Raw genomic sequence first — 57,671 nt, forward strand, 5'->3', positions numbered from 1 at the left:
TGTTTAATGGTGGTATGCCGTGGTGGCCTACGGATGAATATAAGCATTTGTTTGAAGAACAGCAGGAAGATAGGTTTGACTCTGATGTGTGGGAAGGGCTTATTTACGATTGGTTGCTTAAGAATATGCGGGGTGATTACTCGTTGGCCGATATTATGACTGAGGTGCTTGCTATGGATCCACATGCTATGCGACCACCTGAACAAAAGCGGGTAGGCCAGATTATGCATAGGCTTGGCTTTACTAAAAAGAAGAAACGAGTTGATGGTAAGCGCCCTGCGTTTTATGTGCCGCCTGAGGGGTTTTGGAATGTTAAATAGGTTTTTTACTATGACCATGACCAGTAAAGGTGACCGCTGGAAGGCGCGTGGTTGTTGGAGTGGTCATGGTGGTCACGGTGGTCACGGTGTTTTCGCGCACACATACGCGCGCGGGTGCGAGCGGACACGCGTATTTTGTACTTTCTGTTTATATGTTTGTTCTTGTGTATGTAAAAACACTATGACCACCATGACCAGTATGACCAATAGAGTAAATACAAGGGTTCTAGCGGTCACGGTAGGTGGTCACGGTAAAAATAAGGGTGACCAACGCGGTTTTAATTTGTTATTAGGCTTTGACGAGGAATGATGATGCAGTTAGTTACGACGATTGATGATTTGCTTAATGAATGGGGTGTGTGGTCTCAGGCTGGTTTGGGGCTTACGCTGAGCTCTGCATCGAATGATGGTGTAGTGGCGTTAATTGATGATGATATGGGTTTGTTGATTGACCAAGCTGTGGCAATGCTGGGGTTGTATGCTCCAAAAACGAAAGTGGTGGTTATGATGAGTTACCGTTCTCAGTTGAGTACTAGGCAAATAGCTAAGAATTTAGATATTGGTGAAACCAAAGCTAGACAGCTGCTGTTAAGTGGTTCGGCTTGGCTTGAGGGCCATTTGCTGGCTAAGGGCGTAATAATTAAACAGGCAGCTTAATTTATTTTGGAGGTTTTATGTTTTCATCATTCAAAAATAATAGTTTTTCTAAGGCACAGCTAGAAACTGTAAATATTGATATAGATGGAGTGGTTAGTCTTAATTTAAAAAATGACTTAGTTAAGGCTAAAATCAAAGAGCAAGTTTTTAAACTAAAGAAATTAAACGATATTATGAATGGTATGAAATAAAAGTTGCAATCGGGCGCCCAATAACTATACTAACTCAGGTAAGCTTAGCAAAGCTGCATCATAAAGCCCGAGGTTAACACCTTGGGCTTTTTTGTGTCTGCTGATTTATCCTTACATCCTGTTGTTGTAACCCGCTTAGGTTTTGCCTTAGCGGGTTTTTTACGTTTGAGGCCTTAAATGAAGATTAATAAACTATTAGCCGCTGGTGTTACGGGCGTTCTTGCCTTAACGGGTGTAATGGTTGCTGAATTTGAGGGTGAAGTAAGAACAGGCTATGTGGACCCTGTTGGTGTGGTTACTGCTTGCTTTGGCCATACTCAAACAGCTGAGCTTGGTAAGACTTACACTGAAAAAGAATGTTTAAACCTGTTTGCTATGGACTTAGGTGATCATAATGAGCAGTTATTGAGAGCGGTGAATATTTCGCTTACTACCAGTGAGCATGCGGCATATATGTCGTTTCACTATAACGTGGGCGCTGGGAACTTCCGTAGTAGTACGCTGCTTAAATACTTAAATAACGGTGAGAGTGTTAAGGCATGTAATGAATTACAACGCTGGGTTTATGCTGATGGCCGTAAGTTACCAGGCTTGGTTAAGCGCCGAGAGTTGGAACGACAGCTATGTTTGAGTGAGTTAACTGATGCTTAGTTTAAATAAGATTGTTTTTGCAGGCTTAGCAACGATGCTGGGCATTACTGTTGTTAAGTATATGGCTGTTGAGTCTGACTTAACACAAGCACTTGATAATAATAAACAGATTAAAGCATCAGTTCAAAGTTATAAAAACCATGCAGAGCATTTAACTAATAGCTTGGCTGATGCTGATAAGCGAAATAAGCAGCTACTTAAAGAGCGTGATTTACTGGCTAAGCTGAGAGCTGATCACCAGCAACAACTTACTTCAATTAAAACTAAACTCCAATCTTCTACAGCGCAGCTTGATGCGTTAAGGCTTTCAACTAATGAAACAACTAAGACCTGGGCTAACGATTGTGTGCCTAGCACTGTTATCAGCATGTTCAAGTACGCAAGGGTTGGAGCCTGCAGTAAAGACAATAGTACAAACTAAATATGAGTTTGTGTTGATGCCTAATGATTTTATCAAGCCATGTAGTGTTAGTTCTCATGTTGTTGGTGATAATGCATCACATAGCCAGTACACGGCTTATTTAGAGTCTGTTATTGATACGTGCAATGAACAATTATTAAGAGCAAGAAGTTGGAACAATGCGAATAGAGATTAGTGATATAGCTACGCAGAAAGTTGTAAGTGCTACAACGTATAGTGCTAGCTTAGCCACTGCTGCAGGAGGAGTGTTTAGCTTGAATGAGTGGGCAATATTACTAGGGATTGTATTTGCAGCTCTTACGTTCTTAGCTAATTACTGGTTTCAGTACAAACGTAACGAGCGTGAAGCAAAGAAATATGAAGATGATAAGGAGTTCCATAGGGCTCGCATGAAAGAGTTGCTTTTGGAAGACTCCAAGCATCAGCAGAAGCGTTTTGATGAACTTCTTGAGATTGATGCTAACTATAGAAAAGAGCGTATCAATAAGATTCTGGAACAGCGCAGTGGCAACTAAGCCTGGTACTTGGTGCACTAAGTGCAAAGCTGTGCACAGAGGTGAACCATGCCCTAAACGTTTACCGTTTGGCCGTAAGCGTAACGGGGACAAACAATCAGGTAGAGGTGGCCGTGTGTGGCAGCGAACAAGAGAGTTTATATTTCATCGTGATAACTTCTTGTGTCAGATATGCAAAGCTAAAGGTGTTCTAACCTCTGTTGAGTTGCATGGCGCTTACCATGGTATATGTGATCACATTGTGCCGCTGAGTCAAGGTGGTGACGATAAGATAGATAACCTTCAGACCATATGCCAAGCATGTGATAAAGAAAAAACAGCACTTGAGTCACGTCAAAGTCTTAACCCGGGGGTAGGCAAAGTTTAGCGCTATCCCACGTACACCGCCCCCTCAATTAGATTTTTATGCGGGGCAGAAATGAAATGAAAAAACCCACTTATAGAGATTATTTGGTTAATTATGGCAGGTAGATACCCAGCAGTAGCAGAGGACACAACTAATAAAGTTGTTAAGTTCCCTAATGCTGCTGAAAACAAGGAAATTAGTGATAAAGACGCGAAGAAGATCGCGATCAAATCGCGTCCGCGTGGTATGTCAAAGGCTGAGCAGCAGGTATGGAATAACGATATGCCTGAATATGTAAAGATTAATCGCTTCAAGCCTCACTATGTTCGGTTTTTTAAAGAGTACTGCATTGTAATTGCGCGCATGGAAGCGGCTCTTGCGTACTTAGAAGAGCACGATTGGAAATATACAACGGAAGGTCGTAACGGTATTCAGCATAAAACTAGACCAGAGGCCAGCCAGTACAATGATGATTGGCGCAAACTTAATAGCTTGATAAATCAAATTGGCGGCAGCCCTGCGACCGACCAACGATTTAATAATTTACAGCCAGGCTTATTTGATGATGTGTATTAAGTGAGTTTGATAAATGCAAAACCGTAGTGATTACCCAACATTTCATCGTGATCATTTAGCTGACATTGAACAATATGCATCAGACGTACTCAGTGGTAAGCGCCCAGCTAATAAATATGAAGTCTTAGCCGTTGAGCGTGAAAGCCATGACTTAGCAAGGGCGGCTAGTAAAGATTTTCCATATTACTTTGACCCAGAATCAGCACTTAAAGTTATTTGGTTTTTAGAAACCTTTAGCCACGTAAAGGGAAAGTGGGCCAGAGCAAAAGGCCATGAGGGTTTGCTTAGCCTAAGTGGTTGGCAAAAATGGATTACAGCGCAAGTATATGGTTGGAAGCATGTAACTACTCACCGCCGTCGTTTTCGGACCGCATTTACATTGGTACCGCGCAAAAATGGTAAATCTACATGGGTTGCACCAATTGGTTTATATATGCTGGCTAACGATGGTGAGCCAGGTGCCGAAGTTTACTGTGGTGCTACTACACAAAAGCAAGCCAACGAAGTATTTCAGCCAGCTAAAAAAATGGCATTAAAACAACCCGTATTCAGACGCCGTTTTAATATTGAATTGTTTGCTCAGCAAATAGAAAAAACAAACGATGGCGGCAAGTTTGAACGCTTAATTGGTAATCCGGGTGATGGTGGTTCGCCTAGTTGTTATTTATGTGACGAATACCACGAACATGACGATGACGACCAACGCGATACGATGATCACCGGCATGGGCGCACGTGAGCAACCACTTGAATGGATAATATCAACAGCCGGTTCAAATTGGTTTGGGCCATGCGGACAATACCAAAAAGAATGCCAAGAAATACTGGAAGGTACCCGCACCGACGAAACCGTTTTTGCCATGATTTACACCATTGATAAAGATGACGACTGGCAAAGCGAGGAAGCTTTACGCAAAGCAAACCCTAACTTTGGTATATCGGTTGAAGAAGAGTTTTTATTAAATCAACTTTCAAAAGCTAGGCAGTCAGCCCGTAAGCAAAACGCATTTAAAACAAAACACTTAAATTTATGGGTAGGTGCACGCGAGTCCTGGTTAAATATTGAAGATTGGCTAGCTGCAGGTGATTTAACGCTAGATATAGAGCAATTTACAGGTGAAGAGTGCACCAAAGGCGTCGATCTTTCAGAGTCTGACGACTTAACCGCCGATGTAACCTGCTTCACACGGCCAGTAAACGGCAAATTACACTATTACTTTTTTGCTAAAACCTATGTAACAGAAGCAAAAGCAAACGAAATAGACATTTACCGAGACTGGGTTAACCAAGGGCACTTAATTGAATGTGAAGGTACCAGCATAGATTACGACGAAGTAGAGCGCGCTATCGAAACCGATAACGAAAACTATCAAGTAACCGGCTTATTTTACGACCCAGCAGGTGCAGCACCAATAGCACAGCGGGTACAAAACAGCACCGGTATAGAGCCCATTAAAGTATCACAAAATTACACCAACTTTTCGCCGGCCATGCGCGAGTTTGAAAACTTACTCAGGCAAGGCCGTATACACCACAATGGTGATCCAGTTCTTACTTGGTGCCTTGGCAATGTCATAGCCAAAGAAACCATGGACGGTAAATATATCCGCCCAGTAAAAGAACATAAAGACAACAAAATTGATACCGCAGTCGCTAAATTACTGGCCTTCATAGGTTCATGGCAACCTGAAGAAGACGACGGTTCTAACCAAGAGTTTTTGGAATTCTAATGTTTAAAATCCCGTTTTTAAGTCGTAACAGCAGCAAAAGTGCACCTGCAGTTAACAATACTGCAGAGCAAAACACAGCAATGCAGGATATAAATAGTTTATCTGATCTGTTTGGCGTTATGCCATCACTTGCAGGCCCCGCGGTTACGCCTAAAACATCAATGAAAGTGTCAATAGTATTTGCCTGTGTGCGCTTAATTGCCGGCGCAATAGCACAGATGCCCGTACATATTTTTGAACGCAGTGATAACGGCGATAAAAAACGTCTTGCTAACCACAATTTAGCCAGCCTTTTTAACCTACAGCCCACAGCAGTATGGAGCGCCGCTGCATTTTGGGAGTACATAGTGGCCAGCATGCTTTTGCATGGCGATGGTTACGCGGTGTTATTACGCGATCGCAACGGCGACATAGAAGAAATTTTACCCATTAGTCCCGTAGGCATGAACGTAGTAAATAACAACGGCCGGCTAAATTACTTTTTTACACTGGATGGCACCGCCCGCGGCTTTGACCAAGACGACATACTGCACTTTCCAGGCTTTGGCTTTAACGGCCTTAAATCTATGTCGGTTATTCAGTGGGGCGCGTTTAATAGTATTGGTTTAGAGCTTGCCATGGAGCAACACAGCGGCGAGTTCTTTAAGTCAGGTTCAACGCAACGTGTAGCCGTGGTAAAGCAAGGTAAGTGGGACGAAACACAAAAAGACTCATTCAGAAACGCATGGGTTAAAGCCTACGGCGGTGTAGAAAACGCAAAGTTTCCGCTGGTTCTTGATAACAGTACCGATGTAAAGCAACTTAGCGTATCAGCAAAAGATTCACAGCTGCTTGAATCGCGTGAATTTCAAATTACCGACATAGCCCGCGCATTTGGCCTACCTAGTTTTATGGTAAACCAAGAGCAAAAATCAACATCGTGGGGCTCAGGTATTGGCGAAATCGGTTTATCGTTCTTGCGTTTTACGCTTGGCCCACACCTAAACCGCTTTGAGCAAGAGATAAACCGCAAACTGTTTTTAAACAAACCCATGTTTGCCGAGTTTATAGCGGCAAATTTAATGCGCTTAACGCTTAAAGACAGAAACGAAGCATACCGCCAAGCCATTGGCGGCTCGCAGGGGCCCGGTTGGATGAGCATAGACGAAGTGCGCAAGCTCGAAAACTTACCCGAAATGGGTGGTCGCTACGCATTGCCATACGACCCTATTGCCAATAATCAACAAATGGAAAACGAATCATGAATAACAGCCGCAAACTAATGCAGTTAGTTAAAAATAACTGCCAAAACCGTGACCAAGTTGGTTATCAAGTAAAGCAGCAATCACCACTGGCCAATGCAGGTGAAAGCCGCCCCGCATTTTTAATTTACGATGTAATTGATCCATGGTGGGGCGTATCTGCCGAAATGATAAAACGCGACTTGCTCAACATTACTGATGCCACCGACATCGATGTGTATATTAATAGCCCAGGCGGTGACGTATTTGAAGCCACCGCCATTTACTCAAGCTTAAAAGCGCACCCAGCAAAAATTCATATTCACATCGATGGCATCGCAGCCAGTGCCGCAACACGCATTGCCTTAGCCGGCGATACTATCGAAATTGCTGATTCAGGTTTTTACATGATCCACTATGCCTGGACACTAGCACTGGGTAACGCACAAGAAATACGCGACACCGCCGACATGCTTGATAAAGTCGATAACACCATAGTAAACGACTACGAAAAGCGCACCGAAGCAGGCGAAGCACAAGTACGCACCTGGATGAAAAACGAAACCTGGTTCACCGCACAAGAAGCCCTAGAACATGGCTTTGTAGACAGCATTATGCAAGATACACCAAGCGAGCAAACCACCAATAAAGCGTGGGACTTAACGTCTTATCAAAACGCACCGAAACCACAACCACCGCAAGATAAATTTGTGCAGCGTGAACGGCTAGAACGATTTGCCAACATGCTGCTAACTACTGGCTAGCTCCGCTGGCAACACTATTTAAAGCACCTTAGGGTGCTTTTTTTGTACTTAAAATTGAGGAAATTAAATTATGTCTATCCAACAAAAGCGTGAGCAGCGAAAAGAGTTAGCTGTAACCCTAAACCAGTTAGTAACGGATCACCCAAAAGACGAAGCGTGGGGCGATGACAAGCAAAAAAAATACGACGACCTCGTTAATAAAATCGATGCACTTGATGGTGACCTAGACCGCCAACAAAAAGTACTCGACTTACAAGCAAAGTCAAAGCAAACCATTCAAGACCGTGCCGATAAAAACGGTATCTCTGCTGATGAAGCTGAGCACCAAATTCACCAAGAAAAAGCGGCCTATGCATCCTGGTTGCGTGGTGGCATGTCAGCACTTAATGAAGATCAACGCAGTGCAGTACAAGCACGTATTAACAGCCCTAAAAACGCTATGAGTACAGGCCAAGGCTCAGAAGGTGGCTATTTAACCGCTGACGAAATCGCACCCGGTATTTCACAAGCGCTTAAAGCGTACGGCGGTATGCGTGAGCTTGCAACCGTAGTGCCCACAGCAACCGGCTCTACTATTCCATGGCCTACTGCTAATGCAACGGCTGAGCAAGGTGAATGGTTAGCCGAAAATACAGAAGCTGGTGATGAAGACACCACCTTTGGTGTACGTAACATCGATACGCATATGGTCAGCTCTAAAGTCATTGCCGTGCCGTTCCAACTACTGCAAGACACGCAGTTCGACCTAGAAAGCTATATAAATGAGCAAATAGGCATGCGTATTGGCCGCACCTCAGAAGATGCGTTTATAAATGGGTCAGGCACCTCAATGCCGCACGGTATTTTAGCCGACACCACGGCAGGTAAAGTCGGGGGCTCTGGGCAAACATCTATTATCACCTTAGAAGACTTAATTGACCTAGAGCACAGCGTTGATCCGGCTTACCGTCGTAGTGCGCAATGTGGCTTTATGATGAACGACTCCACAATCAAAGTCGTTAAAAAGCTTAAAGACACACAAGGTCGGCCACTTTGGTTACCCGGTATGGAAGCCTCAGAGCCTAACACTATTTTAGGTAAACCGTACGCCACTAACCAACATATACCCACCATGGCGGCTAACGCTAAGTCGGTTTTATTTGGTGATTTTTCTAAATACATTGTACGCGATGTATCGCAAATGTTGTTCTTCCGCTTCACTGACAGCGCATACAGTCGCAAGGGCCAAGTTGGTTTCTTAGCGTTTATGCGTACCGGTGGCCGCTGCATCGATGTAGGTGGTGCTGTTAAGTACTACCAAAATGCAGCCGCTTAATTGATGCTCCTCTAGCCCCTTAACCGGGGCTTTTTTATTTAAGGAATATAACCATGGCAGCTAAAAAACTAATCACCGCACGTGTACTTGTTGCATGCGTCATTGCAGATCACCATTTTGAGCCAAATGCACTCGTAAAAGGCGATGCAGAATTACTAAAACCGTTAATAGACGTCGGCGAACTATCCGATGACAAAGCCGCTATTGATTACTGTAGTAAAGAGCTAGAAGTTGACACTGTTGATCTTAATGGCATCGATGAAGCCGTTGATAGCAACCCTGACGACACCGATAACAAAGAGTAGACAGAATGAAAATGCTCCGAAAGCTAATACAGGCCCCCAGTATTGAGCCATTCATCGTAGAAGAACTGGCAGCACATACCAATGCTGATGATGATCACCATGATTATTTGCAAAGCTTGGTGCCCAGAGCGCGTAAACGGTTTGAACAACGTAGTGGCCGGTTATTAGTAGAACAAACATGGCAATTTGCATTGCCAAAGTTTTGCAATGAAATTCACCTGCCTTTTGCGCCGCTTCGGAGCATTAATTCAATTAAATATATTAATAACTTGGGGCAGTTTGTCACACTCGATTCAAGTGACTACCGAGTTATTGAGCATGGTTTAACTGCCACAATCACCCCTAAATTAGGCGGTCAGTGGCCAGCCGTGGGGTTTAAAATAGCCGATGCGGTACAAATTGAATGTGTATTTGGTCATGGTACCCTCACAGATGAGGGTACCAGCATAGATAACGAAACACTCATAGACCAGGATAAGTACGACCTAGCAAAACAAGCCATTTTGGTATTAATTGCCGACTGGTTTCGTAACCGCGAAGACACCGCACCGGTGCAGCTTTACGATATGCCTAATGCCTTTAAAGCCATTGCAGATGAACTCGCGGTTGAACTTTTATGAAATTGCTCCCAGCTGCTAAATACAACTGCAAAGCCAGCTTTGGTAAAGGTGTAAAGTCAAATGACGGCTATAACACCAACAGCCATGCGCATGAATTTTACCGTTGGGTAAATATACAAACCGGTGCAGCGAAAGAGCTCGAGCAAAGCGGCCAGTTAATGGGCGAAATAACCCATACAATTACCTGCCGTTACAGCAATAAAATAACCCCAACTCACCAAATTAGTTATAAGCAACGGCTATTTGAAATCATTGGCACACCCGTAAATCAAGACTTTGCCAATGCACAAACCATTATTGCCGTTAAGGAGCTCACCCATGCTTAATACAGGTATCGATATATCGGGCCTTAAAGAAATGGAAAAAGCGTTGCTTGAAATAGGTAAAGAAATCGGCGCTAAAAAGGCCAGCGGTATAATGACCAGTGCAATAAGAGATGGCGCTATTAAATATCAGCAAGGTATGCAGCGCAATGCACCAGAGTCAAACGTAGCTCGCGTGGTTAAAACCAAACAAGGCCAAAAAGTTGAAATCCGCCCAGGCTTTTTAAAATCACGCATTAAAGTTAAAGCCAGTACTAATCGCCAAGGTAAAGAAACACGTCGCTTTGGTAAAGGGGTTGTATCGCTAGTGCGTGTGGGCGTATTTAAAGTGCCTTACATAGTGCAAGTTGAATATGGCACAAACACGCAAAAGGCTAATCCATTTATTCGTCAAGCCTTTAAAAAACGCACCAATCAAGCGGTGGTAGTTATTAACCGTGGCTTAGCTAAACGCATCAATTTAGCGCAGCGCCGCATTGCCAAAAAGAACAAACCAGCATGATAGAAAACAGCATACGTACCAAGGCACTCGCATCATCTGCATTAACGGCTTTAATTGGCAATAATCTGCATTTTACTACCGCTCATAACTCAGACGATAACTATGTTTTGCTCAGTGTGATCACCGACGAAACGCCTATTGAAATACACATGGAAGACAACCAAAGCGAAGCACTCATTCAATTTGATTGTTATAGCAAAACGCCAGCAACCGCTAAAGCCATAGCCAAAGAGCTTGCCACCATCTTTAACAAACAAGGCTTTGTTGATGGTGTTGTAAATGTGCAGTTTGCGCTAAAGCAAAACCGTATACCCGACTTTGACACCGGCTCGCATTTATACCGCGAGTCATACGAATACATTTTTAAGTACCACACCATAAATAACGAGGTTTAACATGCCAGAACCAACACCAGTAACTACCGCAGCCGCTGATACGGTTGATTCACACAAATCCACACTCCAGTTTTGTACCACCGGTGTCGGTGAAGTCGATGCACTACTACCAGGGCTCGACATTATCCCACAAATTAACTCGGGCAAAGTGTACGAAGACGATACTGACATAGCAGCCGCCAACCGCTCTTACAGCGAAAAGTGCCTACCTGAAGACCAAGATTGGGAGCTCACATTTCGCCACAAACCTGCTAACACAGAGCAAAAAGCCTTTTGCGATATGGTAAAAGCAGGTACCCCTATCAGTATTAAAGTCACACGAGCCAGTGGCGAAGTACAAGACGTTGTGTATTTACCGCACGACTATTTTAGTGGTGAGTCGGGTAAAGACTCAGGTAAGCAAATGTTTGCTTGTATTGGCAAGCTGCAACAAGTGGTGTTTTCAACGTTAGCGGTGGGAGTGTAAATGATTACTGCAGCACAAATAATGGCGGGAAAGTTACCTACTTCCTCCCGCGAATTTGATATTGAAGGCGTAGGTAAAATAGTTTTACACCGTCTTCCCGCCATCGATGAAGTAAAAGCCAGAGAGCTGTTTACCGACAAAGATGCAGACCCCAAAAAGCTTGAAAAAATGGCGCAGCGCAATACCTACTATATGCTGCATGGCAAGTTTGACGATAAAGAAGCCGCCAAACTGCCTAGCTTAATCGATATGCAGCAGCTAGGTATGATCCACACCACCGGGTTGTTTTTCACTAATCTCGCTCAAGAAAACCTTGAGGCGATTGAAAAAAACTAAAACAGCAACCTGAGTTACAAGCGCTCTGCAATTTAGCAGATAACTTGGGTTGCTCACTCTATGACCTGCATAAACGCTTATCCGCTGACGAACTGGAACTGCGCTTAGTCCACCAAGGGCTAAAAATGGGCCTGACATTCGACAGAAGCGAACAACGAAAAATTGAATACGAGCAAAAACGCCGTGAAAGCGAAGCGTTTTTAAATACCTGTCCTTGGCGTAAACAAAAGAGAAATTAACACATGGCATCAATTGCAACGCTCACTATCGATTTAATCGGTAAAAGTGGGAAGCTGACTGCTGAGCTCAATAAAGCCAATAAACAAACCTCATCATGGGCTGATAAAACCCGCAAAATGGTGGGAGGGAGCGCTAAAGTAATGGCGGGGTTTGGTGTTACAGGCGCCGCCGCTTTTGCTTCTATTTATGCTAAAAATGCTGAGTTTATTGATCAACAAGCAAAAACAGCTGACCGTCTAGGTATAACCACGCAAGCGCTTGGCGGGTTGCAACATGCTGCTAATTTATATGGCGCCTCAAACGAAGAGCTAAATAAATCACTGCAAACCATGCAAAAAAACTTAGGCCAAGTGGGGCAAACTGGCACCGGTGAGGCTAAATACGCTCTTGATGGTTTAGGCTTATCGGTTCAAGAATTACAAGGCCTCGCGCCAGAAGAGCAATTTAAACTCATTGCCGACAAACTTAAAGGCGTTGAAGACCAAAGCCAAAAGGTGTACCTAGCACAAAGCTTAATGGGTAAATCGGGCGCTAAGATGATCAACGTCATGGACGCCGGCGCTGATGGCATAACCGCCATGATGGAAGAGGCCGACGCCCTAGGCATGACGTTCGATCGCATTGATGCCGCCAAGGTCGAAATGGCAAACGATGCATTCGATAAAGCACAAAAAACCACGCACAGTTTTGGCCAAACATTAGCAATAGAAACAGCGCCGATTATTGGTGCAATTGCTGATATGTGGACTGACTCAGCAAAAGAAGCCGGTGGCTTTGGCTCAATTGCTCAGCAGGTTGTAACTAAAGTAGCAACGGGAATAGGCTTTTTAGCTGATATGGGCCGTGGTTTACAAGTTACTTTTTTACTGGTGCGCCAAGCTATGGCCGAGCTTGTAAACGGCGTTATTCAAATTGGTACGGTCGGCTCTAAAGTTGGCGGTAAAATAGGAGACATGCTTGGGTTTGACACACAAACTTTAGACGAAATTAACCTGTTTGCAGATTCAGTCTCACAAACAACCGATAGCCTAGGCAAAGAGTTGAGCGATTTAGCATTAGAACCCATGCCATCTGAAAAGGTAAAAACATGGATTGCTGATGTTCAAACTAAATTTGAAGCCGCAGCACAAGAGCAAGTCAATAACCCGAAAAAGAAAGACCTCAGTGATTTATTGTTAAAAGCGGATCCTAAAATTATTGATGAAAAGTCGCAAAAGTTAATAGATGCGGCCCGTAATCAGTACCAACAAATATTTGATGCCCAGCTACAGCAAGATGGCAAAGAAGTAGAGCTCGAAAACCGCCGCTTTGAACGCAAGCAACAAGCAATGGAACGCGAGTTTCAGTTACTGCGTGATAAAAACCTCATCACTGCTGAAATAGAAGCTGAATACACCACCGCAAAAGAGCAAGCACTAGCACAACATGAGCAAAATATAAGCCTGATTAAGCAAGAGCAACTAGAAGCCAGAAAAGAGGCAGAACGCTTACATCAAGAGCAATTAGCAGAGCAGAATAATGGCTTTTGGACTAATTACATGGAGTCCATTAGAACCACTGCAGAAAACACCGACCAACTATGGGCTGATACACTCACTAATTTTAGTCAAACCATGTCTAGCAATATCACTCAGGCTATTACTGATTGGCAGGGCTTTGGTAATTTAGTAAAAAATATTGCGTCTAGCTTTTCAAAGGCTGTTATTCAATCACTTGTTGAAATTGGCACACAACGTTTGGTGTTATGGGCCTTAGAAGCAACGTTAGGTAAGGCTTCAGGTGTCAGTTACTTAACCCAAGTAACAGGGCAAGCACAAGCGGGTGCACACCTTGCTGCCATTAATGCCTTTGCTTCTACAGCAGCCATACCTATTATTGGCCCAGCCCTAGCACCAGGTGCAGCACTGGCAGCTGAAGCGGTAACGCAACCTTTAGCTGCAGCTGCAACGGCGGCAGCGGCAGGAACCTTAGCCTCATTTGATGGCGGTGGGTACACATGGGATGGCCCACGTAGCGGTGGCCTTGATGGTAAAGGCGGCCAGTTGGCCATGCTGCATCCCCAAGAAACCGTTGTTGATCACACTAAAGGCCAAAGCCTAGGCTCAAATGTCACTGTAAACGTGATTGAAGATGCATCCCGTGCGGGTTCACAAAGCCGGAGTGGTTTAAATGGTGAAGACGTCATAAACATCTTTGTAAGTAATATCCGCCAAGGTGGCGAGGCATCCTCTGCACTTGAAAGTACCTATAGCTTACAACGCCAAGGGGTATAAACGTGTTAATAAAATACCCGAAAGATTTAAAACTGCCACTTGTTTCAAGCCATCGTCTATCGCAAAACTCAAACTTATTACGTACAGACATGGCAAGCGGCCGCGCAAGGCAGCGCAAACGTTTTCAGTCAGTACCCACCACCATGAGCGCAACGTGGAAGCTAAACCCGTATCAAGCACAACTACTCGAAGGCTTTGTAACGCATGGTGTTAACGATGCGGTGAATTGGTTTTTAATGCCAATTCGCACACCACAAGGACTGATAGAACATGAAGTGCGTTTTATTAAAAGCCCGCTTGAGTCTTGCACTTACAACGGAGGCTTTTGGAACTACAGCGCCAATATTGAGATAAAACAACGACAAGTAGTGAGTGAAGAAGCAACAGCTAACCGTTTGCTTGAACCAAATACGATTGGACAATTTGTTAATGGTATAGCTAATGCCATTGAAAATTATTAGGAATAGAAACAATGAGTAATTTTTTTAGTTTAGTAACCGAGCTAGAAGGTTTATTAGAGAAGCTTAACGTCATAATCGCAGGTTCAGATAATGAAGTAGTTACGGTTAATGGCATTGAAAAAGACAGCATATCAAAAGCGATAAATGACAAGTATGCATCTATACTTTCAATAATGAATGGGCGTAAGTCATACGAAACAAAGTCACTAATGGAAGCTGATACGACTATATCTAAAGACCAATTAGCTGAAGTTTGGAACGATATTGAAGATAACAACGGACTATATGGATTCAATGGAGCCTCTTGGATAAAATCACCATATGACACCATTAAAAATATTCTGTCTTTAATTGACGAGGCAAAACTACAGGAAAAAATAACCGTTGGCGCAGGTTTGGTAGGTAATAGCAAAAACCTATACGGCCCATCAAATCATGAAAATTATAGAGACTATTTCACATCAACAGGTATATCGTCAACAAAACTAAAAGGTGTAAATTGCGTTTTGTTTTCAGAGAGCCAACACTTTTCAAGAGCTTTCAGTAAAGATGTATTTGAATCAGGTTATGTTTCTTTTTGTTTATATATTTATGAAAATGGCGACCTGAAAAACACCTCCACTACAGTTTCCAATCGTATTGTTATTTTTCAATATGATGCAAGCGGAAATGAAGTTGATCGCAGCACAAAATACGCGGAACCAAATGTAAAACAGCAATGGTTGATAGTAGATGACTTTGAAATACTGGATAGCTGTTCAACTATTAAATTTTATGTTGAATGTAATAAAGCAAATATTTACGCTTCTCACATTGGGATTTTCGATGGAGCTTGCGGCGCATATAGACCACCTGAAATCCCATCAAACCTTTGGCCAGATTTAAACTTTGAAGGTTTTGGACTTGACGCAGAGTCAAACTCATTACCCAAGCGCTACAGTGCCAATGGCATTGTTGGTTATGAGTTAGTCCCTACAGGTAATAATGAATATTATATGTGGAGCTTCCCTTCATCTCGCCAATTCAAAGCTGGCGCTTACGTAAACTTTAAAGGAGAGTTCAAAAACCCAACCAAGGTAGGTGGTTTAAGAGCTGAACTGCATTTTTATAATGAAAATGGTGACGTAATTAGTTCAGTTACGGATTCAAATAATACAACCGATACAGAGTCTTTTCGGTGTAGAGCAATTGTTCCCGTTGATACGTTTGAAGTTAAAGCTGGTTTTGTACAATACCAGTCAGCAACGATAAACAGCCTTATTACAGATATTTCATTAACTACAGACCAGGCTATTGAAATAGCACCACCTCAAACAAATCATATACTGAACGAGATAGCCCGTAACAGCGGAAATGTATTTAAAGAAATAGCGGGTAAAATCTCAAAGTCAGAAGCTTATGCAGATAAAGGCATTGAGTTTGGCAACTTGATTAAAGACCCAGATACATTTTCAGGCTTTACATCAACAATGGGGAAAGGTTTAGTTAACGACGTTTTTTGCGGAAAGCTCGGAGGTCAGAACCCACAAATAGCAACATTAAAGGTTGATCCTTCAAGGTTTGTAAACCAAAAGGGATCGTTCGGCCTAACAATTCCTATGAACAATTCAACAAATGGTCGAGTTCTTATACGGATGCTTGAGACTGATATTGTTGAAGCTACTGAATATCGTGTAACTAGAAACTTTACATCTGCGGATATTATTGCAGAAGATACAGCTAGAGATGGCTGGGGTTACATAGTGATTAGTGATTTTTATGTACCTACAGATATTATTAGCTTGAAACATGTAGAAATATATATTGATAGCGGGCCAACCTCAGATGTTAATCGCTTATTTGCGTTTTGCAATCCCTGGTTAGTTGCAGCAAAAGTTTACAATCCAATCGATCCACGTTCATTTTATAATGATTATTGGATAGACCCGACTATGGCAGGAAATTTATCTGATTTAAAAGGCACGGTTTCAGTTAATAGTGAAGGTTTAAATGAATTAAATATAGAAGCGACTGATTTTTTCAAAGGGAGAACTTACAGATTCCCAACAGGAGGTGTTTGGCTTCCGGGCGCTTACCTTAACTTTCATGCAGAGTTGTATATATCACCAGATAGCAATGCAGGCACTTCGACCGAAATTGCGGTTATTTATTATAATGAGGCGGGCAGCGAGATAAGACGTCAAAGCATAAGAACAACAAGGTTTAGTGCATACGGCGGGTTTGAGTCGAGAGACTTGTTTTTACACATACCAGAAGAAACATCCGAGATAGCTTTCCGGTGTGGTGCCAGAGCTGATGAGTCCGGTGGTGGCTATGTTTTTTCTAAATTTAGAAACTTTATTGTATCGCGCACCGCGCAATCCTCACCGTGGTACAAAAAACCACAGGGCGGTTCATCCCTTAATGGCGCAGGCCTTCCCACTGTTTACGTTAGCCCATTGGGTGATGACTCGGCATCTGGAAGTATCGATGAACCATTTAAAACAGGTGCTCGTGCATCTCAAGAGTTAAGCGGTGGCGGTGTTATCACTCTTTTAGCAGGAGAACATACAAACTTTACAGTTCCTTTAGGTTCAATTAAAGGCAGTTTATTGATAAATAAGCCTGCAATGGTTGATGCGAGAATAGTTCAAAAAGATGGATTAATTGAGGGGGAATGGAGCAAGCAAACAGGTTTTGAAAACATATGGTATGTACAAGCTTCAAGCTATAGTGGCCGATTCATTTGGGAGCATGAGATTCCTCAGCATCCTGTTGAGGAGTCAGAAAGGCATCCCCTGCAAAGAGGCAGAAGCTATAGACTTCCAAGCTTTAGATTGTATAAGGTGACAAGCCTTGTAGAGTGTGAAGAAAATAACGGGACATGGTTTTATGATAGTGATGATGACCGACTTTATGTGAATAATAGTGACGGTAGCGATCCAAATATGAGAAGTTACTATTTACCTACATCAAAAAGCATTGTTAGTGGCAATCACCAATCATTGCATCTAACAGTAAAAAACATAGACCTTTGGTATGCTGGGTTTAATGTTACGAACCTCGGAAGTTATGAGCTACATAATATTAGAAACATCGGCGGCTTGTATAATGGCTGCGATCGTGGCTCATCTAGTGGTGTCGAAAATCGCGTGGAATACAGCGGTAATAACAATGATGGAGGGAATTCACACAACTCAAATTCTGAATGGGTTGGTCCAGCAGGTGATGTACCACCGGCTGCAAAGATTACTTCAATTGATATGTATTGCCATGATAACTATGATGATGGGGATTCTTTACATGAAAGATGCGAAGGAACTTATATTGGTGGTTTGTGGGAATATAATGGAGATAGAGGTGTCGCAACTAGCTATGGCGCCCATGTCACTGTAAGTAATGGCATGGCAAGGCATAACGGGTCTTATGACACTGCTATGGGGCAGCAGAACCCCGGAAGTAATTCTGGTGGTGAAGGTTTTGCTTGTGTTGGTAGTGCTATTGAAGCAGAGCAGGGAATTGCCACCCAAATGAACCTCTTTAATTGCATTTCATCATATAACAACTTGAACTTTGCTTTAAATAGAGGTGGTTATGGAGACCGAATGGAGTGCAATCACTGCATCAGTGAGTACGGGAAAGTTGCAGGTTATAGTGCTGAATTCTCAAACCGCATTATGACTCTAAGAAATTCAACCGATTTTGGTTCGACAGTAGCAAAAAGAGAATCAGACGGTGGCCAAATCATAGTTAAAAATGGCAATTTGGTTATTTAATTATGTCGACAGTCCTCCAAAAAGTATACGCCAGCGCCCCAGCAAACGACCTACCGATACACACATTAGAACTAAAAGCAGATTCCTTATGGCAACTTAGAATTTGCGATGGCTTTGATGATGTAACTGCAGGTATTGAGGGGGGCGAAATGGTCACCTTTTTAGCCAGCGGCATGGGGGTTTCACTTCCCGCCCGCGGGGTTAAAGGGCGGCAAGACTTACAATTTCAAATTGATAACGTCACTGGTGAAGCACTTTCTAAAGTAACGCAAGCTATTGATGCGGGTGTGCCAATTAAAGTGATTTACCGCGTGTATACAGCAAGTAACTTATCAGAACCTGCAGAGCCTGCAGTTGAAATGAAAGCGGTTGATGTTCAGGCCACAGCGCTAAGTTTAAATGTAGTGGCGTCATTTAATGATTTAGTAAATAAAGCCTGGCCTAAAAATCGTTACACTCCATCCATTGCCCCAGGGCTCAAATACTTCAGTTAACTATGAAACACATAAATGATTACTTAAGCGTACCTTACGTTGATGGTGGTCGAGATATGGCTGGCCTCGATTGTTGGGGCCAACCACGGCTTGTTCTACATAACGTATTTGGCAAACCCTTATTTAAATCGTTTGGTCATGTAAGCCCAGACGATAAAGCCCACCTCACTAGCTCATATAAACAAATAGTTGAGCAGTTTAAACCTTGCTCAGCTAAAGAGCAGGCTATTGCATGCGGCTTTAGAGGGCAAAATTTAATACATATGGGGTTATGCGTAGTTGTTGATGGGCAGTTGCAAATACTGCATACCTCACGGAAAAAAGGCCCGTCAATTGTAACAATCGCAGATTTTAAGCGGTTATTTTTTAAGGTTAAGTTTTATGAGTACACAGGTTGAAATTAAGGTTTACCCCAATAAGTTAGATAAAAAATTATTTGAAAATTGTACCGGTGTGGTGGGGCAAACATTAGATATCTGGTTAAAAGAAAACGTCCCCTCGTATGATGAACGCGAACAACCGTTATTTAGTGCCGCTGTAAATAGCAAATACTTACCACCCTCTGACTGGCCTACATACATATTTAAACAAGGGGATAATATAAGCTTAACTGTAGAGGCAAAAGATCCTGCAACAATTGCCTATGCCATTATTGCGATTGTGGCGGTGGGTGTTGCTATTTACACCGCCAATCAAATACCCGATAACTACAACTCAACCACGCCCGATGGCAGTAGTATCTATGATGTAAATACACAGGGAAATAAACCACGGCTAATGGGTATTATTCCCGAAGGCGCTGGTCGCCACTTAATCTATCCTGACTACTTAACCATGCCACGCCGTGAATACATTAATAATGAGCAGTGGCTGTATTTAATGTTAAGCGTTGGCAGTGGTGAATATGAAATACTGCCCGAAGAGGTGTTTATTGCTAATACCCCAGTAAAAAGTTACACGGGCGATGTGTTTTATGAAATATTTGGCCCCGGTGAAGATGTGAGTGGTCATGAAGGCCATCGTAATGTTTATACATCAAGCGAGGTGGGTTCAACATCAGGGAGCACTGGTATCGAGCTAAAAGGGCGAGTAACCAGCGCCGGTGGTAGTGAGTCAAGCAAATATAGCTATTCATTTTCAGCAAAAGAAGTGGTGGTTCACTTTGAAGAATACGAACCTGAAGTGGGTAAATGGAAACACAAATCGCACTTACCGTTTGCTCTAGGTGAGATCATAAAAGTAGAGGGGGCCAGCAACGTTGAGAATAATGGTTATTACGAAATTATTACCAAAGATATTGACGGCAGCGAGCTTAAAAAGCTGGATGCGCAATACCAAGAAGACACCACATGGACGGGGTTTACTCCCGAAGCGAATACCTATGCCAAGGTTTATACCGAAGATGGCGGCGGTGATGGCGAATTTAACGGGCCGTTTTTTGCGGTACCAGAAGGGGAGGTGACCGACCAATTATGGCTTGATTTTTCCTTGCCGCAAGGTTTGGGCGAGCTTGATGATCAAGGCAATTTTTTAACACGCTCAGTGAACCTGGTAGTTGAGTATCGAGCTGAAGGCGCACTTGAATGGATTCAAGCACCCGCGATTTCTTTTTCTGGCAAAACGAATGATCAACTGGGTAAAACTACCCCTATTAGTTTATCTGAAAAAATCCGCCCAGAAGTGAGAGTTAAACGCAGCACCGCGGCTAATGATGATACCCGCATTTATGACGATGTGTATTGGACAGCCTTAAAAGCAGAGCTTGAAAGCGCCACAATATACCAAGGCATGACAACCCTTGCAGTAAGAATACGCGGAACCAATAATTTAGCGGGTTCGGCCGAAAACAAGTTTAACCTTATTGCTACGCGTGTTTTACCCGCTTTTGAGAATGGCGCTTGGAGCGCACCAAGGCCAACCACCGACATAGCACCGTTTTTTGCGCATGTAATAAAAAGTGCAGGGCACGCTGATAGTAAAATAGGTTTAGACGCACTTGAAGCACTGCACCCTATTTGGCAAGCCCGAGGTGATGAGTTTAATGCGGTGTTCGACAGTGAAAGCACCATGTTCGAAGTAATAAAACGGGTACTGGCTGTAGGGTTTGCGGAGCCAACCATTGATTATGGCCAGATCACCCCTGTGCGCGACCAAAAGCGAACTATCTATAACCACATGTATCAGCCAGATAATTACATAGGCATGTTAAAGCGCTCTATAAAATTGATTGATGACGACGAACCTGATGGTATCGAAGTCGAATATTTCAGCCCAATAACATGGAAGTCAGAAACAATCCTTTGTACATTACCCGGCGATTTAGGTATCAACCCCGAAAAGGTAAGAGCGTTTGGTATAACCAGTCGCGATAAAGCCTACCAATTTGGCATGCGTAAACGCCGTACACGCCGCTATCGCCGTACACGCTTTGACTTCAAAACAGAAATGGACGCACTCAATTCACGTTACCTAGATTTCTGTGCACTGGCAGACGATATACCAGGATATGAACAAAGCGGTACTGTGGTGGGTTATGATGGCCGTTCAATGTATGTTGATCATATAGGTTTAGAGTGGCAATCAGGTCAATCACATATCCTAGCAATTAGAAAACCAGACGGTACATTATCCGGCCCATACAATGCATCACCAGGAAGTGCTAATAACGAAGTGATAATTGATGATGACCTAGACTTCACACCAGTATTTGACGGCTCAATAGAACCACCACTATACATGTTTGGTATCAACGAACGCTGGTGTAACGCAGTATTGATCCGCGATATAAAGCCATCTTCAACAGAACAAGTAAGCGTTACAGCAGAGCTAGACGACGATCGTGTTTATCTTGATGATGACAGACTAGCGCCTGCGACTACAAGCACCACAATTCCAGATATTTATTTCTGAATATATCTTAATCTAATTGAACTTGCGGGTATGTGTATTGTCTAATGAGGTGCTAACAAGGAGTTAGCGTCGGCGTCACTTTTCATCGTGATTAGAAATTACGATTGTCAGACAGCTTTTCAATTTAATAAAAGGATTTAAATATGTTAATTTTCGAAACTATCGTTTCAATTCCATTCATTACATCAATTTTTGCAAGCTTAATTGCAACTAGCTTATACAATAAGTTTTTCAATACCCCTGAATCTCAGCCGAGAAACGAAAAAAAAATTGTGCTTTTACAAACCAATAGTCAGTTGATTGAGCCAGTTACAGTTAACTTTAAAGTTATAAGAATTATTTCTCGAAAAATAAGTTCTAATAACTAGCTTTTAAATGTCATAGACTGGTATGGGTTTTACCTACCAGTCATTTCATCAAATATTTTGAACATTCCATTTAATACTATAGCCATTCCGACACCTATCAAAAACCTATTATGTTTTCTTAGGTAGTAAGTATTGCTATTAAAGTAACTAATAGAAGCGCAACAATCACTTTTAAAATCCCATTCACACTTTCTCCTAAATAATTTATTAGAGAAAGTAACAATCGCGAAAGACTATGGATTAGCAAGCAGGTTTGGAAGCAAGTAAAGGTATTTCATTAAAATAAGTAATGTATAAATCCTAATAAAAAAGGCGTGTCTGGAAAGGATAATACAAATATAATACAAATCTAGTACAAATTATTTTTTAGAAGTTGGCTTTTTATTTTGTGTAAGTGTCAGATATTAAAGGGGAATAAATGGTCGGTATGGAGAGATTCGAACTCTCGACCCCTGCCACCCCATGACAGTGCGCTACCAAGCTGCGCCACATACCGATTTGTATGCAATAGTACGTGTATTTTTTTAAAAATCAATAAGCGATTGTTTGTTTGGATGTTTATTACGCAAGAGGCATAAAATAGCACCCTTGCGATGTATTAATTGGCTAGTCTTTATTTAACCACTTTTTGATCGAGTCATACATCTCATCTCGTATTAATGGTTGGGCTTTTTTGTTAGGGTGTAAACTATCGTTTTGCATTAGATCAGATTGGCTGGCAATATCTAGCATAAAAAAGTTCATTAAATGCGCATTTGTTTCTTCGCTAACGCGTGAGAAAGTGTCTGTAAACATTTTGCTATAACGCGGACCGTAATTAGGGGGAATGTAAATCTCCATTAAGGCGGTCATCGCATTAGCTGCTTGGCTTTTTTGAATAAGAGACGTTAAGTTAGTTTGCATTTTTTTGACTGGAAAACCACGTAAACCGTCATTAGCACCTAGCTCAATAAGTACATGAGTGGGTTCGTATTGCTCAAGCAATGCATCTAAACGGCGTAGGGCTCCACCAGATGTTTCGCCACTAATACTGGCGTTGATAAGTTCAATGTCGGCTTGTTCGTCATCGTATTTATCTTGTAACAATTTTACCCAGCCTTCTTCTTGTTGAAGTCCGTAGGCTGCGCTTAAACTGTCACCGAGTATTAAAATCGTGTTGTCGGCTGCTGCGCTCAGCGGTTTGATAACTAAAAATAAAATGAATACTAAACGAAGGATTGAATGAGTCATATGTCAGCGCTTTCTCAATTAAATATAATTCAGGTTAATGGTTTGTCTAAAGTAGTCTCTACCTTTGAAGGTGAGCTGCCCATCCTCAGCGACATCAGCTTTAATGTCAAGCATGGCGAGTCTGTTGCTATTGTTGGCACGTCGGGCTCTGGTAAATCAACGTTACTCAGTTTATTAGCAGGGCTGGATACCGCAAGCAGCGGCGAAATATTTTTAGATGGCGAGCCATTACACAATTTAGATGAAGAAGAGCGTGCTGCACTGCGCGCGGCTAAAATTGGATTTGTGTTTCAATCGTTCATGTTAGTACAAAGCTTAACTGCACTAGAAAACGTTATGCTACCAGCAGAACTTGCTGGCGAAAGTGATGCAAAAGAGCAAGCAATTGCTTTGCTTGAAAAAGTAGGCTTGAGCCATCGAATTGACCATTACCCGTCGCAACTCTCTGGCGGTGAACAGCAACGTGTTGCTATTGCGCGAGCATTTATTGGTACACCTAAAATACTGTTTGCTGATGAGCCTTCGGCTAACTTAGACAGCAAAAACGGTAAAATGATTGAGTCGTTATTATTTGATTTAAACACGCAACACGGCACTACGCTTATTTTGGTTACTCACGATGAAGGGCTTGCACAAAAATGTGAGCACATTATTCAAATAGAAGCGGGTTTACTGGTAAAAAGCCAAGTAGAGGACGTTGCTAATGTGGGTTAAGTTAGCGCTTAAGTTGTTTTCGCGAGAATTTCGCCGTGGTGAGTTAACAGTTATAAGCGCAGCTATCGCTCTTGCTGTTTTAACCGTGCTTACACTGTCTATGGTTACTGAGCGAATAGGGCAAAGTATTGCGCAAAAAAGCAGTGCTTTTATTGCAGCAGACCGTGTACTTGCAAGCGATCATGTTCTCGACACTGCTTTTATTACTAAAGCACAGAGCCAAAATTTAAAAACGGCGCAAATGGTGTACTTCGACACTATGTTGTTTGCCGATGATGAAATGCAGTTTAGCTCAGTAAAAGCGGCATCTAATGCGTACCCGTTAAAAGGGCAGTTAAAAGTTAAAGACACCTTAACAGGTGAAACTAAGGTTGCTAATAGCGGACCAACGCCTGGTAATGTGTGGCTAAGTGAATCAGTATTTTACAGTTTAAATATTGATATAGGCGCGCAAGTAGAACTTGGCGCTGCATTATTTAATGTTTCAAAAGTTATTGTAGAAGAGCCCGATGCGCCATTTAATGTATTTTCGAGTAGCCGCCGCGTGCTTATTAATATTGACGATGTGGCAAAAACTGAAGTTGTGCAGCCAGGTAGTCGTGTTTATTATCGCCAACTTTATGCAGGTAGTGAGGCCGATATAAATAGCTTTTACGAGTGGCTTAAACCACAAATGAAAGAAAACCAACAATGGTACGGCGTTAAAGACCGTCAATCACCTATTTCAAATAGTTTAAACCGTGCAGAGAGCTTTTTATTACTTGCCGGCCTATTAGGTATTATTTTAGCCGCAGTGGCTATAGCCGTTTCAGCAAAACGTTATTGTGAACGACAATACGACCCAGTAGCGATGATGAAAACGCTAGGCGGTAGCCGTTCAATGATCCGCAAAATATACATGCTCCATTTATTGCTTGTATGTGCAATGGCGGTAAGTATTGGGCTGTTAATTGGTTATGGCTTGCAAGAAATAGCAACAAGTTACTTATCGAAAAGTATGGGCACAGAGCTACCTTTAGGTGGCTTTAAACCTTGGCTGGTGGCTATAAGCACTGGCGTAATTTGTGCCGTTATGTTTTCTATTAAACCGTTATTTGATTTATTTGATATTCCACCGCTTAGAGTGCTGCGCCGTAACTTAGGTGACAAGTTGGCAGTAAGTCGTGTGCATTTAGGCATGAGTGCGCTAACTGTGTTTTTATTAATGTGGTTATTTAGTAACAACATAAAAATAACGCTTATTTTGTTTGCCTCAACGCTTGCGCTAATTGGTGTGTTGTTTTTGATATCTAAATTAATATTTGGTGGCGGTCGAAAATTAGGGCTTAAGCCAGGTAACAGTTGGTCGCTTGCAATTGCATCTATTCAAAAGCGTGCAAATGTGAACGCGGTACAGTTAATTAGTTTTTCGTTAGCGATTAAATTACTGCTGTTTTTAGTGGTACTTAAAAACGACATGATATCTGATTGGCAGTCGCAACTTCCTGCCGATGCGCCTAATGCGTTTTTAGTTAATATTACGCAAAATGAGCTTGAGCCAATTAATGAATATTTAGCTCAAAAAGATATTCAAGTATCAGAGTTTTATCCCACTATTCGTGGGCGCGTAAATGCGGTGAATGGCGAGTTGGTAGCACGTTCAGTATCGCTGCAAGACAACGAGAAAAAAGACGAAGAAGCACGTGCAGGTATTGGCCGCGAGCTAAACCTTACATGGCTTAAAGATGTGCCTGACCAAAATGAAGTAACACAAGGCACGTGGTTTGGTGAAAATGCGATGGCTGAAGCCTCAGTAGAGGAGTCGATGCTTGAGCGTTTAGATGTTGAGATAGGCGATACGCTTACATTTTTAATTGGTTCGCAGTCGTTCGACGCTAAAATCACCAGTGTGCGCAAAGTTAATTGGGCCACGCTTAAACCTAACTTTTTTATTATTTTAAGCCCAGATGTACTTGCAGATTTTCCGGCAACGTATATTTCGTCGGTACGTATAAACCCAGATCAAAAGCGTGATTTTAGCCAGTTATTGCGTACTTACCCTACTATTACAGCGATTGATATTGATAACTTTGTTAAGCAAATACAAACAACTATTTCACAAGTATCACTCGCCATTGGCTTTGTACTTGCAATTGTTGTGCTGTGTGGTGCGCTTGTACTTATATCGCAAGTGCAAGCTAGTTTAGGTGAGCGTATGCAAGAAATTGTCATACTGCGAACGCTAGGGGCTAAAAGCCGATTAATTAAAAATGCGACCTTGTACGAGTTTTTATTACTCGGCGGTTTAGCTGGCTTAGTTGCCGCATTTTTTAGTGATATAGCGCTTTTAATTGTGCAGCAACAAATGTTTGATTTAGCAGGTAAGTTACATCCGCATATATGGGTTATTGGTCCGGTAGCTGGCGGTGTATTTGTGGCTGGTTTAGGCTATTTAATGATTGCCCGAACACTTAAACAAAATACCCAAGGATTAGTGCGTGCCCTAGGGTAAGCTTAAACTAACATGCTCCTTCAAATGCCCACCTAACACGTGGGCATTTTTGTTTTCTTTGTACTGGTAATTTATACAGTGCTCTGGCATTATTAGCGTAATTTAAAAATAATAACAATGGAGTGCTGTTTGGCCATTATTTTAGGGATCGATCCTGGTTCACGTTTGACCGGATATGGCGTTGTTGCCCACCAAGGTTCTAAATTTACATACTTAGGCAGTGGTTGTATTAAGTTAGCCGATCATCCTTTTCCGGTTAGGCTTAAAATGATCTATCAAGGCATTACACAGCTTATTGAACAGTTTTCGCCAGAAACTTTTGCCATTGAAAAAGTATTTATGGCGCATAACCCCGATTCAGCTTTAAAGCTTGGCCAAGCTAGAGGCGCGGCGATTGTTGGCGCTGCAATGGCCGACTTACCCGTATTTGAATACTCAGCTAGGCAAATTAAGCAAGCAGTAGTAGGTAACGGTGGTGCAGATAAAACACAAGTGCAGCACATGGTAAAAAATATTTTAAAACTACCCGGTACGCCACAGGCCGATGCAGCTGATGCACTCGCTATTGCGATTTGCCACGCTCACTCAGAACAAAATTTAATTAAACTAGCGGGTAGCGCAAGCAAAACCGTTAGAGGACGTTTAAGGAAATAACTATGATAGGCCGCTTAAATGGTATTTTAGTCGAAAAACAGCCACCAGAAATATTACTTGAAGTAAGTGGTGTAGGTTACGAAGTACAAATGCCAATGACCTGTTTTTACGATTTACCAAAAATTGGTGAAAACGCGATTGTTTACACCCACTTTGTAGTGCGTGAAGATGCTCAACTATTATTTGGTTTTAATAATAAAGTTGAACGCGCCTTGTTTAGAGAGCTATTAAAAGCAAATGGGGTAGGGCCAAAGCTTGGCTTAGCTATTTTATCGGGGATGTCGGCAAAGCAATTTGTAAGCTGTGTAAATAACGAAGACTCAACGTCGCTTGTTAAATTACCGGGTGTAGGTAAAAAAACAGCCGAGCGTTTAGTGCTCGAAATGAAAGACAGATTAAAAGATTGGGGTAATGATTTATTTACGCCATATAGCGACAGCGCAGTAATAGAGCCAATGAGCGATGCGACAATAGCTAATAACGCAGCCGATGATGCCGTATCGGCACTGCTTGCATTAGGTTATAAATTGCCACAAGCTCAAAAAGCAGTAAAATCGATAAGCAAACCCGATATGTCTACTGAGGTTCTTATTAGAGAATCTTTAAAATCAATGTTGTGAGTAACCCATGATTGAAGCGGATCGCTTAATTGATGCGACTGAAAAAACAAATGAAGACTCTATAGATCGTGCAATAAGACCAAAACTTTTAGCCGACTACAGAGGCCAGCCTCATGTTAAGCAGCAAATGGAAATTTTTATTGAAGCAGCCCGAACCCGTGGTGAAGCGCTCGATCATTTATTAATATTTGGCCCACCAGGACTTGGTAAAACCACGCTTGCAAATATTGTAGCCAACGAATTACACGTAAGTATTAAAACAACATCCGGCCCTGTACTTGAAAAAGCAGGTGATTTAGCTGCGTTACTTACTAATTTAGAAGAAGGCGATGTACTGTTTATTGATGAAATACACAGGCTAAGCCCGCAAGTTGAAGAAATACTGTATCCAGCAATGGAAGACTACCAGCTTGATATAATGATTGGTGAAGGCCCAGCTGCGCGTTCTATTAAATTAGACTTACCTGCATTTACACTTATTGGTGCCACTACGCGAGCAGGCTCGCTAACATCGCCACTGCGTGATCGTTTTGGTATTGTGCAGCGATTAGAGTTTTATTCTGTAGAAGATTTGTCGCACATAGTAGGACGCTCTGCACATTATCTTGGTTTAGAAATGTGTGATGATGGCGCAACCGAAATTGCACAACGTTCACGTGGTACACCACGTATTGCAAACCGTTTATTACGCCGTGTACGCGATTACACACAGGTAAAATCTGACGGTACAGTAAATGCCGAAGTAGCTAAGCAAGCGCTTGATATGATTGACGTAGATAAAAGTGGTTTTGATTATATGGATCGCAAATATTTACTCGCCATAATTGAAAAATTCATGGGCGGCCCAGTAGGGCTCGACAATGTAGCTGCAGCTATTGGTGAAGAGCGTGAAACAATAGAAGATGTAATAGAGCCGTTTTTAATTCAGCAAGGATTTATTCAGCGTACTCCGCGTGGTCGAATAGTGTCTGACAGTGCATATCATCACTTTGGTTTACTTCCTAAAAAAGACTAGCCTCATCATATACATTACTTGCTGTGGTTTATTGCGCAGCAGGTAATTGACTTAGTATCCCTTTCTTTCAAATATTTATACGGCTGGTATTTTACCCAAAACCTCAGCACACTGTTGCAAATGTTATTTCAAAATACTTATACGCTTTATAGTTAACTGTTAATTCACAGGGCGTTAAGACTCGCGAAGCTATCCTGCGTACCATTCAAACTAGTAACCGAATTACTTATTGTAAAATAGGTAGGGCCATTATTAGTTTATAAATAATACCAATCTGCTTATATATGGGGTCTACTTAACGTTAAGAAAATTACGCTAGAACTAGGCAAAAGTTTTTGTATCTAGTTGTTCTAAATAAAAAATTTTTAACGACGTTATAGTGCAATTTAATTCGTTAAATTGATCAAAGATTTATGCAGGTTGGTATAAAATATGTAGCGCACTAAATTGTAGGCAAAAAAAAGCCCGCAAAAAATGCGGGCAAACAACAAGTTGAAGGAAGTAATCCAGGGAACTACGTTTTACTGAATTTGGTTTTATCCAGAAAGAGTAAAACAATGTAATACGATAAAATATCCTATTACTAAGAACTTGGCTTAATGAAACTATCTCATTCGGTGCGCTAGTTCGGTATGGGAGAATAATACGTAAGATCATCTTTTTGTTCAAACTAGAAAATTTGTATTTTCAGATTAGAAAAACTAATCCGGTGAATTTTATTGTTGTTTGAATCTTGCGCGTTAATTAATCGTTAAATTTATAAGTTAATGAAATTTCTAGCTTAAGTAATTTCTTTTGATGTGGCTCGGTATTAGTTTTACTGTTACGTGAAGGTAAGGCTTATAGGTTTTGAGTGTTTATGCTCTTATTTTGAATAAACAGCGCATTTTATGACGTTTTAATTATATATTTACGCATATTTATAGTTAGTGAGTTTAGTTAAAAGATTAAATAAAATACTGAGGCAAAGGGAAATGCCAACTAAAGCTGTTTTTTAACGTTTTTTGTTGCCTATTCATAGCAATACCGTTGTCAGCTTGAAATGGACTAGATACACTAGATGCAACTTTTGACCGTATAAACGGTCATATTTACACAAATTAACCAATTTGCCGTATTTTGAAATTACTTAGGAGTTTAACGTGGGATCAGGGCTTAATTTTTTAGACCTAATTTTAGAAGCAAGCTTGCTTGTTCAGTTAGTGATGTTAGGGCTAGTTGCCATGTCTGTAATGTCGTGGACAATTATATTTCAGCGTAAAAAAGCAATATCAGATGCACTATCAAATGCTAAGAAATTTGAGCAAAAGTTTTGGTCTGGTATTGATCTAAGTAAATTGTATAACGAAATATCGTCACGCAGCGGTCAGTCTCAAGGTATTGAAGCCTTATTTACTTCAGGCTTTAAAGAGTTTGCTCGTCATAAAAAGAATACATTTCAAAGTGCGAGTATTGTTATGGAAGGGACGCATCGTTCTATGCGTGTTGCGCTTTCTCGTGAAATTGAAAAAATTGAATCTAGCTTATCGTTTTTAGCAACGGTAGGTTCTATTAGTCCGTACATCGGTTTGTTTGGTACAGTGTGGGGTATTATGAATGCCTTTATTGCACTAGGTGAAGTTAAGCAAGCTACATTACAAATGGTAGCACCCGGTATAGCAGAGGCACTTATTGCGACTGCTATGGGTTTATTCGCGGCAATTCCGGCCGTTATTGCTTATAACCGCTTTTCAAATAGTGTTGAAAAGCTTGAGTCTCACTATATTAACTTTATGGAAGAGTTTGCTAATATTTTACACCGTCAAGCAGCTACACAAATAGAGGCACAAGCGAATGTATCAGCGTAAAAAGCGCCGTCCGGTCGCAGAAATTAATGTAGTACCTTACATTGATGTAATGTTGGTATTACTTATTATATTTATGGCAACAGCACCGCTTATTACACACGGTGTAAAAGTTGATTTACCTAAAATGGAAGAGTCTGATTTAGTTGATACTAAAGATACTCCTCCCATTATTGCTTCAATTGATGCAGAGGGTAAATATTATGTAAGCGTAGGTACTGATCCTGAAGAGCCTATGGAAGCACTTGATGTTGCTGCGGTTATAAAATTACAGTTAATGAAAAACCCTGACGTGCCAGTTATGATTAAAGGCTCGGGTAAAGTGTCGTATCAAGAAGTATTATTACTAATGGATTTTTTGAAAAATGCAGGCGTACCATCAGTAGGATTAATGACTGAATCCTTTGAGGGGAAGTAGCTGTATGAATAGTTCAGTAGTAAAATCGATAGTACTTCATTTAGGAATTGGTGGTTTTTTGTATGCCTCTGCAAACATTCATCCGCCAGCACCTAAAGTAATGGAAGTAACGCTTAATTCGGCTATACCTACGCCAGATAAAGCAGTATCAGCCGTTACAGTTGATCAAAAACAAGTTGAGCAAAAAATTGCTGAACTTCAAAAGAAAGAAAAAGATAAAAAAAGTGCTGAAGACAAACGTATCCGCGATTTAGAACGCAGAGCGGTCAATGCACGTAAGCAACGCGAATCTGAATCTAGGCATATTAAAAAGCTAGAGCAAGAACGTAAAGCTAAAGAAAAAGAAACAGCCGAGGCGCAAGCACAAGCTAAAAAAGCACGTGCTATTGAGCAAAAAGAGCGCGCTAAAGCTAAACAAGCTGAAAAGCAAAAGCAAGAAGCTGAGAGTGCAGCAAAAGCTGCTGCTGATAAGCGTAAAACCGAAGAAGACGCACTTAAAAAAGCAGAAGCTGAACGTAAAAAACGTGAAGAAGAAGCAAAAGAGCGTGCAGCCGAGGCAGAACGTAAACGCCAGCAAGCAATGCAAGAGCAAATGTTACAAGAGCAACTTGCCAAAGAGCAGGCTGCCCGTAGTAAAATACGTCAACAACAAGTGGTAAGCGAAGTTGATAAGTACCGTGCATTAATTATGGCGCGTATTCAGCAAAACTTATTGATTGATGAAAAAATGAAAAACCAACAGTGCCGAGTAAATATTCGTTTAGGTTTTAATGGTTTAGTAACGCAAGTTAAATCATTAGGTGGCGATAAGTTGGTATGTGAAGCTGCATTAAGAGCAGTGCGCATGGCCGACACATTACCGGTATCTAAAGATAAAGACGTATTCGAACAACTTAAGAATATTAATTTAACAATCAAGCCAGAATTTTAAAGGAATGATATGTTCAACAAAATAAAAATAGCCTGTTTAGTTTTACTGTTTGGGTTTGTGGGTGTTGCTAATGCAGCACTTGAAATTGTAATAACTGAGGGTGTAGACGGTGCAAGGCCCATTGCTATAGTACCTTTTAAGTACCAAGGTGTTGGCCCAATCCCTGAAAAATTAAGCAGTGTTATTGCTGCCGATTTAATGCGCAGTGGTAAATTTAAGCCTGTAGATGTAGCGCAAATGCCACAACAGCCAACCAAAGATAGCGAAATTGATTACGCATCTTGGGTTAATAAAGGTGTGGAAGCGATATTAGTGGGCGAAGTTGAGCAGCAAACTGATGGGCGTTACTTAGTGCGTTATGAGTTAGTTGACGTGATCCGCGGCCAAATTACCGGTGGCAACACACAAATGATGAGTAATGGTAAGCTAGTTAAAAGCCAAGATCATATTTTGGAAGCGCGTGAAAGTGTTATTGGTGAAAGTGGTTTTCGCCGTTACTCTCATCGAATCAGTGACGTTATTTATGAAAGATTGACTGGTGAAAAAGGCGCATTTTTAACTAAAATTGCCTATGTAATAGTACGTGATAATGATGATAAGCCTTATCAGTTAGTTGTTGCAGATTATGACGGATTTAATGAGCAAGTATTACTTCGCTCAAAAGAGCCTTTAATGTCGCCAGCGTGGTCACCAGATGGTACTAAGTTAGCGTATGTAACGTTTGAAAACCGTCAAAGCCAAATTTACATTCAAGATATATACACAGGTAAACGCGAAATAATAGCAAGCTACCGTGGTATTAATGGTGCACCGCAGTTTTCGCCAGATGGTAAAAAGCTATTGTTAGTGCTTTCTAAGGACAAGACGGGTGCAACAGAAGTTTACATGCTTGACCTAGCTACACGTAAAGAAACACGCTTAACAAATCACCGTAGCATAGATACTGAGCCATCTTGGCACCCTAATGGTCAAGATATTGTGTTTACATCTGAAAGGGGTGGTAATGCTCAGATTTATAAGTTAAATTTAAAAACAGGTAGGTCACAACGACTCACCTTTGATGGTGATATGAATCTTGCTGGTTCAATAACACCAGATGGAAAAGAATTAGTGATGGTTAACCGTACCAACGGGCAGTACCATCTTGCTAAGAAAGAGCTGGCTACAGGCGCGTTCCAAGTATTAACGAGAACACGCCTAGATGAATCACCGAGCATAGCGCCAAATGGTTCGATGATTATATATAGCACGCTTCATAATAATAAACAGGTACTTGCGCTAGTATCGATGGACGGCCGCTTTAAGGCACGGTTACCTGTGCTAGACGGACAAGTAAAGGCACCAGCTTGGTCGCCATACTTACAGTAATATTACTGGTTTACTCAAAATAGGAATCTACTCAATGAAACTTAACAAAATACTTAAAGGCCTGCTAATTGCTGTGCCAGTAATGACATTAGCAGCTTGTAGCTCATCTTCAGATATTGATGAAGGTGCTGCAAACCAATCAAATCAAGGCGTTGTTGAGCAATCAACTAACACTGATACGGTTGAAGTTGCTACAATTTCTCCTGAGCAACAAGCAGAAGAGCAACTTCGTCAAAAGTACGAAGCACTTCGTCAAGAGCAAGTAATCTACTTTGATTTTGATACTGCGACAGTTGAAAGCAAGTACGCAGACTTACTTCGTGCACATGCTGAGTTTTTAGTTCAAAACTCATCAGTTAAAGTACTAATTGAAGGCCATGCAGATGAGCGCGGTACTCCAGAGTACAATATTGCACTAGGTGAGCACCGTGGCCAAGCAGTTGAAAAATACTTATTAAGCTTAGGTGTTTCAGCTAGCCAAATGTCAGTGGTAAGCTACGGTGAAGAGAAGCCAATGGTTAAGTCTCGCACTGAATCAGCTTTCGCTAAAAACCGCCGTGCGGTACTAGTTTACTAAGATAAGAGATATTATGAAGCCGAAAATTATTTTGGCAGCCATGATATTGAGCGGGAGCACCCAGTTAATGGCTGCTCCCGCTCCTGTTTCAGAAGCTGCGAGTTCACAATCAAGTATTGAAAAGCGATTAGCGTCGCTTGAGAATATGATGCAACAGCGTAACTTTTTGCAAGTAGAGTTACAGCAACAGCTTAACTTGTTACAAGACGAAGTAAGCCAAATTCGAGGTGTAACCGAAGAGCAAAGCTACAAGCTTGAAAAAGTACTGCAGCGTCAGCGTGAGTTGTATCAAGAAATTGAAAACCGCGTGAGCCAGGCTTATACACAGCCAGCAGCAGCTCCCGCAACTGATTACACGCAACAAAGCAATGCACAGACCTATAGCAGTGACTTATCTGAAAACGAAGCCTATGAGCGCGCTGTTGCGTTAATAATGAAAGATAAACGCTATGACCAAGCGATTCCTGAATTTCAAACGTTTTTAACTACCTACCCAAACTCTGTCTATGCGTCTAATGCGCATTATTGGTTAGGGCAGTTGCTTACTATTAAAAATGATGGTGTAAAAGCAGTAGAGCACTTTAAAGTCGTTGTGAACGAATTTCCAAATTCTAATAAACGCCCAGATGCGATGCTAAAGTTAGGCACACTTTTACAAGATCAAGGTTCAGCGGCGCAAGCGCAAAAAATATTGAGCGATCTTATCAATCAATACCCAAGTACAACCGCTGCAAAACTAGCAACTGATCGTTTAGGAAACTAAAGTTCACTAGCGATTAAATTTCTAGTTAGGGCGAGCAAACTACATGGAAACTCTCGAAGAATCTTGGATTTGCATGTAGTTTGAGCACAAACGGTTTAATTTTGTGCATCTAGACATAAAAACTTAAAAAAAGAGACAATTTCGGTTGCACTCATTTTATAAATAAGTATTATAAGCGCCCGCAGCAAACGAATGGTTACCCCACTCGAAATGCGACAAAAAGAGCGGGTTATTAGCTCAGTTGGTAGAGCAGTTGACTTTTAATCAATTGGTCGATGGTTCAAATCCATCATAACCCACCATTCTTTGAATGGTCTTTTATCGGCGGATTTACGTAGAATACTAAGTTGTTATAAAACGCAACGTCAGAGCGGGTCATTAGCTCAGTTGGTAGAGCAGTTGACTTTTAATCAATTGGTCGATGGTTCAAATCCATCATGACCCACCATTCTTTATTCCTTGTGAATAGTGTGTGGCATCAATCGGCGGATTTACGCAGGCTTTAACTTAGAAATAAGTTAGCAACTGGAACGGGTTATTAGCTCAGTTGGTAGAGCAGTTGACTTTTAATCAATTGGTCGATGGTTCAAATCCATCATAACCCACCATTCTTTATTCCTTTGAATAGTGATTGGTTCCAATCGACGGATTTACGTAAAGTAGTAAGTTGCATTTAAAACGCAACAATAGAGCGGGTTATTAGCTCAGTTGGTAGAGCAGTTGACTTTTAATCAATTGGTCGATGGTTCAAATCCATCATAACCCACCATTCTTTATTCCTTGTGAATAGTGTTTGGCATCAATCGGCGGATTTACGTAAGCTTCATTCATAATTGAATAAGTGCATAGAGCGGGTTATTAGCTCAGTTGGTAGAGCAGTTGACTTTTAATCAATTGGTCGATGGTTCAAATCCATCATAACCCACCATTCTATGAAAAGTTATATAAGAGCGGGTCATTAGCTCAGTTGGTAGAGCAGTTGACTTTTAATCAATTGGTCGATGGTTCAAATCCATCATGACCCACCATTCTTTATTCTTATGAATAGTGTTTGGCATCAATCGGCGGATATACGTAAGCTTCATTCATAATTGAATAAGCGCATAGAGCGGGTTATTAGCTCAGTTGGTAGAGCAGTTGACTTTTAATCAATTGGTCGATGGTTCAAATCCATCATAACCCACCATTCTATGAAAGTTTTAATCGGCGGATTTACGCAGCTTTTTACAAAGCAGATTTATATTAGAGCGGGTCATTAGCTCAGTTGGTAGAGCAGTTGACTTTTAATCAATTGGTCGATGGTTCAAATCCATCATGACCCACCACTCTCTAATACTTTCCTTTATATTCTTTTTTAAATTCCCATTCTATTTTTTATAAACAGCTTAACTAGTTTGCTGTTATTTATGTTTATATTCTCGTATAATTCGCCCTAATTAATGCACTGTAGATAAGTGGTCGAGAACATGAGTCTAGCTCAAACTATTATGCCTGAAGGTTATATTTTCCCCCCTAAGCCAGCACCGTTAACAAATGACGAGCAAGGCGAATATAAAGCGCGTATAAAACAATTACTAAAAGATAAAAATGCAGTACTTGTTGCACATTATTATACCGATCCTGAAATTCAAGCACTTGCAGAAGAAACCGGCGGCTGCGTTGCCGATTCGCTAGAAATGGCACGTTTTGGTGCACGTCACGATGCAGATATGATCATCGTCGCGGGCGTGAAATTTATGGGCGAAACAGCCAAAATTTTAACGCCAAATAAAACGGTTGTAATGCCAACGCTTGAAGCGACGTGTTCGCTAGATATTGGTTGCCCGATAGACGAGTTCTCAGCGTTTTGTGATGAGCACCCTGACCGTAAAGTGGTTGTGTATGCAAACACCTCTACGGCTGTTAAAGCACGTGCAGATTGGATTGTAACCTCATCATGTGCACTTGAAATAGTAGAGCACCTTGATGAGCAAGGCGAAAAAATCATTTGGGGCCCAGATAAGCACCTTGGTAGTTATATTCAAAAAAATACCGGTGCTGATATGCTTATGTGGAATGGTGCATGTATCGTACATGACGAATTTAAAACTAAAGCCTTAAAAGATATGAAGGCGCTACACCCAGATGCAGGCGTATTAGTTCATCCTGAGTCACCAGCAGAAATTGTTGCACTTGCCGATTCGGTTGGATCTACTAGCCAATTAATTAAAGCTGCGCAAACAATGGACAATAAAAAGTTTATTGTCGCAACCGATCGCGGCATCTTTTATAAAATGCAGCAACTATGTCCAGATAAAGAGTTTTTTGCGGCTCCAACGGCAGGTGAGGGCGCTTCATGTAAAAGTTGCGCACATTGCCCTTGGATGGCAATGAATGGCTTAAAAGCGATTGAGGAAGCCCTCATAAGCCCTAAAGGTAAAGAAGTATTCGTTGATATGGGTTTACGCGAAGGCGCACTTAAGTCGCTTAATCGCATGCTTGAATTTACTGCGAGCATGGCTAAGTAATTTTAAAAGTATAAATTAAAACGGTTAGGTCTTAGATTTAGCCGTTTTTTGTGCATATAGATAAGCTATTGCTTGATAAGTAAGCATTTAAAGGCTCATATTTAAAAATGCCTTGCACCTTAAGGGTCTATTTCATACTATAGCGCGCTGTTGCATTACACAATTGCAGCACTGTGGAGGGATGGCTGAGTGGCTGAAGGCGCACGCCTGGAAAGTGTGTTTAGGTTTATCCCTAACGAGGGTTCGAATCCCTCTCCCTCCACCATTATTCTTAGAACCCAGTTACTAATATCGAAAGGTATTAGTAACTGGGTTTTTTAATGCCTTCGCAATGACTAACTATTAACTAAATAGAGTGTCGATAACATGCCGACAAGTTCATGTTTTTCGATTGGTTTTGAAACGTAACCATCAAATAACTGCCTGTATATTTCTTTTTGTTCTGTAAAAACATTAGCAGTTAATGCAATAACAATTTGTTCGCTATTAAGCGCCTTAATTTTTTTACATGCCTGAAGACCATCCATTTTAGGCATTTGAATGTCCATAAAAATAATGTCTGGCTTGTGTGACTCGTATAATGAGATTGCTTCTAAACCATTGTTGGCAATAATAATGGTGGCTTTTGTAGGCTCAAGCATCGCAGATGCAACAAGCTGATTTATTTTATTATCTTCAGCTAATAAAATAGTTTTTCCAGATAGGTCAGGAAGCTCAACATTTTTTGTTATTAATGTGCTTTCATCAATCTGTGCTTGTTTTAATGGTAAGTACACATAAAACTGACTACCTGAATCTAATTGGCTTGTTACTTTAATTTCGCCATTCATTAAACCTATTAATGATTTAGTAATAGGTAAGCCAAGACCTGTACCGCCATATTCACGCGTAGTTGATTGCTCTGCTTGTTCAAAGCGCTCAAACAATCGCTCTATAGCCTGCTCAGAAATTCCAATTCCGGTGTCTGATATACAACAACATATTTTGTTTTCGTCGGTTAGCCTAAAGGTTACTGTAACGCCACCTTGGGACGTAAACTTAATCGCATTAGATATTAGGTTTAAAAATATCTGTCTGAGTCTAACGGGGTCGCCCACCCAATACTTATGCTCAATATTAATTATAAATTTAAGGTATATATTTTTATCACTGGCTTGCAGGCCAAGATCAGACTCTAAGTGGTGAATAAGCTCAAAAAGGTCGAATGATTTATATTCTAATGAAAGCTTCCCAGCTTCAATTTTAGAAAAGTCGAGGATATCATTAATAATAGTGGTGAGTGAGCGGGTCGAATAAAGTGATTTTTTTAAATACTCTTTTGATTTTTCATTCAATGGCTGCTCTTGCAGTAACTGTAATGTACCTAGTATGCCATTCATAGGTGTGCGTATTTCGTGACTCATATTTGCTAAAAATTCAGATTTAGCTTGTGATGCCTGTTCAGCTAATTCTTTAGCATGTCCGAGAGCTTGTTCGTGATTAATTTGTTCGGTCAAATCGTATGCTACACCCAAATAGCCAACAATTTCATTTTCGTTATTTAATAAAGAGGTAACACTTATATTAACTTGTATGTGCTCGCCTGTAGAAGAAATGTATGTCCACTGATTGATATCAGGCTCTGTAGAAGTTGCTTTTAAGATAAACACTTCAAAACCAGGGAAAACAGGTTCATTTAACTCTGCACTAAGCTGTTTGGCTTTTTTTATAATTTCTTCTTTTAAATGAAAAATACCCGGATTTTCAATTCCAATAACGTCTTTTGCTCTATAGCCTAATAACTTTTCAGAGGCTGGATTAAATAAAGTAATTAAGCCATTTATGTCGGTCGCAATAATAGAGTAACTGGCACTGTTTAAAATACTTTGTTGAAGCATACTTATATCAGCAATTTCTTTAGTGCGTAATTTTACTTCTTTTTCTAATTTTAAATTTGTTTGCTGCAGCATATGCTTATTTTGTTTAGCTTTGATAATTCTTCGCTGTGTTCTTTGTGCTCTACGGTAAAAAAACAGCTGAATTATTAAAGTTATAAACATACAAATAAGGGTATAAAAAACACCATTGACAATAGCTTGATATTTACTCGGCAAGTGTAGTGATTCAATAAATGTGTCTGAAGCACTAAGTGTGATTTCCCATGTTCTTCCCATCACTTTAATTACTTTATTTAACTGATAATCAGCCGAGTTGCTTTTAATGCCGTAGCTAAAAAAGTCAGTTTTAACGTTGTTACCTATGTCGCTAATGACTAGCTTATTTTCATCAGCTTGGGAAAGAGAGTCTAAAATATTGTTTATTAATAAAGGGGAGTAAGTCCATCCAATTAATTGCTCTAAACGCTGGATTTTATCAGTTGGAATAATAATATTTTTATAAACTGGTAGTAAAATTAAAAAGCCTTGTTGCGATTTGTTATCCGCTTGGATTAACGTAATAGGCGCCGATAATTGAACTTGGTTATTAATTGCAGAATTTAATGCTGCTTTTTTACGTGTACTTTCCGATGCAATATCGAGTCCTAGAGCCCGTGAATTACTTTGCTCAGGAAATATATACTGAATAATAAAGTGCTCATCACTTTCGTTAGCTAATTTATTTAGTTTAAATATTTGGTTAGGTCGATCGGATTTTGCAGTTTTTAAGAATTGAGCTAAGTTTTCGGCATTTACTTTTCTTATAAAGCCAATACCATTTGCTCCAGGGAATTCTTGGGCGTAATTGCGACTGTTAGAGTAATTGGAAATTGTTTGGTAGCTTAAATTATTAACGCCAATGCCGTGTATAAATCCTTTTAAACCGTATAGCCCATATTTATATAAGTCGAATCTGCTAGTAACGCCTGTTGAGAGTGAAGAAAGGCGGTTGTTGAGGGCTTCATTTATTTTGTTATTAACAGCATCTTGATGTGCAGCGTGGGCAAAGTAAGTTAATACAACACCACTGATGAAAAAAATAGCATGAGTAAGCACCGAGATTAATAACCTTTTACTAACCGGTCGTCCTGAAAACATTAACTCATCCTTTATTATTAATATACTGACAGTATATCTGTTTTATCATCGAAATAAATATAGCACTTATTATTCAGGATACAACTTTGTTATTAATTAGAATATATATATTTTATAAAGGTTTAGAGTAGATGTAATATAAAAAGTTGATTTTACTCACCAAGATAAGACGAACATGCATATAAATATAATAATTTTTATGTTCTTTGCTACTTTATAGCGAACAACAAAAGTATTAGCTAAAGGTGCTGGTTTTTATATTAATCGATTTTTTAGTGGATATTAGGTGCTCAAAAAACAACGGATAGCTTTTAGTTTTTGCTCATAACTTTACTTTGGTAAGTTTAAATAAAGTAAAATTTAACCAATATTATGACGCTTTTAAAGGGAACTATCGCTATAGGTACGAGCGAGCAAGAGACGATGCTCACCTTACTTTTATAATTCATCCGAAACAAAACAAACACTTAATATTTTATAATATAGAAATTAAAACATTATAAATTTATATTGTTCTATATTTACTAGCATGAAAGAAAACGTGATTACTTAAAATGTAATTACCTTATGACATGTTTGCCGTGTAGGTCGAAAAAATACACGCTGCTATGCACTGCACAGTTAAAACTTAAACAAAACAAGGTAACGGAGATAACTATGGCTCACCGAGTATCTAAATTACTTGCGGCAACAGGCGCAGTATTAACATGTATTTCTATTCCTTCGTATGCCGCTGTTAATGGGCTGACAGAACAAGATGAATTTAATATAAAACTTAGATCAATTTATTTTGACCGTGACTACGATAACGACGCAAGTGACGATTCAACTTTTGCTCAAGGTATAGAGCTCAATTACACATCGGGTTATATAAACGATTTAGTGAGTGTGGGTGTATCGACTTACACCGTGATGGATATTAATTCTACGGGTTCAGCCGCAGGTAATATTTTACCAGCGGGTAATGAGAGCGGTGGAGTTGACGATAGCTTTTCTAAATTTGGTCAATATTTTTTAGATTTTAAATTGGGCAACAACGGTCACGTTAAAGTGGGCGGGCAAAAAACCAAAAGTATGTTGCTTAAAAGCTCTGGGAGCCGGGCTATTCCTAATACTTTTAGAGGTGTTTTTGGTGATTACAAAATTGGCAACACTAAATTATATGGTTACGTTTACGACAAATGGAGCCGTCGACACGATGATAGATGGGAAGACTTTTCTACCGATCAATCGGCAACAGGCGCCATTAACGTAATTTGGGGCGTAGGTGCTACGCATAAAAAAGACAATCTAATATTAGAGGCTGAATATTTAAATTCGCACAATTATCTAAGTAAAATGGGATTAAAAATCAGTTACGACATTAAACTTGAGCAAAGTAAGTTAACCCTTTCAACTGGCATATTTACCTCACAAGATGATGGTGATTTATTTGTAACAGGCGCAGAGGGCGGCGATTTAGATGATGAAGATGCAACTGGCGCTTTAACAGGTTTAACTAAAAGTGAAAACGATGGATTTGCCTATTACTTAGATGCTGATTGGAAAAAAGATATTTGGAGTGTAGGTGCGGCATTTACTAAGGTAAGTGATGCTTGGATTGAAGATAACTTTAGTGGCGATCATGGTACAAACCCATTTCCAACTCGCTCATTGATTGGTGCCGATTTAACAAATCAAAACGAGGCAACGTGGCAGGCACGTTTTGGTATTGATTTAAAAGCAGTATCGCCAGGTTTAACAACAAAGTTTTACTACACAAGCGGTAGCGATGCTGAAAACTCTGCGCTGGGTAAGTTAGCTGGCACAGCTGACGAAAAATATTGGGCTGTAGATACGCGCTATAAAGTTGAGAAAATAAAAGGCTTAAGTTTGCGCTGGTTATTTGTAGATTATACAACCGAAAAGTTAGGCAGTGTTGATGGTGTTAAAGGCGACAGAGCCGACCACCGAGTTTATGTAGATTACACTATTAAATTTTAAAATGACGTTTAATAAGCCAATGCAAATTATACATTGGTTTTATTTCCTTTTTTAATTACCTCTATGATAAAACTAACAAATAAATAATAAAAATAAAGCTAATATATGTTTTCTCTTCAACAGTGGCAATCGCAGGGCCAATTTACTCATATTAGTGGCCATCAAATTTTTACAAAAATAGCTGGTGATATAACTAAGCCTGCGCTGCTTTTAATACATGGCTTTCCAAGTGCTAGCTGGGATTGGGAAGGTATGTGGCAAACGCTTAGTGAACATTATTTTGTAATTACGCTCGATATGCTAGGTTTTGGTTTGTCAGATAAACCAATAAACGCTACTTATAAAATTACCGAACAAGCCGACTTATATACTCAATTTTTAAAAACGTTAAATATTAATGACGTACATATTTTAGCTCATGACTATGGCGATACAGTGGCTCAAGAGTTATTAGCAAGGCAAGTACATAATCAAAGTGCCATAACGATCAATAGTGTTTGCTTTTTAAATGGTGGGTTATTTCCTGAGGTGCACAAACCCTTATTTATACAAAAGCTTTTACTTTCAAAGCTAGGGTGTGTTGAACTGTGGTGGTTAAATTTACAGCAGTATGTTTGTTTTTTAGGCAAGGCAGAGCCTGTGTAGTGTGGTTATTCCCCATAAATAGGCGATAACGCAGCATAAATACCAAACATGCGCTGCCCTTTGGGTTCTTTCTAGGGACGATTAACTCTTTGTTGCTCGGTTTTTACTTAGCCCACTAGGTTACAAACCTCGCGCCGCGATTTAATCGCCCCTAGATTGAACAAATTTCAACCCGCAAAGATCAACACGCCCTAGGTTGGGTAGTGCCAAAATTAATGAATAAACAAAAATTTGGCAATAATCTACTTACTATTTTTGGTAAGAGTACACCGCCTTCAAAACAAGTGGTAGACACACTTTGGGAGCTGCTAATTTATAAAGATGGCTTAGCCGTAATGCCCAAACTCATTAGTTATATAAAGCAGAGGCAGCAAAACCGAGAACGCTGGGTTGGTGCCATCATAAATAGCAATATACCACTTACGTTTATAGCAGGCGCAGAAGACCCCATCTCTGGTAAGTACATGATTGAGCATTATAAAAAGCTTATTCCCAATGCGCGCGTACAAGAGTTTGTAGAGCTTGGGCATTATCCGCAAGTAGAAAATCCAGATGCAATTACGCAGGCTTATTTGAATTTTAGATATTGCAAATGAAAACGCGGCTACTAAATTAAGTGCCGCGTTTATAAATTTTAGAACTCTGAGTATTTGGTCTCTGAGCCTTAATATTTTTGCTTTGGCGCTTTTAATTGTTTTTCAAACTCATCTGAAAACAATATCGTGCCATCATCTTCCTCTGTAGGGAAAGCAGCAATAAGTAAGTCATCTTCCTCAAGACCCGGTGTCCAGCGACTAAACCAGTCAGTAAGTGGGATTGCTTTAGCGCTGCAGCCAGCCCATTCGCCAGTAGCCCATGCTTCTGCAAATTCGCGAGTTGGCCAAACTGGCACACAGTCGTCATCTTCGTTGGCAAGCATAACGCAGCCATCATCATCGTTTAAAATCCATACTTGCTTGAACTGTTGTACGGTTTCGAACATATAGGCTAGGCGTTTTTTTGCTCCAAGTCCTAAAATTACTGTGTGTTCTTCGCTTAAATTTGGCGTTGTCATAATTAGCTCACTCTTAATTACTATTGATATTAATATATCTAAATTATATGCACACAAGTATATCGAGTTATATGACAGAGTGTTGAAAAGTTGCTATTTAATTTCAGCAATGCAGATCTAATTTGTAGATTGATCAGTATAGTTTCTCACTAATTTGAGCGATCATTCAAAAATAAGCTTGAATGTTTGTAAAAAGGCCACATTGTAGTAAGCATATACTTAATGAAGGATTGAAAAATGACAACTGATCTACTTGCTCCGTTTAAATTAAATAACACGATTGAGCTTAAAAACCGCGTACTTATGGCGCCATTAACGCGTTGTATGGCTGACGATAACTTAGTGCCAACACAAGATATGGTTGAATATTATGCTCGCCGTGCCGAAACCGGTTTAATTATTAGTGAAGCAACTATTATTCGTCCAGATGGACAAGGTTACCCAAATACTCCGGGTTTATTTACCAGCGAGCAAATTCAAGGTTGGAAAAAAGTAACTGACGCTGTGCACGCTAATGGCGGCAAAATGTTTGCACAGCTTTGGCATGTTGGCCGTGTTGCACACCCTCACTTTTTTGATGGCGATGTACTTGCTCCATCAGCAATTGGCGTTGAAGGCTCTGTCCCTCGTATGCGTGAGCTTACATACATCACACCAAAAGCAGCCACTACTGATGATATTAAAAGTCTAGTTGCTGATTTCGCAAAAGCTGCTGAAAACGCAATTGAAGCAGGCTTTGATGGGGTAGAGATTCACGGTGCTAACGGTTATTTAGTGGACCAATTTTTACATTACGCTGCAAATACACGCAGCGACGAATATGGTCAAACGCCTGAAAACATGTCGCGTTTTGCACTAGAAGTAACCGATGCGGTTATTGCTGCTGTAGGCAGTGATCGTACTGCACTTAGATTAACACCGGGTGCTTACTTTAATATGAGCGAAGATAGCCGCGATAAAGCGGTATTTGATTACTTATTAACAGAACTTGAAAGCAGAGAATTAGCGTACTTACACGGCGGTATTTTTGACGACAGCATGCGCTTTGACTCGCTTGAAGGCAAAAGCATCTCTGAATTTTTACGAGCAGGCTACAAAGGTACATTAGTAGGCGTAGGTAGTTATAGTTTTGAGTCAGCAAAAGAAGCTATTAACGATGCTAAGTTTGACTTAATCGCTATTGGTCGCCCACTTATTGCAAACCCAGATTACATTAGCAAAATTGCAAACGGTGAAGAGTTAGTACCATACAGCGATGAAATGCTTGCACAATTGAAATAAATTACTATTTGTAATAAGTTCTAGAAAATAATTAAGACACCCAAAGTTAAACCTTTGGGTGTCTTTTTTTTTACATATTCCCGCCATAAATCTTCCATATTTGTTTAATTTTTATGTAAATAAAGTTCATCCTCGTTGTCATATTTAAAATTCATACTGTCCGCGTTTTCATATTTCATAATTAAAATCAAACGGGACAACAATGTACGCTTTAAAAAACAAATCGCTTTTGAGCATGGCTATTGCCATGGCTGTATCAACATCTGTTCATGCTAACGACAACACCATAGAAGAAGTAACCGTGGTTGCTAAACCAACGAGCTACGCTAACAATGTTATTGAGCCTGCAATGCTTGAGCAACAAAGTTCGGTATCGAGCATATTATCGGTTATTGATAATTTACCGGGTATTAGCATAAATGAAGGTGATGCATTTGGTGGCGACGATTGGTCTACTACAATCACCATGCGTGGTTTTAGTATTGATGGAAACCAACAACAATTAGGTATGACCGTTGATGGCATTCCCAATGGTGGCTCTAATTATGGCGGTGGTGCTAAAGCTAACCGTTACTTGGAGAGTGAAAATTTAGCAACGGTAGAAGTAGGTCAAGGTACCTCTGATATTAAGTCGGCTTCACTTGAAGCACTAGGCGGGACATTTAACTTTGTAAGTAAAGACCCAAGCCTTGAAAAAGGCACTACCTTTGCTTATACATCAGGCAGCCACGATGCCACGCGTTATTACTTTAAACACGAAACAGGCACTGTTTTTGATAACACACAAGCGTATGTAAGTTACTCGCAAACAGATACAAGCCGCTGGATTGGTTCTGGCAGTAATGGCGGTAAAGACAACCAACACGCAGAGCTTAAGTTTGTATCTAATTTTGACGATTTAACACTTACTGGTCGTTTATCTTACGATGATGTAAGCGAGACAAACTATAACAGCGTAAGCCTTGAGCAGTTTGAACAAACACCCGATTGGGATCAGCTAACATGGAATTGGACGGGAGTTCCGCACTTTGACCAAATGTTTGCAGAAGGTTGGGGAACGCTTCGTGAAAATACCTTAGGCTATTTAAAATTTGAATACGCGATTTCGCCAACTTCATTATTAACCGTTAGTCCTTATTATCATAAAAATTCAGGTCGCGGCGATTGGATCCCACCTTATTTAACAACGCCGGTTGATGAAAATGGCAACCCAACAACCGAGGGTGGCACTAATGCAGGCTCTTATGGTTTTGCTGATAGTGAAGGCAACCCGCTTGCACCAAATGCCGATTGTACGCAAAGTTTGAGCTGGCCATGGGAGTCGGGTCCTGGTTTAAATCCTGCGTGTTACGATGCAACAGCAACGCCGGTTATGTCTTACCGCCATACGCATTACAACAAAGATCGTTTAGGTGTAACGGCAAATTACCAAGCTACATTTGGTGATCACGATATCGAAGCGGGCTTTTGGTATGAGCAAAGCGAACGTGATGAATCGCGTGATTGGCACAAAGTAATTGACGCGCGTATTTATCATCACTTTGATAGCACGCCTTACTGGACACAATACAAAAACACTTTTGATACCGATACATTCAAATGGTACCTACAAGACTCGATTAATTTTGGTGACTTAACATTAAATATTGGTGCAAAACAATATTTAGTTGAATTACAAAAGTACGACCACTTTGCTAACGAAAGATCAGATAAAGTAGATAGCGACTCAGACGTGTTATTTAGTGGTGGTGTATTGTATCAGCTAAATAACAGCACAGAATTATTTGCCAGTTACAGCGAGAATTTTTCAGCAATAAAAGACGGTGTACTTGAGCGAGACAGCTCAACGCTTACAAACATAGAGCCAGAAACTGCCGACAACATCGACTTTGGTGTACGTTACCAAGCCGACAGATTAACCCTTACAGCAACGGCTTACAGTGTTAAGTTTGATAACCGCATTACCTTTATTGCGCCTGGTAGTGGCACAGACGGCATTGATTACACGATTGGTACAAATGGCTCGTACGTAAATGTAGGAGGCATTGACTCAAATGGGCTCGAGCTTGCAGCAAGCTATATGTTAACACCAAGCTGGAGCGTGTACTCATCGTATACTAATAGCAGTTCTGAGTATTCATCCGATGATCCAAATGCATACGATTCACAAGGCGTAATATTAAGAGATGAAAGTGGTAATGAGGTAGCACCAAGCTTTAGAAAAGGCGACAGCATAATAGATTCATCAGAAGATTTATTTGTGGTATCTACCGATTACTTTAGCGATGGCTTTCGTGTTGGTTTATCGGCTAAATACACCGGTGAGCGCTTAGGTGCATGGCAAGACGAAGACACTCGCACGCGTAATAAAGTAGACGGCTACACCGTACTTGATTTTAATGCAGGTTATTCAACTGACGTAGATGCAGGCCCGTTTAAAGCCATTGACGTATCGTTTGTTGTTTATAACGTTACTGACAAAAGCTACTTAGCAGGTGGTACCGGTAACGGCGCTACTTATTACATTGGTGCGCCTCGCACCGCAGCAGTTACATTTACCGCTGACTTTTAATTAGGTTTTAGTAATTGAATTAAAATAAAGCCCATCATTGATGGGCTTTATTATATGAAAGGGCGCAAACGCGATGAAAACAATTATAAAAGTAACACTATTTAGCTTAAGTGTATTAGCGAGCAGCTTTGCAACAGCAGCGCAAAATGTAGTGCTGGTAACGCTTGACGGAGTACGCTGGCAAGAAGTATTTAACGGGGCTGATAATAGCTTAATTAATAATACTGATTTTGTTAAAAAGCCTGAGCAATTAAAGAGACAATTTTGGGCAAAAACTGCAAATGAGCGCCAGCAATTACTAATGCCTTTTTTAACGCAAGTAGTGGCTAAACAAGGCGTAATTATTGGCGATAGAGCTAACGGCTCTACTATGTCGGTAAGTAACCCGTGGTATTTTTCATACCCTGGTTACAACGAAATACTCACCGGTGAAGTTGACGAAAATATAAATAGTAATAACAAAGTGCTCAACCCAAATAAAACTATTTTAGAGCATTTAGATAATTTACCTGAGTTTAAAGGTAGCACAGCCTTATTTGGTAGTTGGGATGTATTCCCATACATTGTAAATACTAAGCGCAGTAACGTGTATGTAAATGCAGGTTTTATGTCAATTGAAGAGAATTTATTCACTGATGCGCCGCTGTTAAATGCGCTACAAAGTGAAATCCCCAGTCCTTGGTATAACGTACGACTAGACAGTTTTACATATCGCTTTGCTAAAGCGTATATGTTGGCTAAAAAGCCTAAGTTGTTAGTGATAAGTTTAGGCGAAACCGATGACTTTGCGCATGATGGTCATTACGATCAATACCTTAAATCGGCAAGGCAAAGTGACGCTTTTATAAAAGACTTATGGGCAACTATTCAAACTACAGCGGGTTATAAAAATAACACCACACTAATTATTACTACTGATCACGGCCGTGGCAATAATGCCAATGATTGGCAACATCACAGCTCTAAACGTGCACTTGCTGAGCTAGAGTTAGGTGAAAATACCTACCCAGAAGGAATTGTCGGCTCTGAACATATTTGGCTTGCAGCCATCGGCCCCGCAATAAAAGGACGGGGCTTAATTAAAACTAAAAATGAGCTTAAACAAGTACAAATAGCAGCGACCGTTTTAAAGGCTCTTGGGCAGAATCCAAATGAAATAAATTCAAATATGGCGCCTGCTATTAGCGAGATTTTAAAATGAAGAACCTATTAAAACCATTAACCCTAACTGCCTTGGCGTTGAGTTTGGTTATTAGTGCAAGTATTACTGCCGCGCCATCTAAAATTCTATTTGGTTCGTGTGGGCATCAAGATAAAAACATACCCATATTTAATGCAATTAACAAAGAGCAGGGGGATTTGTTTATATTTTTGGGTGACAATATTTACGGCGATACCAACGATATGGATGTACTTGCCGATAAGTACCAACGTTTAGGGGCAAAGCCTGGTTTTAAAACGTTAAAAGCGCAAACGCCTATCATTGCTATGTGGGATGACCACGATTATGGCCAAAACGATGCAGGTAAAGAGTATCCGCATAAAGAGCAATCACGCCAAATTATGCTTAATTTTTGGGATGAACCTGTAAACTCAGCGCGTCGCACTCGTCCTGATGGAATTTATACCTCGTACATGTATGGTGAAAATGAGCAAACCATACAAGTAATAATGCCTGATTTACGTTGGAACCGTGATGCGCTAAGCCATGTAGGTGAGCTTGAATACGACACTAAGCGCAAACTTAATAACCAAGGCCCGTATAGTCCTAGTGAAGTGAAGGGCGCATCAATGCTAGGTGAAGCCCAGTGGCAATGGCTTGAACAAGAGCTTAAAAAGCCTGCTGCAATAAAATTGATTGCCTCGAGCTTACAGCTTTTACCTGACTTTACAGGTTGGGAGTCATGGGCAAACTTTCCTGAAGATAGAAACCGTTTATTTGCATTGATTAAAAAGCATAAAGTAAATGGGGTAGTGATCATCAGCGGCGATACGCACTGGGGTGAAGTATCAAAGTATCAGCAAAACCTTGATTACCCATTAATTGAGATGACCAGCTCAGGCTTAACTGAAAAATGGAAAGATGTAAGCCCTAACAAACACCGAGTAGGGAATTTTACTCATAACGTAAATTATGGTGATTTAAGCATAGACTGGCAGCAAATTGACCCCACTATTTCACTTAAATTAAAAGGCATTGATGGCGAAGTAATAATGCAAAGTGATTTTAGTTTATCAAGTATTAGCCCTTATAAATAAACTCACTACTACGCACAGTATATAAAATAGATGCTGTGCGTATAAAATCTGTAAGTTAGTTCTTAACTCTCTGATTTATTAAAGCCAATTACCCGTTTGCGCTACCCCTAATATTGAAAATATCTTACACTGGTTTTATCTCAAGCAAGGTCAGTGTTATATGCTAAATATTATTCAATCAAACCGGATGGAAGCCCTGCAAGCGCAGTTCCACCAGCTGTTAAAAGTAAACCCATTGCAAAGCCCGTTCGACAAAGAAGTAGTGCTAGTGCAATCGCCGGGTATGTCGCAGTGGTTAAAAATAGGTTTGAGCGAAAACTTAGGGGTTGCGGCGCAGGTAGATTTTCCGCTGCCGTCGAGCTTTATTTGGCAGCTGTATCAGCAATTGCTGCCAAATGTCCCTAAAGAGTCGGCATTTAATAAGCCCAACCTTGCTTGGAAACTGTTTGCAATTTTACCAACCTGTATTGACGAGCCATTATATTTGCCGCTAAAAACTTATTTAGAGGGCGATATTGACGGGCAAAAGACCTTTGCGCTGTGCGAAAAAATAGCCGATGTGTACGACCAATATTTAATGTACCGACCGCACTGGATAGCCACATGGGATAGCGGAAAAGATGAACTTGATGACGTGGATGTAACCATTGCCCCATGGCAACCTGACTTATGGCGACGCATTGTAAAACTAAGCCAAGAGCTTGGGCAAAGCCAATTTCATCGCGCTAATATGCAAGGGCAGTTACTTGCAGCACTTGAAACCATGGATAATAGCTTACTGCCACAACGCATTAGCTTATTTGGTATATCGGCGATTGCCAGTTCCCAGCTAGACGTATTTGAAGCGCTGAGTAAAAAAACCGAGGTTATATTATTCTTTTTTAACCCAAGTGAGCATTACTGGGGCGATATTATAGATGAAAAAACAGCAGCTAAAATAAGCGCTAAATACGCCAAAATGCCGCTGGTGGAAGCACAACAAAAAAAACAAACCAATCCAGATGAAGAATACTACTTTATTGGTAATCCGTTGTTATCGTCGTGGGGTAAATTAGGTCGCGACTATTTTGAACAACTTGTACAGTTAGATGCCCGTTGGATTGATGGTTTTATTGATGTGTTTGACGACACCTTACTAGGGCAAGTACAAAGCGAGATTTATCAGCTTGCGTTTAAAGGCGAATCGCTGACAGATAACAAAGAGTGGTTTATAAACGACGAAGGTAAGTTACCAATCAGCGCAACCGACACCAGCATTACGCTCAGCGATTGCCATACACCGCTCAGAGAAGTTGAGCGCTTGCACGACTACTTACTTAACTTATTTAATCAAAACCCAACGCTTACTCCCAAAGACATAATTGTCATGATGCCCGATGTAGGCACTTACAGCCCCTACATTGAAGCCGTATTTGGCGGGGCACAAGGCAGCCGCTTTATTCCTTATGCATTGGCCGATTTAGCCATAGAGCAAGAAAAGCCCGTCCTTAGCTCATTTGCGAGTTTAGCTAACTTGCCGTTTTCGCGCTTTGGTGTGTCGGATATTCTTGATTTACTGCAAGTAACGCAAATTGCCGAAAAATTTGGCCTTGAAGCGCACGAGTACGAGCAAATTCAATACTGGCTTGAGCGGGTGGGCGTAAAATGGGGTATAAATGCAGAGCATAAAAGCAGCTTTGATTTACCCGCTATTGATTTAAATACATGGCAACACGGGCTTAACCGCTTATTGCTTGGCATAGCGCAGCGCGACGAGCAATGCCCGTTTAATGGTATTTACAGCGCCGATGAAGTAGAAGGCATGGCGCTTGATACACTCAACAAGCTCGTGCACTTTATTGATGTACTGCAAAGCTTTAAAGAGCAGCTAACGCCCGATGACACGCTCACTAATAAAGCGCATATTTTAAGTGAGCTATTAAACGCTATATACGAAAGTGAAAGCGACGACAGCTGGGATTTATTAGTGCTGCAAAATGTGCTCGAAGAAATACAAAAACACCACGACAACGGCGATTACAGTAAAGCGGTTTCGCAGCGTATTGTTAGTTACTTAATTAAACAAGGCATTCAAGAAAAAGGCGTGGGGCAGCGGTTTTTAGTAGGCCAAGTAAACTTTTGTACACTTATGCCCATGCGCGCCGTGCCATTTAAGGTAGTGTGTATGCTGGGTTTAAACGATGCCGACTACCCACGTAACGTACAACCCATTGGTTTTGACTTAGTGCCTTATTCTAAAAAGCAAAAAGGTGACCGATCACGTAAATTAGATGACCGCTACTTATTTTTAGAAGCACTACTGAGTGCCCGCGACAACTTATACATGAGTTACATTGGTCGTTCGTGTTTTGATAACCAACCGCGTATGCCATCAACCCTTGTAAGCGAGCTGTTAGAATATATTGGGCGTAGCTTTGTATTAAGCGATAAAAGCGAAAAAGCACTGCCAGAATGTCTAATCAATCAGCAGCATTTACAGCCCTTTAATAGCCATTATTATTTAGCCGATGAGCAAGCCAATACTGTGCTGAGTAACCACAGTTACAATCCAATTTGGCTGCCAAGTGAGTCAATTAAACCACAGCCGGTTATTGCGCTTGATGTTGTTGTGCCAGAGCAGTTAGATCTTGATGTGTTTATTAAAAGTGTGTGCAGCGCACAAGAGAGCTTTTATCAACAAACATTAGGTTTACGCCTGCCACAATTTAACGAAGTAGCAAAAGACGAAGAGCCATTTAGTTTAGATGCACTGCGCCGTTATTTTTACCTTGATGAAATACTTAAAGCCAATATAAACGAGCAACCGCTGAGTACAGAGCAAATACTGCAGCGAGGTGAGTTACCTCAAGCCAATGTAGGCAGCCTCATATTTGAGAGTATGGAGCACCGAGTTGATGCGCTTGCAGGGCAAGTTAAAGAGCACATTAAAGGCGGGAAAAGTGAGCCGATAGAAGTTTTGCTTACCATTGAAGGCACCAAAATAGAAGGCTGGCTCAATCATGTTTATTTGCAAAAACAAGTGTTTTACCGCAGTGCGAGTATTAAAGCGAAAGATTTAATTAAAGGCTTTATTTATCACCTTGCAGCGCAAAGTATGGAGCATCACGTAGAAACATTGTTACTTGGGCTTGATAAGCAAATTACCTTTGCGCCAATTAATAAAGCTGATGCCGATGCACTATTAGCTGATTGGTTTGAGTTATACAAAGCGCTGCGCGCAGAGCCAGTGCCATTTTTTCCGGTAAGTGGTTATGAATACGTTAAAAGCTGCGGCGATATAACAAAAGCAATGAGCAAATTTAGCCCGCAATACATAGGGCGAGGCGAGGGCGAAAACCCGTATATTCGCTTAACGGTGCAATCGCTAAACGACTGCCAAGAAGAATTTATAAAATGGAGTGATAAATTGCTCACGCCTTTATTTGAACACGCAAAGGAGAGTGACCATGCAAGCGCTTAATCCTCTTACTATGCCGCTCATTGGTCAAAGTTTAATAGAAGCCAGTGCCGGTACTGGTAAAACTTATACAATTACGGGACTGTATTTACGTTACTTACTAGGTATGCAAATAGAAGGTGAGTTAAATACGCCGCTCAGTGTTGAGCAAATTTTGGTAGTAACCTTTACCGACGCTGCCACCCAAGAAATTAAAGACCGCGTGCGCAGCCGAATTATTGCTGCGCGCGACGCATTGCTTGGGCAAGACCCAAACGACGAACTCATTGAAGGCGTAATTGCCAAAATTGATGATAAGCACCGCGCCTTTGATTTACTCGATGCAGCTGCTAAATCAATGGACGAAGCCGCTATTTTTACTATTCATGGCTTTTGTCAGCGGATGCTAAAACAACATGCGTTTGAGTCGGGTGTGGCGTTTAATCTCGAATTTATTTTAGATGAGCGCGACATACTGCTCGAAACCATTAAAGATTTTTGGCGCGCGTTTGTATACCCACTTAACAAAGAACGCACAGATGCTATTTTAGATGTATTTGCCGCACCAGAGGCTTTATTCGCTCAAGTGGCGAGCATTTTAAATAAAGCTAATGCGCACATTACGCCACAAATAAATTTAGACGATGTGTGGAAAGCCCGTGACGAGTACATAATCCGTGTACCTGCATTTAAAAAAGCGGTGTTAGAGCAAGAGTTTATAGGTGCTATTAAAGGCTCGGGTTTAAGCGGGTCTAAAACGCCAGCACGAAAAGGCAGCCTTAGTGCGCTTGAGGCATTTTGTTTAGGCGGCGATTTGTTTTTTGAATTTGGCACTAACAAGTATTCGTTTGAAGTGTGGAGTACAGAAAACCTAAGCGATGCAGGCAATTATAAAAAAAATCAGCCATTATTTGTGCATCCATTACTGAGTCAGTTTGACGAGCTTGCCGCCCTTAACAACACCATAAACCAAGGGCTTAAAATAGCAGTTATACAACATGCAGCACGCTGGGTAAAAGCCGCAATAGTTAAGCGCAAGCAAGAGCAAAGCGTGATCACCCCTGATGACTTACTGACCAATTTACACAGTGCGCTTAATAACGAGCAAGGCGACGTACTGGCGCAAAAAATTGCGCAGTTGTTTCCGGTTGCCATGATTGATGAATTCCAAGATACCGATCCGATTCAGTACGGTATTTTTAGTAAAATTTATGGGCAAAAAAATACCACACTTGCCATGATAGGCGACCCTAAACAAGCTATTTATGGCTTTAGGGGCGCGGATATTTTTACGTATATTGGCGCAAAAGAAGCTGTACAGATTGATCAGCAATTTACGCTGGGTACTAACTTTCGCTCAAGCACCGACATAGTAAATAGCGTTAATAGTTTATTTGGCAAACACGCTAACAGCTTTATTTATAACGACGCTATACCCTTTAACGCAGTAGCTGCTAAAGGCAAAAAAGCGGATGACTCTTTTTTAATTGATGGCAAACCCGCTACCGCATTCGAATTTAATGTATTTGTAGATGAAGCCGCCGATGAAAAAAACAAACCAACTAACAAAGGTGTAGGGCAAGCGCATTTAGCCACTCACTTTGCTAATAAAATAGTGACCCTGCTTGAAAAAGCTAAACAGGGGGACGCGTGCATTGGCAGTAACCCTGTAAGCGCTGCCGATATTTGTATATTAGTGCGCGACCGTGTTGAAGCACAAATAATGAAAAAAGCGCTAGATGATGCCAAAATTTCCAGCGTGTATTTATCACGAGAAAGCGTTTTTAGCCAAGAGCTTAGCCATCACCTACTTAACTTTTTAACAGCGCTGCATGGTCAATATGACGAGTCATTGCTACGCGGTGTTTTAGCTGGTCCATTATTTTGTTTAAGTTATAACGAAATACATGCACTCGCCGATGATGAAAATAAATGGCAAGACTACTTAAACTTTTTTGCACAACTTAGCCACATTTGGAACAAGCAAGGCGCTATGGCAATGCTTGAGCGCTTAATGAGCCATAATCAGCTTAGCGCTAAATGGCAAGGGTTGGGATATAACGTTGAGCGTTGGCTGACGGACTTTAGGCACTTGGGCGAAATACTTCAGCAAAAACAAATAGAGCTTGAAGGCACGCTGCGTTTGCTGCGCTGGTTTGCACAGAAGGTAAGCCAACAAGACGGTGAAACAGTACAAGTACGCCTAGAAAGTGACGCCAACTTAGTTAAAATTGTCACTATGCATGCCTCAAAGGGGCTTGAATACCCACTGGTATTTATGCCGTTTGCCAGTGGCTATCGCGAAACAAAAGAAGCGCTTTATCATAATAATGGCAAGCTAGTTTACGATTTAAGTAAAGACGAAGATGCCCTTCAAAAAGCAGAACAAGAGCGCCTAGCAGAAGATTTACGCCTGTTGTATGTAGCACTTACTCGCGCTGTGCATTTTTGTGCGCTTGGTGTTTATAACATTGGGCAAGGGCAAAGTAGCCGCTTAGCAATGCAAAGTAGTGCACTAGGGCATGTTTTATTTGCAGGGCTTGAACTTGCCAGTAGCCAAACATGGCGCACGCATTTAAGTGAGTTTTGCGACGCTAATAGTGCGATGAGCTATCAGCAATTTACCTCACAAACATTATTAGAGCAGGGAACGCTTTGTTTTAGTAATAGTAAAATTGCGCAGCAAACATTAAGTGTTAATAGAGTAACGGCAAATATTGAGCGTAACTGGCGAGCAACTAGCTTTAGTGCATTGAGCTTTAAAAAGCACAGCGACCAATTAGCCCCAGGGCGAAGTGATGAAGATCACGAAAAAGACGAGTTTGCAGTGCAAGAGGATGAACTGCCATCACCTTATAGTTTTCCTAAAGGGCCAAAGCCGGGTAGCTGTTTACACGAAATATTTGAACAAATAGATTTTATTAGCCCAATAGTTCACCCAACTAATTCCGAGCAAAACTTATCTGAGGTAGTTAAGCGCAGCCTTGAAAAATACCACATAGGTGAGCAATGGCGAGAAGTGGCTGAAAAGTGGGTACTCGATGTTCTTGCGTGCCCCCTAGATAAAAGATCTCTAGAAAACAGCCTTCTTTCATTAGGTGTGCTTACACCAAGCGACTGCCTAGTCGAAATGGAGTTTAATTTACCACTTGAGAGCTTAAGCGCACCTAAGCTAAACGAAATGCTGGTTAAACATTTTGGCTTTACGCAAAGTAAGCTTGAATTTTCACAAGTAAAAGGCTTGTTAAAAGGCTTTGTCGATTTAATATTTTGCTACCAAGGCAAATATTATATTTTAGATTATAAGTCTAATTACTTAGGCAGTACGCCAGCTGATTACGAAGGCGATATGCTTGAGCAAGCAATGAGCAGTCATCAGTATCATTTACAGTATTTAATCTACACGGTAGCGCTGCATCGTTTATTAAAACAACGTATAGCTGATTACTCGATAGAAACCCATTTAGGCGGCGTGTATTACACGTTTTTACGTGGAATGCCGACAGGGCAAGGCGTGTACTTTAAAAAGCTAACTGAAGAACAAGTGATTATTTTAGATGGCTTATTTAGCCAAGGAGCCATGCTATGAGCGATTTAAATGAGCAACCTGGCTTGTTTGACGATATAGACGAGACACTTAATAATGAAGCCGCAGAGCCTCTTACTTCAAAAAATGTAGCACAAGATGCCCCATTAGAGGACATTGTGTTAAATAATACGATTACCGAAGTCCCGTTACTTGAGTATTTATTAGCGCAAAACCGACTGCGTGTAGTTGATGTGAAGCTCGCTGAATTACTGTGTGCTAATGACATTGAGCAAACTCACAATGAACTATTTTATATTATTTTATTGCTGTGCTTATCACAGCAAAGCCAGCATAGCTGCCTAACCTTAAATGAGGTTGACTGGAGCAATCCTTTTAACTTGCGCAAAAGTGACTTTAATAAACTCGATGGCAATGTACCCAGTACGCTAAGCCCGTTTAGTGATGATTTTAATGTACACACAGCGCTTAATTATTTACAAAGCCATGAAAGCGTGGGCGAAAATAAACCACTGCAGCTGTTTAACGAGCGACTTTATTTTGCGCGCCTTGCCGGTTATGAGCAAACACTCGCGGATAGACTATTAAGCATGAG

The 57,671-nt window shown here is 40.9% G+C and carries 53 protein-coding genes and 10 tRNA genes (2 of these 63 cut by a window edge); 59 read left to right on the top strand and 4 right to left on the bottom strand.

The window, feature by feature from the left end; translation table 11 throughout:
- The 28 genes from I6F47_RS10775 to I6F47_RS10905 all read left to right on the top strand — a co-directional run.
- Positions 1–320: the 3' end of a virulence-associated E family protein gene (locus tag I6F47_RS10775; RefSeq protein WP_197183830.1), read on the top strand. The gene continues 1,048 nt to the left of window position 1, outside the view; 320 of the gene's 1,368 nt are visible here — the last part of the coding sequence; its start codon lies off the left edge, out of view; it ends in the stop codon at positions 318–320.
- Positions 310–630, top strand: a complete 321-nt coding sequence (locus tag I6F47_RS10780) for a hypothetical protein (protein WP_197183831.1) — start codon at positions 310–312, stop codon at positions 628–630. Before I6F47_RS10775 ends, I6F47_RS10780 begins: the two co-directional genes overlap by 11 nt.
- Complete coding sequence (locus tag I6F47_RS10785) at positions 627–977, top strand: antiterminator Q family protein (protein ID WP_197183832.1); 351 nt, start codon at positions 627–629, stop codon at positions 975–977. Before I6F47_RS10780 ends, I6F47_RS10785 begins: the two co-directional genes overlap by 4 nt.
- 17 nt (positions 978–994) lie before the next feature.
- The gene (locus tag I6F47_RS10790) at positions 995–1,168 is read left to right on the top strand and encodes a hypothetical protein (protein ID WP_161936777.1); all 174 of its coding nucleotides are present in this window, start codon (positions 995–997) and stop codon (positions 1,166–1,168) included.
- Positions 1,169–1,345: 177 nt separating this feature from the next.
- Entirely contained in the window at positions 1,346–1,819 is a 474-nt protein-coding gene (locus tag I6F47_RS10795) for a lysozyme (RefSeq protein ID WP_197183833.1), read from the top strand.
- Positions 1,812–2,240, top strand: coding sequence for a hypothetical protein (locus tag I6F47_RS10800; RefSeq protein ID WP_058549609.1), 429 nt, complete (start codon positions 1,812–1,814; stop codon positions 2,238–2,240). The genes I6F47_RS10795 and I6F47_RS10800 overlap by 8 nt, the downstream gene beginning before the upstream one ends.
- Positions 2,134–2,415: an Rz1-like lysis system protein LysC gene (lysC, locus tag I6F47_RS20765; RefSeq protein ID WP_442960280.1), complete on the top strand. Its 282-nt coding sequence runs from the start codon at positions 2,134–2,136 to the stop codon at positions 2,413–2,415. Before I6F47_RS10800 ends, lysC begins: the two co-directional genes overlap by 107 nt.
- Positions 2,399–2,755 carry an HP1 family phage holin gene (locus tag I6F47_RS10805; protein WP_058549610.1) on the top strand — a complete coding sequence of 119 codons (357 nt, stop codon included), beginning with the start codon at positions 2,399–2,401 and terminating at the stop codon, positions 2,753–2,755. The genes lysC and I6F47_RS10805 overlap by 17 nt, the downstream gene beginning before the upstream one ends.
- Positions 2,745–3,122 (top strand): HNH endonuclease, encoded by a 378-nt coding sequence (locus tag I6F47_RS10810; protein WP_058549611.1) that lies wholly within the window; start codon positions 2,745–2,747, stop codon positions 3,120–3,122. The genes I6F47_RS10805 and I6F47_RS10810 overlap by 11 nt, the downstream gene beginning before the upstream one ends.
- A gap of 93 nt (positions 3,123–3,215) precedes the next feature.
- A complete protein-coding gene (locus I6F47_RS10815) occupies positions 3,216–3,677 on the top strand; it encodes a P27 family phage terminase small subunit (protein WP_197183834.1) in 462 nt (153 codons plus the stop codon).
- Positions 3,678–3,690: 13 nt separating this feature from the next.
- Positions 3,691–5,406 (top strand): terminase large subunit, encoded by a 1,716-nt coding sequence (locus I6F47_RS10820; RefSeq protein ID WP_197183835.1) that lies wholly within the window; start codon positions 3,691–3,693, stop codon positions 5,404–5,406.
- Positions 5,406–6,650 carry a phage portal protein gene (locus tag I6F47_RS10825; protein WP_197183836.1) on the top strand — a complete coding sequence of 415 codons (1,245 nt, stop codon included), beginning with the start codon at positions 5,406–5,408 and terminating at the stop codon, positions 6,648–6,650. The genes I6F47_RS10820 and I6F47_RS10825 overlap by 1 nt, the downstream gene beginning before the upstream one ends.
- Positions 6,647–7,390, top strand: a complete 744-nt coding sequence (locus I6F47_RS10830; protein WP_197183837.1) for a head maturation protease, ClpP-related — start codon at positions 6,647–6,649, stop codon at positions 7,388–7,390. Before I6F47_RS10825 ends, I6F47_RS10830 begins: the two co-directional genes overlap by 4 nt.
- A gap of 70 nt (positions 7,391–7,460) precedes the next feature.
- Positions 7,461–8,705: a phage major capsid protein gene (locus tag I6F47_RS10835; protein ID WP_197183838.1), complete on the top strand. Its 1,245-nt coding sequence runs from the start codon at positions 7,461–7,463 to the stop codon at positions 8,703–8,705.
- A gap of 53 nt (positions 8,706–8,758) precedes the next feature.
- Complete coding sequence (locus tag I6F47_RS10840; RefSeq protein ID WP_197183839.1) at positions 8,759–9,010, top strand: hypothetical protein; 252 nt, start codon at positions 8,759–8,761, stop codon at positions 9,008–9,010.
- Between the two features lie 5 nt (positions 9,011–9,015).
- On the top strand, positions 9,016–9,630 hold the full coding sequence (locus I6F47_RS10845) for a head-tail connector protein (protein ID WP_197183840.1): 615 nt from the start codon (positions 9,016–9,018) through the stop codon (positions 9,628–9,630).
- Positions 9,627–9,956, top strand: coding sequence for a phage head closure protein (locus I6F47_RS10850; RefSeq protein ID WP_197183841.1), 330 nt, complete (start codon positions 9,627–9,629; stop codon positions 9,954–9,956). The genes I6F47_RS10845 and I6F47_RS10850 overlap by 4 nt, the downstream gene beginning before the upstream one ends.
- On the top strand, positions 9,949–10,455 hold the full coding sequence (locus tag I6F47_RS10855; RefSeq protein ID WP_197183842.1) for an HK97-gp10 family putative phage morphogenesis protein: 507 nt from the start codon (positions 9,949–9,951) through the stop codon (positions 10,453–10,455). The genes I6F47_RS10850 and I6F47_RS10855 overlap by 8 nt, the downstream gene beginning before the upstream one ends.
- Positions 10,452–10,850 (top strand): hypothetical protein, encoded by a 399-nt coding sequence (locus tag I6F47_RS10860; protein WP_024590496.1) that lies wholly within the window; start codon positions 10,452–10,454, stop codon positions 10,848–10,850. Before I6F47_RS10855 ends, I6F47_RS10860 begins: the two co-directional genes overlap by 4 nt.
- Before the next feature lies 1 nt (position 10,851).
- A complete protein-coding gene (locus I6F47_RS10865) occupies positions 10,852–11,316 on the top strand; it encodes a hypothetical protein (RefSeq protein ID WP_197183843.1) in 465 nt (154 codons plus the stop codon).
- Positions 11,317–11,652, top strand: a complete 336-nt coding sequence (locus I6F47_RS10870) for a hypothetical protein (RefSeq protein ID WP_024590494.1) — start codon at positions 11,317–11,319, stop codon at positions 11,650–11,652.
- 44 nt (positions 11,653–11,696) lie between these two features.
- Positions 11,697–11,891, top strand: a complete 195-nt coding sequence (locus I6F47_RS10875) for a hypothetical protein (protein ID WP_197183844.1) — start codon at positions 11,697–11,699, stop codon at positions 11,889–11,891.
- A gap of 3 nt (positions 11,892–11,894) precedes the next feature.
- Entirely contained in the window at positions 11,895–14,165 is a 2,271-nt protein-coding gene (locus I6F47_RS10880; RefSeq protein ID WP_197183845.1) for a hypothetical protein, read from the top strand.
- A 2-nt stretch (positions 14,166–14,167) separates the two neighbouring features.
- On the top strand, positions 14,168–14,626 hold the full coding sequence (locus I6F47_RS10885) for a hypothetical protein (protein WP_197183846.1): 459 nt from the start codon (positions 14,168–14,170) through the stop codon (positions 14,624–14,626).
- 11 nt (positions 14,627–14,637) lie between these two features.
- Positions 14,638–18,381, top strand: a complete 3,744-nt coding sequence (locus I6F47_RS10890; RefSeq protein WP_197183847.1) for a hypothetical protein — start codon at positions 14,638–14,640, stop codon at positions 18,379–18,381.
- Between the two features lie 2 nt (positions 18,382–18,383).
- Entirely contained in the window at positions 18,384–18,875 is a 492-nt protein-coding gene (locus I6F47_RS10895; protein WP_197183848.1) for a DUF1833 family protein, read from the top strand.
- Between the two features lie 2 nt (positions 18,876–18,877).
- A complete protein-coding gene (locus I6F47_RS10900) occupies positions 18,878–19,273 on the top strand; it encodes a hypothetical protein (RefSeq protein WP_197183849.1) in 396 nt (131 codons plus the stop codon).
- Entirely contained in the window at positions 19,257–21,785 is a 2,529-nt protein-coding gene (locus I6F47_RS10905) for a host specificity factor TipJ family phage tail protein (protein ID WP_197183850.1), read from the top strand. The genes I6F47_RS10900 and I6F47_RS10905 overlap by 17 nt, the downstream gene beginning before the upstream one ends.
- Before the next feature lie 787 nt (positions 21,786–22,572).
- On the opposite strand, the gene I6F47_RS10910 is transcribed toward I6F47_RS10905, so the two are convergent.
- A tRNA-Pro gene (locus I6F47_RS10910) sits at positions 22,573–22,649 on the bottom strand.
- Positions 22,650–22,759: 110 nt separating this feature from the next.
- Complete coding sequence (locus tag I6F47_RS10915; protein ID WP_002960656.1) at positions 22,760–23,383, bottom strand: arylesterase; 624 nt, start codon at positions 23,381–23,383, stop codon at positions 22,760–22,762.
- Here I6F47_RS10915 and I6F47_RS10920 point away from each other — a divergent pair, their 5' ends adjacent.
- The 21 genes from I6F47_RS10920 (at position 23,384) to I6F47_RS11020 (ending at position 37,550) form a co-directional block, all read left to right on the top strand.
- A complete protein-coding gene (locus I6F47_RS10920) occupies positions 23,384–24,097 on the top strand; it encodes an ABC transporter ATP-binding protein (protein ID WP_008137049.1) in 714 nt (237 codons plus the stop codon).
- Positions 24,087–26,588 (top strand): ABC transporter permease, encoded by a 2,502-nt coding sequence (locus tag I6F47_RS10925; protein WP_197183851.1) that lies wholly within the window; start codon positions 24,087–24,089, stop codon positions 26,586–26,588. The genes I6F47_RS10920 and I6F47_RS10925 overlap by 11 nt, the downstream gene beginning before the upstream one ends.
- A 129-nt stretch (positions 26,589–26,717) precedes the next feature.
- Positions 26,718–27,242: a crossover junction endodeoxyribonuclease RuvC gene (gene ruvC / locus I6F47_RS10930; RefSeq protein ID WP_002960649.1), complete on the top strand. Its 525-nt coding sequence runs from the start codon at positions 26,718–26,720 to the stop codon at positions 27,240–27,242.
- A gap of 2 nt (positions 27,243–27,244) precedes the next feature.
- Positions 27,245–27,862: a Holliday junction branch migration protein RuvA gene (gene ruvA / locus I6F47_RS10935; protein ID WP_197183852.1), complete on the top strand. Its 618-nt coding sequence runs from the start codon at positions 27,245–27,247 to the stop codon at positions 27,860–27,862.
- A gap of 7 nt (positions 27,863–27,869) precedes the next feature.
- Complete coding sequence (ruvB, locus tag I6F47_RS10940) at positions 27,870–28,877, top strand: Holliday junction branch migration DNA helicase RuvB (RefSeq protein WP_007580382.1); 1,008 nt, start codon at positions 27,870–27,872, stop codon at positions 28,875–28,877.
- Positions 28,878–30,019: 1,142 nt separating this feature from the next.
- Entirely contained in the window at positions 30,020–30,724 is a 705-nt protein-coding gene (gene tolQ / locus I6F47_RS10945; protein ID WP_007580384.1) for a protein TolQ, read from the top strand.
- Positions 30,711–31,139: a protein TolR gene (tolR, locus tag I6F47_RS10950; protein ID WP_007580386.1), complete on the top strand. Its 429-nt coding sequence runs from the start codon at positions 30,711–30,713 to the stop codon at positions 31,137–31,139. The genes tolQ and tolR overlap by 14 nt, the downstream gene beginning before the upstream one ends.
- Positions 31,140–31,143: 4 nt before the next feature.
- Positions 31,144–32,070, top strand: a complete 927-nt coding sequence (tolA, locus tag I6F47_RS10955; protein ID WP_165722297.1) for a cell envelope integrity protein TolA — start codon at positions 31,144–31,146, stop codon at positions 32,068–32,070.
- Between the two features lie 9 nt (positions 32,071–32,079).
- Entirely contained in the window at positions 32,080–33,438 is a 1,359-nt protein-coding gene (gene tolB, locus I6F47_RS10960; RefSeq protein ID WP_101163332.1) for a Tol-Pal system beta propeller repeat protein TolB, read from the top strand.
- Positions 33,439–33,472: 34 nt separating this feature from the next.
- Entirely contained in the window at positions 33,473–34,015 is a 543-nt protein-coding gene (pal, locus tag I6F47_RS10965) for a peptidoglycan-associated lipoprotein Pal (protein ID WP_007580392.1), read from the top strand.
- Positions 34,016–34,028: 13 nt separating this feature from the next.
- A complete protein-coding gene (ybgF, locus tag I6F47_RS10970) occupies positions 34,029–34,778 on the top strand; it encodes a tol-pal system protein YbgF (protein WP_024590479.1) in 750 nt (249 codons plus the stop codon).
- 226 nt (positions 34,779–35,004) lie between these two features.
- Positions 35,005–35,080: transfer RNA gene (locus I6F47_RS10975), tRNA-Lys, on the top strand.
- Positions 35,081–35,150: 70 nt separating this feature from the next.
- Positions 35,151–35,226, top strand: a tRNA-Lys gene (locus I6F47_RS10980).
- Between the two features lie 84 nt (positions 35,227–35,310).
- Positions 35,311–35,386: transfer RNA gene (locus I6F47_RS10985), tRNA-Lys, on the top strand.
- Between the two features lie 85 nt (positions 35,387–35,471).
- A tRNA-Lys gene (locus tag I6F47_RS10990) sits at positions 35,472–35,547 on the top strand.
- 83 nt (positions 35,548–35,630) lie between these two features.
- Positions 35,631–35,706: transfer RNA gene (locus I6F47_RS10995), tRNA-Lys, on the top strand.
- 24 nt (positions 35,707–35,730) lie between these two features.
- Positions 35,731–35,806, top strand: a tRNA-Lys gene (locus I6F47_RS11000).
- 82 nt (positions 35,807–35,888) lie between these two features.
- Positions 35,889–35,964, top strand: a tRNA-Lys gene (locus I6F47_RS11005).
- 63 nt (positions 35,965–36,027) lie between these two features.
- A tRNA-Lys gene (locus tag I6F47_RS11010) sits at positions 36,028–36,103 on the top strand.
- Positions 36,104–36,244: 141 nt separating this feature from the next.
- Complete coding sequence (gene nadA / locus I6F47_RS11015; RefSeq protein ID WP_010554042.1) at positions 36,245–37,285, top strand: quinolinate synthase NadA; 1,041 nt, start codon at positions 36,245–36,247, stop codon at positions 37,283–37,285.
- Positions 37,286–37,460: 175 nt separating this feature from the next.
- A tRNA-Ser gene (locus I6F47_RS11020) sits at positions 37,461–37,550 on the top strand.
- A 70-nt stretch (positions 37,551–37,620) separates the two neighbouring features.
- Here the strand turns inward: I6F47_RS11020 and I6F47_RS11025 are convergent.
- On the bottom strand, positions 37,621–40,299 hold the full coding sequence (locus tag I6F47_RS11025; RefSeq protein ID WP_197183853.1) for a CHASE domain-containing protein: 2,679 nt from the start codon (positions 40,297–40,299) through the stop codon (positions 37,621–37,623).
- A gap of 657 nt (positions 40,300–40,956) precedes the next feature.
- Between I6F47_RS11025 and I6F47_RS11030 the strand changes: the two genes are divergently transcribed.
- From I6F47_RS11030 to I6F47_RS11040, 3 genes are all read left to right on the top strand, one after another.
- Positions 40,957–42,282 carry an OprD family outer membrane porin gene (locus I6F47_RS11030; protein ID WP_165735409.1) on the top strand — a complete coding sequence of 442 codons (1,326 nt, stop codon included), beginning with the start codon at positions 40,957–40,959 and terminating at the stop codon, positions 42,280–42,282.
- A gap of 105 nt (positions 42,283–42,387) precedes the next feature.
- Positions 42,388–42,927, top strand: a complete 540-nt coding sequence (locus I6F47_RS11035) for an alpha/beta fold hydrolase (RefSeq protein WP_442960281.1) — start codon at positions 42,388–42,390, stop codon at positions 42,925–42,927.
- Between the two features lie 215 nt (positions 42,928–43,142).
- Positions 43,143–43,523: an alpha/beta fold hydrolase gene (locus tag I6F47_RS11040; protein ID WP_442960282.1), complete on the top strand. Its 381-nt coding sequence runs from the start codon at positions 43,143–43,145 to the stop codon at positions 43,521–43,523.
- Between the two features lie 68 nt (positions 43,524–43,591).
- Here I6F47_RS11040 and I6F47_RS11045 read toward each other — a convergent pair whose 3' ends face one another.
- Positions 43,592–43,981: a DUF2750 domain-containing protein gene (locus I6F47_RS11045; RefSeq protein WP_197183854.1), complete on the bottom strand. Its 390-nt coding sequence runs from the start codon at positions 43,979–43,981 to the stop codon at positions 43,592–43,594.
- Between the two features lie 237 nt (positions 43,982–44,218).
- Here I6F47_RS11045 and I6F47_RS11050 point away from each other — a divergent pair, with 237 nt between their 5' ends.
- From I6F47_RS11050 to recD, 7 genes are all read left to right on the top strand, one after another.
- On the top strand, positions 44,219–45,262 hold the full coding sequence (locus I6F47_RS11050) for an alkene reductase (RefSeq protein ID WP_007585611.1): 1,044 nt from the start codon (positions 44,219–44,221) through the stop codon (positions 45,260–45,262).
- Between the two features lie 202 nt (positions 45,263–45,464).
- Positions 45,465–47,834: a TonB-dependent receptor domain-containing protein gene (locus tag I6F47_RS11055; RefSeq protein WP_197151206.1), complete on the top strand. Its 2,370-nt coding sequence runs from the start codon at positions 45,465–45,467 to the stop codon at positions 47,832–47,834.
- A 73-nt stretch (positions 47,835–47,907) separates the two neighbouring features.
- Positions 47,908–49,035 carry an alkaline phosphatase family protein gene (locus I6F47_RS11060; RefSeq protein WP_197183855.1) on the top strand — a complete coding sequence of 376 codons (1,128 nt, stop codon included), beginning with the start codon at positions 47,908–47,910 and terminating at the stop codon, positions 49,033–49,035.
- Positions 49,032–50,093, top strand: a complete 1,062-nt coding sequence (locus I6F47_RS11065) for an alkaline phosphatase D family protein (RefSeq protein ID WP_197183856.1) — start codon at positions 49,032–49,034, stop codon at positions 50,091–50,093. Before I6F47_RS11060 ends, I6F47_RS11065 begins: the two co-directional genes overlap by 4 nt.
- A gap of 160 nt (positions 50,094–50,253) precedes the next feature.
- Positions 50,254–53,553: an exodeoxyribonuclease V subunit gamma gene (recC, locus tag I6F47_RS11070; RefSeq protein WP_197183857.1), complete on the top strand. Its 3,300-nt coding sequence runs from the start codon at positions 50,254–50,256 to the stop codon at positions 53,551–53,553.
- Positions 53,540–57,118: an exodeoxyribonuclease V subunit beta gene (recB, locus tag I6F47_RS11075; RefSeq protein ID WP_197183858.1), complete on the top strand. Its 3,579-nt coding sequence runs from the start codon at positions 53,540–53,542 to the stop codon at positions 57,116–57,118. The genes recC and recB overlap by 14 nt, the downstream gene beginning before the upstream one ends.
- On the top strand, positions 57,115–57,671 hold the start of the coding sequence (recD, locus tag I6F47_RS11080) for an exodeoxyribonuclease V subunit alpha (protein ID WP_197183859.1). It continues 1,498 nt past the right edge of the window; 557 of the gene's 2,055 nt are visible here — the first part of the coding sequence; its start codon is at positions 57,115–57,117; its stop codon lies off the right edge, out of view. Before recB ends, recD begins: the two co-directional genes overlap by 4 nt.

The sequence above is a fragment of the Pseudoalteromonas sp. NZS37 genome (assembly GCF_015864265.1).
Classification (GTDB): Bacteria; Pseudomonadota; Gammaproteobacteria; order Enterobacterales; family Alteromonadaceae; genus Pseudoalteromonas; species Pseudoalteromonas arctica.

Bases quoted from the DNA above. Each gene is read 5' to 3' on its own strand.
- I6F47_RS10840 (WP_197183839.1), top strand. From the start codon at position 8,759: ATGGCAGCTAAAAAACTAATCACCGCACGTGTACTTGTTGCATGCGTC.
- I6F47_RS10780 (WP_197183831.1), top strand. From the start codon at position 310: ATGTTAAATAGGTTTTTTACTATGACCATGACCAGTAAAGGTGACCGC.
- pal (WP_007580392.1), top strand. From the start codon at position 33,473: ATGAAACTTAACAAAATACTTAAAGGCCTGCTAATTGCTGTGCCAGTA.
- I6F47_RS11060 (WP_197183855.1), top strand. From the start codon at position 47,908: ATGAAAACAATTATAAAAGTAACACTATTTAGCTTAAGTGTATTAGCG.
- I6F47_RS10825 (WP_197183836.1), top strand. From the start codon at position 5,406: ATGTTTAAAATCCCGTTTTTAAGTCGTAACAGCAGCAAAAGTGCACCT.
- I6F47_RS10895 (WP_197183848.1), top strand. From the start codon at position 18,384: ATGTCGACAGTCCTCCAAAAAGTATACGCCAGCGCCCCAGCAAACGAC.
- recB (WP_197183858.1), top strand. From the start codon at position 53,540: ATGCAAGCGCTTAATCCTCTTACTATGCCGCTCATTGGTCAAAGTTTA.
- I6F47_RS10880 (WP_197183845.1), top strand. From the start codon at position 11,895: ATGGCATCAATTGCAACGCTCACTATCGATTTAATCGGTAAAAGTGGG.
- I6F47_RS11040 (WP_442960282.1), top strand. From the start codon at position 43,143: ATGAATAAACAAAAATTTGGCAATAATCTACTTACTATTTTTGGTAAG.
- I6F47_RS10925 (WP_197183851.1), top strand. From the start codon at position 24,087: ATGTGGGTTAAGTTAGCGCTTAAGTTGTTTTCGCGAGAATTTCGCCGT.
- tolA (WP_165722297.1), top strand. From the start codon at position 31,144: ATGAATAGTTCAGTAGTAAAATCGATAGTACTTCATTTAGGAATTGGT.
- I6F47_RS10795 (WP_197183833.1), top strand. From the start codon at position 1,346: ATGAAGATTAATAAACTATTAGCCGCTGGTGTTACGGGCGTTCTTGCC.
- I6F47_RS11050 (WP_007585611.1), top strand. From the start codon at position 44,219: ATGACAACTGATCTACTTGCTCCGTTTAAATTAAATAACACGATTGAG.
- ybgF (WP_024590479.1), top strand. From the start codon at position 34,029: ATGAAGCCGAAAATTATTTTGGCAGCCATGATATTGAGCGGGAGCACC.
- I6F47_RS11045 (WP_197183854.1), bottom strand. From the start codon at position 43,981: ATGACAACGCCAAATTTAAGCGAAGAACACACAGTAATTTTAGGACTT.
- I6F47_RS11030 (WP_165735409.1), top strand. From the start codon at position 40,957: ATGGCTCACCGAGTATCTAAATTACTTGCGGCAACAGGCGCAGTATTA.
- I6F47_RS10890 (WP_197183847.1), top strand. From the start codon at position 14,638: ATGAGTAATTTTTTTAGTTTAGTAACCGAGCTAGAAGGTTTATTAGAG.
- I6F47_RS10905 (WP_197183850.1), top strand. From the start codon at position 19,257: ATGAGTACACAGGTTGAAATTAAGGTTTACCCCAATAAGTTAGATAAA.
- recC (WP_197183857.1), top strand. From the start codon at position 50,254: ATGCTAAATATTATTCAATCAAACCGGATGGAAGCCCTGCAAGCGCAG.
- I6F47_RS10855 (WP_197183842.1), top strand. From the start codon at position 9,949: ATGCTTAATACAGGTATCGATATATCGGGCCTTAAAGAAATGGAAAAA.
- I6F47_RS10790 (WP_161936777.1), top strand. From the start codon at position 995: ATGTTTTCATCATTCAAAAATAATAGTTTTTCTAAGGCACAGCTAGAA.
- I6F47_RS11035 (WP_442960281.1), top strand. From the start codon at position 42,388: ATGTTTTCTCTTCAACAGTGGCAATCGCAGGGCCAATTTACTCATATT.
- I6F47_RS10850 (WP_197183841.1), top strand. From the start codon at position 9,627: ATGAAATTGCTCCCAGCTGCTAAATACAACTGCAAAGCCAGCTTTGGT.
- I6F47_RS10920 (WP_008137049.1), top strand. From the start codon at position 23,384: ATGTCAGCGCTTTCTCAATTAAATATAATTCAGGTTAATGGTTTGTCT.
- I6F47_RS11065 (WP_197183856.1), top strand. From the start codon at position 49,032: ATGAAGAACCTATTAAAACCATTAACCCTAACTGCCTTGGCGTTGAGT.
- I6F47_RS10845 (WP_197183840.1), top strand. From the start codon at position 9,016: ATGAAAATGCTCCGAAAGCTAATACAGGCCCCCAGTATTGAGCCATTC.
- tolB (WP_101163332.1), top strand. From the start codon at position 32,080: ATGTTCAACAAAATAAAAATAGCCTGTTTAGTTTTACTGTTTGGGTTT.
- I6F47_RS10870 (WP_024590494.1), top strand. From the start codon at position 11,317: ATGATTACTGCAGCACAAATAATGGCGGGAAAGTTACCTACTTCCTCC.
- I6F47_RS10815 (WP_197183834.1), top strand. From the start codon at position 3,216: ATGGCAGGTAGATACCCAGCAGTAGCAGAGGACACAACTAATAAAGTT.
- I6F47_RS10805 (WP_058549610.1), top strand. From the start codon at position 2,399: ATGCGAATAGAGATTAGTGATATAGCTACGCAGAAAGTTGTAAGTGCT.
- I6F47_RS10860 (WP_024590496.1), top strand. From the start codon at position 10,452: ATGATAGAAAACAGCATACGTACCAAGGCACTCGCATCATCTGCATTA.
- I6F47_RS10915 (WP_002960656.1), bottom strand. From the start codon at position 23,383: ATGACTCATTCAATCCTTCGTTTAGTATTCATTTTATTTTTAGTTATC.
- nadA (WP_010554042.1), top strand. From the start codon at position 36,245: ATGAGTCTAGCTCAAACTATTATGCCTGAAGGTTATATTTTCCCCCCT.
- ruvA (WP_197183852.1), top strand. From the start codon at position 27,245: ATGATAGGCCGCTTAAATGGTATTTTAGTCGAAAAACAGCCACCAGAA.
- I6F47_RS11025 (WP_197183853.1), bottom strand. From the start codon at position 40,299: ATGTTTTCAGGACGACCGGTTAGTAAAAGGTTATTAATCTCGGTGCTT.
- I6F47_RS10835 (WP_197183838.1), top strand. From the start codon at position 7,461: ATGTCTATCCAACAAAAGCGTGAGCAGCGAAAAGAGTTAGCTGTAACC.
- I6F47_RS10785 (WP_197183832.1), top strand. From the start codon at position 627: ATGATGATGCAGTTAGTTACGACGATTGATGATTTGCTTAATGAATGG.
- tolR (WP_007580386.1), top strand. From the start codon at position 30,711: ATGTATCAGCGTAAAAAGCGCCGTCCGGTCGCAGAAATTAATGTAGTA.
- I6F47_RS10830 (WP_197183837.1), top strand. From the start codon at position 6,647: ATGAATAACAGCCGCAAACTAATGCAGTTAGTTAAAAATAACTGCCAA.
- ruvB (WP_007580382.1), top strand. From the start codon at position 27,870: ATGATTGAAGCGGATCGCTTAATTGATGCGACTGAAAAAACAAATGAA.
- I6F47_RS10900 (WP_197183849.1), top strand. From the start codon at position 18,878: ATGAAACACATAAATGATTACTTAAGCGTACCTTACGTTGATGGTGGT.
- I6F47_RS11055 (WP_197151206.1), top strand. From the start codon at position 45,465: ATGTACGCTTTAAAAAACAAATCGCTTTTGAGCATGGCTATTGCCATG.
- I6F47_RS10800 (WP_058549609.1), top strand. From the start codon at position 1,812: ATGCTTAGTTTAAATAAGATTGTTTTTGCAGGCTTAGCAACGATGCTG.
- I6F47_RS10820 (WP_197183835.1), top strand. From the start codon at position 3,691: ATGCAAAACCGTAGTGATTACCCAACATTTCATCGTGATCATTTAGCT.
- lysC (WP_442960280.1), top strand. From the start codon at position 2,134: ATGAAACAACTAAGACCTGGGCTAACGATTGTGTGCCTAGCACTGTTA.
- I6F47_RS10865 (WP_197183843.1), top strand. From the start codon at position 10,852: ATGCCAGAACCAACACCAGTAACTACCGCAGCCGCTGATACGGTTGAT.